Here is a 56,343-nt window from a genome sequence, read left to right on the forward strand (position 1 = left end):
GAGCGCGTCGGTGTGCGAGGTGGTGTTGCCGTCCGCGTCGTAGGTCCACTTCTCGACCGGGTTCAGGGCGGCGGTGGCACCGGGCGGGGTGTAGGCGGGCAGCCGGGCCTCGGTGCGGTGGCCCTGCTTGTCGTAGAGGAAGCGGGTGACGGCCCCGGTGGCGTCCTTGACCTCGGTGACCTCGCCGAAGGTGTTGTAGCCGCGGGTCGTGGTGCCCTGCTGGGCGGTGGCGGTGGCGCCGGGCGTGCCGTCCTCGACCGGGGTGGCGGGTGTGGTGGTGCTGGAGAGCCGTCCGAGCTGGTCGAAGGCGTTGGTGGTGGTGTACGCCGGGTCGGGCAGGCCCGGGGCGCCGGGCTGCGGCATGCCGCGCGGGTCGGTGGTGGCGAGGACGCGTCCCCCGGCGTCGCGCAGGTAGCCGGTGACCAGCGCGGTGGCGGCGTCGGGGCGGGTGACGGTGGCGGTGAGCCGGCCGGTCGCGGCCTCCCAGACGTTCTCGCCGGTCTCGGTGCGGGTGCCGTCGGTCACGGTGGTGGAGGTGACCAGGCCGGCCGTGTCGTAGGCCGTGGTGGCCGTGCGGTTGAGGCCGCCCGGGTCGCCGGTGGTGGAGGTGACGCGGTTGGCGGCGTCGTAGGCGAAGACGGTGGTGCGGGCGGCGGCGCCGTCACCGCGCACGTCCTTGACGACGTTTCCGGCGTTGTCGTAGGTGAAGGTGTGCAGGGTGATCTCGCGGGTGCTCGTCCCCTGCTGGTTCACCAGCGAGAACTTCTCGGTGAGCACCAGGTTGTCGTTGGTGTAGGTGTACGTCACCAGGTGCTGCATGGCGTCGGTGACGTGGGCGAGGCGGCCGGCGTCGTCGTAGCCGAAGGTCTTCAGCCGCACCTGGCGCGGCGGGGAGTTGGCGCTCGGGTCGTCGACGAAGCCCAGGAGGTCGACCTGGCTCAGGCGGCCGTTGATGTCGTAGCCGTAGACGTAGTGCGCGCCGTTGGGGCTCCAGCTGTCGGTGACGTTGCCGATCTGGTCGTAGACGACGCGCTTGGTGGTGACGCCGTCCTCGGTGACCCTGGTGAGCCGGTCCTGCGCGTCGTAGCCGTAGGTGGTCGTACGCGCGGCGTCGCCGCCCTGGGCGGCGGGGGTGAGGTCGGCGACCGTCTTCGTGGCGACGTTGCCGTCCGGGTCGTACGTGTAGCTGGTGCGGGCCTGGTGGGTGACGCCGCTGACCGGGTTCAGCACCGCGGGCGCGGTCTCGGTGGCGAGGCGGCCGAACTTGTCGTAGGTGTAGGTGGTGGTCGCGCCGTTCGGCTGGGCGGGGTCGGTGACGGTGCGCCGGGTCACCCGCCCGAGGTCGTCCGTGAAGGTGTCGGTACGCCCGCCGCCCGGGAGGACGACCATGGTCTGGTCGCCCTCGCGGTTGTAACCGTAGCGGGTGAGCCTGCTGCCCGGGTCGGTGACGCCGACCACCTTGTAACAGGTGCCGCGGTCGCCCTCGCGGTGATTGGGATGGATGTCGTTCGTGATGGGCGCGCCGCAGGACCAGGTCATGCCGGTGGTGCCGCCGACCGGGTTGGTCTCGGTGACGAGGCGGCCCATGGGGTCGTAGTCGTACGCGGTGGAGTGGCCGTTGGCGTCGGTGACCTTCGTCGGCTTGCCATTGACCGGATCACCGATCCGGTTCGTGTCGAGGTGGTACTCGGTGCTCTCCTGGAACGGCTGGAGGGGGGTGCGGTAGCGGATGACCCGGGTGCGCATGCCGAAGTTGCTCCAGCCGTACCGGGTGACGTTGCCGTTCTCGTCGACGGCGGCGGTCAGTTCACCGAAGATGTCGTAGGTGAACATCCGCAACCGGTTGGCGGGCGGTGTCGGGGTCACCGTCCACCGGTAGGCGAGCTGCCCCTCCCGGTTGTACTGGTAGTAGGTGTGGACACCGCGCGGGTCGGTGCGGTGGACGATCGGCACCGGGCTCGGGCCGGAGGTGTCGATCCTGCGGTCGTACGTCCAGCCGTTGTCGACACCCGTGGCGTTGTTGTCGGCCCGGCCGACGTGGAACACCCGGTCGCCGTCGTAGACGACGGTGGTGACGTTCTCGGCTCGGGCGCGCTGCGCCTTGACCAGGCGCTTGGTGCCCCCGCCGGGCCGGCTGCTCTCGTAGGTGTAGGTGGTGCAACCGCCGGCCGGGTCGCAGACCTTGGTCAGGTAGTCGTCGGTGTAGGTGTAGGACCAGGTGATCGCGGTCGGGGAGTCGTACACCCGTTCGGTGGAGACGGAGCTGATGTGGCCGCGGCCGTCCCATCGGACGTACAGGGCGCGGTTCGAGGACGCGAGGTACATCCGGGAGGTCTGGCCATTGGGGTCGCCGTGCTCCAGTTGGAGGTTGCCGCCTCCCGTCCAGTCGGTGACCTGGAGGTCCTGGCCGGTGAAGTAGTAGTCGCGGGCGCCCATCCGGATGTGGCTCGCGTCCACCCACTCGCCGAGGCCGCCACTGCCGTACTGGGCGACGAAGCCACTGTTCGGGTAGGGCTCACGGCCGAAGTTGACCTTCCGTCCGTCGTCCAGTCTGAGCGTGAAGACACCGTTCCCGGCGTCGGCGACGCCCATGTCCCACAGCGAGCTCCAGCCGATGCCGAAGGAGGTGTTGGCGGTGGCGGCGCTGTTGTAGGTGCGCTGCACCTGGAGGCCGATGGTGGGTTCCGGAAAGTCGAAGTCGGTCTCGCGGCGGGTGTAGTTGCCGAGGTAGAGGTTGACGCCGACCTCGTCGAGGGCGCCCGGGTCCAACCCGAGGCGGGCGGCGTCGTTCGGCGGCGGCACGACGGTCGTGAAGGGGCTCATCCCGCTGAACGGCGAGGTGTAGCCCGGGTCCTGGACCCGGATCCGCCACCAGTAGGTGGTGTTCCAGTGCAGCGCGTCGGCGGGCGGGGTGAAGGTCGCGACCGCGCCCCACCCGCCCGGGTGGGCCGGCAGGTTGACCATGCCGGAACCCCAGCAACCGGGCTGCGCCGGGTCGCTGGTCGGGCAGAGCTGGATCTCGTACTGGGTCTGAACGCTGCGGTCGTCGCCGACGAAGGCGGAGAGGGTCGGCACGCGGGTGGCGACGGTAGCGCCGTTGGTGGGCCAGCCGTCCTTCGCGGTCGGCGCGTAGTGCGGCACGACCAGCCGGGCGGCCTGCGAGGCCGGGACTCCGTAGTGGGAGAAGGGGTAGGCGCCGTCGGACGCGTCCATCATCTCGTAGGACAGCAGATAGGCACCCGGGCCGAGCTCCGGGATCACCGCGTCGAAGGTGAGCGACTGGCCGGGGGCCACGTCCGCCGGCAGGGAGGTGAGCGCGGCGATGAAGTTGATCAGGGTCTGGTCGTCGCGGTACAGGTGCAGGACCAGGTTCTGCCCGGTGGTGGTCCAGGTGAAGTCGGACGTGTTGTCCACGGTGATCCGCAGGTAGCCGATCGCGTTGTAGCGGGGAGCGACCTGGAGAGCGCCGAGCGTGTAGCCGGCACCATAGCGCCGCGCCGCGGTCAGTCCCTGCGGGGCTGCGGCCCCGTTCCGCCCGGAGTCCTTCGCGACGGGCGGGTCGGCCAGCTGGTCGAGCGTCAGCGGCGCCGGGCCGGTCGCGTGGCGGCGCTTGCCGGTGTCGTCCACCTCGGTCGGCGGAATGCGGTACTCGGGAAGCGGTCCGGCGGCCTTCAGCGCGGCCAGCTGCCGCTCGTACTCCTCGGCGTCCGGCGCCGGGGCCGGGGCGGGCGCGGGCCGGGGCGGTTCCGAGGCGGCCTTCGCCTCCGCCGCGATCGCGGCCCGCTCGCGGCCGAGCGGGCTGTCGTCCGGGATCGGGTCCTGGGTCGCCGGCGACTCGCCGGCCCCGGGGCCGCCGGGGCCCGCATCGGCGCTCACCCGGCCGGGCGGCAGTGGCGCCGAGACCACGGTGCGGTCCTTGGGCACGGCCCAGGCGGCCGGCGGAATGCCGAGCCCGACGCCGACCAGCGCGAGGATGAGCAGCTGGGCCACCCTGCGGCCGGCAGGTCTCTCGACAATCTTGCGGTACCAGTGCGCGTTCACGGCCCCCACCCCTGAATCGACGGACACTCGGGTTGCACAGAGATCGTTCGGAACCTACCGATCGATTTGGCATCGGCCCAGGGGTGGACCCAAACGGTTCCCCCCCGTTCAGGAACCCGTGATATGCGCCCGCCTCACGAAATCCGGGCACGAAACGGCCCAGGCCCGGACACCTGGCGGGGTGTCCGGGCCTGGGCCTGAGGGTTTTCGGAAATGGTTCAGGAAGCGGCGGCACCCACGGGGGTGGCGCCGACGGGGGTGACCTCGACGAGGCCGGTCTCCCCGAAGGTCAGCTTGCAGAGGTCCGCGCGGTAGGTGGAGACGGCGAGCGCGACCAGCCGGCCGGCCGCGGCGTACTGCGTGGTCATCACCAGCACCGGCGAGCCGGGCGGGCGCTCCAGCAGGGCGGCCTGCTCGGCCTCGGCGACGCCCAGCTCCACAGAACGGGACTCGCCGTCGACCTCCAGGCGCTCCAGCTGGCGCAGCACCGAGCGGGCGCGGTCGCTCTCGGCGCGGAAGCCGGGCAGGTGCGGCAGCGCGGCGGCGGGCACGTGCAGCGACTCGGTGGCCATCGCCCGGCCCTGTACGAGCCGCACCCGGCGCACGGTGTGCACCGGCGCGCCCTCGGCGACGCCGAGCGCCTCCGCCAGTCGCCGGGTGGCCGGGGCGGTGGTGCAGTCCACGGTGCGCCAGGCCTGGCTGCGGGCGGCGCCGGGCCAGCCCTCCTCCTGCCGGTTCACCGGGACGCCGACCCGGGGGGCGGCTATGAGGGTGCCGATCCCCCGCCGGCGGACCAGCCGGCCCTCCAGCTCCAGCTGGTCGAGCGCCTGCCGCAGGGTGGCCCGGGCGACACCGAAGCGGGCGGCGAGCTCGCGCTCGTTCGGCAGGATCTGGCCGGTGGAGAACTCCGTGTCGATGGCGCGGAGCAGCACCGTGCGCAGGTGCCAGTACTTCGGTTCCGGTACCGCCGTGAGCTGTGCCGTCGTTCCCACCGTGTCCTCCACCCTGATGTCTTCCGCCCTGCTGAAGGAGGGCGGATCCCGGCCCGCTGCCCGCTGTTGCGGCAGGTGGGAGAGCGGGCTTTTTCCGTCCTTCTTTATTAAAGGACCTTGCAGTAAGTGACCCTAGGGGCTCGATCGGGAGATGGTCAAGACCAATGGCGCGGCCCGGCGGGACTGCCACGGAGTTTCATGGTGCGTTCACGTCAGCTCCGCAAGCGGACGCGTCGCGGCACGGCCCCGCACCCGGCAGTGGGTAGGCTCTCCGGGTGATCGTGGTGACGAGTGTGAACGTGAACGGAATCCGGGCGGCGGCCAAGAAGGGGTTCATCGAGTGGCTGGCCGCCACCGAGGCGGACGTGGTCTGCCTGCAGGAGGTGCGCTCGGAGCCCGAGCAGCTCCCCGTCGAGCTGCGCGACCTTGAGGGCTGGCACGCGGTGTGGGCCCCCGCCGCAGCCAAGGGCCGAGCCGGCGTGGCGATCCTCTCCCGGACGGAGCCGAGCCGCTCGGTCATCGGCTTCGAGTCGGCGGAATTCGACAATTCGGGCAGGTACGTCGAAATCGACCTTCCGGGCCTCACCGTCGCCAGCCTCTACCTCCCCTCCGGCGAAGTCGGCACCGAGCGCCAGGACGAGAAGGAACGCTTCATGGCGGAGTTCCTCGTCCACCTCCACAAGCTCCGCACCCGCGCCGCCGCCGACGGCCGCGAGGTCGTGGTCTGCGGCGACTGGAACATCGCCCACCGCCCCGAGGACCTCAAGAACTGGAAGGCCAACCAGAAGTCCGCCGGCTTCCTCCCCGAGGAGCGCGCCTGGCTCTCCCGCGTCTACGACGAAGCCGGCTACGTCGACGTCGTCCGCCACCTCCACCCCGACCGCACCGGCCCCTACTCCTGGTGGTCCTACCGCGGCCGCGCCTTCGACAACGACTCCGGCTGGCGGATCGACCTCCAGGTCACCACCCCCACCCTCGCCGCCAAGGCCGTCGAGGCCTACGTCGAACGCGCCGACACCCACGCCGAGCGGTGGAGCGACCACGCCCCGGTCACTGTGGTCTACGACCTGGAAAGCTGACCGAGACCGGTGGGCCGGGCTGCTGCCCTTGTAGACCGGCAGTCCGGCCACCGGCACGCTCGACAGCAACCTGCGACAGCCCTTCCCGGAGCCATACCGAGCTAGCAGTCATAAGGGCGCCGAAGGTCACCTCCGGCACACTCATTGCGCGCACCGCCCCTCACGCTCTGCCGCCACGCCCGGCACGGCGGCGAACCTTGGTCCCGGAACCACCCGGCCCGAGAGAAGGGGAAGCTCATGGGACAGCGTGCGCAGTCGGATCGGTCCTATCCGATCGGCAGTTGGTTTTCGGAGTCCTGCGGGCAGACGGACTGGCCGGCCTGATCGGGTGGCAGGTACACCGTCTTCTCTTCGGGGGCAAGGTCGCGGGCGACAGCCTCGCAGATGGCTCTGATCGCCGCAGCTGGCGGGACCCGGGTCCACAGCCGCACGGTATGGTCCCGGCTTGCGGTGGCGAGGGTGCGGCCGTCAGGGCTGAACACCACCGCGGTCACCACGTCATTGTGACCGGTGAGGGTGTCGGTGGTCTTGCCGGTGGCCACGTCCCACAACCGCGCAGTGCCGTCACTGCCGGCGGTGGCGAGGGTGCGGCCGTCGGGACTGAACGCCACCGCGGTCACGAGGCCGTTGTGGCCGGTGAGGGTGGTGGTGGTCCGGCCGGTGGCCACGTCCCACAACCGCGCAGCGCCGATGTTGCCGGGGGTGGCGAGGGTGCGGCCGTCGGGACTGAACGCCACCGAGCCCACAAGGCCGGTGTGGCCGGTGAGGGTGGTGGTGGTCCGGCCGGTGGCCACGTCCCACAACCGCATGGTGCCGTCACTGCCGGCGGTGGCGAGGGTGCGGCCGTCGGGACTGAACACCACCGCGTTCACCGCGTCATTGTGACCGGTGAGGCGGCGGCGCAGGGGAAGGGCGGCGGCGGCGCGGAGGGCGGTGGCTGCCTCTGCAGTCGGGTCGGTGTGGTAGGCGGCGACGGCGAGCAGGGAGGCGAGGTCCGAGTCTGTGTCGAGGAGTGCGGTGGACTGGGCTGCGAGCTGTCGGGACTGGGCAGTGTGCTGGGCGGCGGTGGCTTTCTGCCGCTGCCAGAACGCCACCGCCGAGGTGAGCATGGCCAGGACGAGGAAGATCGCCAGAACGGCGTTGAGGCGCCTGCTGTTCCGTACGGCGGCTTCCTGGCGGCGTCGGCCCGCGTCCAGGAATGCCGCGAGGTCGGCGGGCAGACGGCGGTGGCGTGCCAGGTCCGTGCCCTCGGCGACGAGCGTTCCTGCGAGCAGGTCCCGGGGGTCGTGCTGTTCCTGCCAGCGGGTGTACTGGGTGCGGGCACGGTGGAGCCAGTCGTGGAACCGGGCGTCCTGCTCCATCCAGCGGCGCAGGGTGGGCCAGTCGCGGATGAGGGCGTCGTGGATCAGTTCGGCTATCGGTGTTCCGACCGCTGGGTCGGTCGGCCCCGGCTCCTGTACCCGGTCGGTCGTGATGACGCGGTGCCGGGATAGGACGGTCAGGACTTCGTCGACGGCCTCCAGTGCCTGGGGTGTGTCGTCGTCGGCGGCGAGTTCGCGCAGTTCGCCGAGTGGGAGCTGCTGGCGTGCTGCTGGGATGTTCAGGGCCTCGTCGGCGGGGTGAACCAGGGCGGTGAGGGCCCGTTGGGCGATGCGCTGCTGGTGTTCGTCGAGTTCGCCCAGGGCGCTGTCGCACCAGTCGGTCAGGGCTCCGGTCACGGCGCCGATGCGGCGGTAGGCGTTCGTGGGTGAGGCGGCCGTCATGGTCGAGGCGGCTCTCCCAGAGCTGGCTGAGCGCGACTCCCAGAAGTGGCAGCACGGTGATCGGGGCCTCAAGGCCGGCTGCAGTGCTGGGGTTGAGCGCCAGGACGTCGGAGACGATCCGCTGTGCCAGCCCCGCTTCGAAGTCGACCTTCAGGTCGCCGGCGGGCCCAGTGACGATCGCGGTCAGTTCCGTACTCGTCAGGATGGCGGGCACATTGAGCACGCCACGCCCGTCCAACGCGGCCTGCAGCAGTTCGGGGGCCAGGGCGGACAGCCGGGGGTAGAAGTCGTCGCGCATGACGAGGACGAGGACCACGTCGGGTGCGGGGATGGTGGACAGGATCGCCCCAGCGAGGGAGGTGAGTGCTGCGAGGGCCTTCGTCCGGGGACCGTTCGTGGATGCGAGGAGTTCCTCAAACTGGTCCACGACGAGCACCACGCGCTCATGGGCCGGGCCGGCCTCCAGTCGGCCGGCCGGAGTCGCCCCGTCGCCTGCGTCGGCGTCCACGGGCAGTCCGGCCTGTTCAAGGGCAGCCTGCAAGTCGGGGCCGGGCCGTACGACCGTCCGGCGCCAACGCTTGCTGCCCGGAACCGCCCCGCCAGCCAGCTCGGGAAGCACCCCTGCCTGGACCAGGGAGGACTTGCCCGCTCCCGAAGGCCCGAGGAGCAGCACCACCCGCGGCCCGCCCCCCAGCATCGCCACGGCCTGGCGCACCGCCTCCTCACGGCCTCGGAACCAGCGGGCATGCTCGGCGGCGAACGCCTCCAGCCCGCGGTACGGCGATACATCGCCCACCTTGAGCGAGGGCCGAGCCCCCCGCAGCACTTCGGTTGGTGTGGCGTAGGCGATTCCCTGACCCCGGCCGCGGCCGTCAGGCGCTGTTATCGCGGTGACCATGCCGACCACCAGGCCGGTCGCCTCGTCGAGGACGGGCCCGCCGCTGAACCCGGTGGTCAGGTCGTTGGCACCGGTCAGCTGCAGCAGATCACCGGTCCGGTCGGCTGCCGGCAGGAGCCCGACGACTTCGGCCGAGCCGAAGTGCCCGCCTGGCGGGGCCTGGATGGGGAAGCCGAGCGAGCGGACCCGGTGCCCACGGCAGCCCACCGCAGATCCCAGCACGAGCGGGGCCGTGCCCACCGGCACGTCGTCCAGCAGGACCAGGGCAATGTCCTCCTCCCGTCGGTCGCGCCACCCCTCCTCCAGGACCCGGCCCGTCGGCGCCGGGGTACCAGGCAGGCGTGGGAAGACCAGCTGCACCACGTCCCCGGGACCGTAACCACCGTCGTCCAGGACGTGTGCGCAGCTGATCAGCAGGTTCTCGGCGATCAGGAAGCCCGTTCCCAGCACCGTCCCGTCCCCGTCGCGGATCTGGGCGACCGCGGCGGTCAGCACATCGGGAGTGCGGGGGCCACGCCGGGCATCCACGGGATCAGTCCGCCGCCGCGGCGCCCGGTGCGCGGATAGGACCGGTGTCGGCGTCGACGTCTTCCCTGCGCCATGTCAGCTTCACGGTCAGATGGCAGTTCGCGGCCGTCTTGGTGATCACGACCCCTGCCTCCGTGGCGAGATCGACCCCGAACTCGACCTCCAGCTCCGCCGGCCCCGCATCGCGCAACCGCGCCAGCACAGTGCGGGCCAGATCGCTGACCGGCTCCAGGGCGGCGCTCAACCCTGTCGGCAGCTCACGGATCGCATCGCCGACCCGGCCCGCCTTCACCGGCCCGATCGCGCCGTCTGCGGCCTCGACCAGGACCGAGCCCCCGCCGTCAAGCGGCACTCGCGCCAACTGCTGCCCCATCAGTTCCCTCCCCTGCCGCTTTCCCCTGGCGGCCACACCGACAAGCTACTCGCGGCAAGGTGGCGGCACCGAGAGAACGGATGAACCAAAGAAAGGGCATCCGTCCGGATCGAGGTGGGACAGGTCCGCCAACGAAGGGCAGGAGGACGTGGTGGACGCCCGCATCAAGGTTCGCCGCCCCGGGGAGGGCGTCGCCGCACTCATCGGGTACGGACTCCGGAACGCGGTGGTCGGCGTAGCCGAGCATCCTCGGCTGGCCCGCGCCCAGGATCTCCAGGGAGTCGGCGAGTTCGGCGGCGCGTTGGGTGTCCGGGGCCCAGGTGGCGGTGACCACCGCCGTCCGTGCGCCGCGCGCGGTGTGCCGGGCGAGGACCCCGCCGGCGAGGAGCGCCTCGTCGTCCGGATGGGCGACGACGGCGAGCAGGGCGGATGGCTGTAGCACGGAGGTCCTCTTCGTCGTGGTGTGGCCGAGGAGATGGTGGAGGCGGGTGGGTTCCCACCCGGCGGGGTCAGGAAGGTTCCGGGGCGGGGGCCGGCGTGTCCTGTGCCGGGTCGGTGTCGCGCTGGTGGGGGATGTCGGTGTCGTATTGGCGGGCCTGCAGCAGATACGCCGCCCGGTACCGGGTTGCGGGCCGGCGGGCCATGAGGTCGGCGTGGCTGCCCTCCTCCAAGAGCCGGCCGTGGTCGAGGACGAAGATCTGGTCGGCCTTCGCCGTCGCGCCGAGGCGGTGGGTGATCAGAATGACGGTGATACCCAGGTCGGTGAGCTGGCGGATCTGCTCGAACGCTTCGACCTCTGCCTGCGGGTCGAGGGCGGAGGTGGGTTCGTCGACGACGACCAGCGCAGGCAGGCGGTTGGCGGTGTCGGGTGTGGTCAGGCGCAGGCGGGTGCGGGCCAGGGCTACCTTCTGCCACTGCCCGCCGGAGAGTTGGACACCGCCCTCGAAGCCCTTGGCGAGGAGAGTGTTCCATCCGCGGGGCAGTTCTTCGATCACCGGCTGGAGGTCGGCGTAGTCGGCGGCAGTGTCCAGGTGCTTCTGTTCGAGGGGGACTTCGGGCCGCCCCAGCAGCAGATTGGCCCGCAGGGTGAAGATCCACCGCTGGAAGTTCTGTGCGAGCAGGGCCACGGAGCGGAACTGCTCGTGGCGGTCGGCGGTCGCGGTGTCGATGCCGTCCCACAGCACCCGCCCCTGGTGGGGCTGGTAGACGCCGCACAGGATGTTGGCCAACGTCGACTTGCCCGATCCGTTCGCCCCGACGAGAGCCACCACCTTCCCGCGCGGGATGGTGAGGCTGACGTTGTCCAGTGCCGGGGTGTCGCGGCCGGGGTAGCTGAAGGTGATGTTCTCGACGGTGATCGTCTCCGGGCGCTCGGGCAACGGTGTTCCCCCAGTGGGGATCGCCCGGCGGTGGCCCTCGCGCCGCAGCTGGTCGAGATCGCGGACGAACAGCGACTCCTCGTAGAGGCGGTTGACCTGGGAGACGAGGCCGCCGATGCTCGCCGATCCGGTCCGGATGGCCACCACGGCCGTGCCGGCGGCGGCGAGCGGGATCGAACCGTTCAGCACGAGCCAGCCGAGCAGGGCGAACGCGCCGGTCGTCGCGATACCGGCCAGCGTGGCGGTGAGCAGGTCGGTGCGGGCACGGGCACCGGCGAGGCGGGCCTGCTCCTGTTCGGCGGACTCGGCCATCCGACCGTAGTGGTGGAGCAGGAACGGGCCGCTCGCGTGAACGCGCTGCTCGGCCGCGGAGTAGGGGCGGATCATCATGTCGGCCAACGCGTTGCTGGCCCGGGAGTGCTGGAGCCATGCCCGGGTGGAGGCGTACTGGCGCCGCGCGGTGAGCACCGCGCCCCAGCCGCGCGGCGCGGTGATCAGCACCAGCATCGGCAGCATCGCGGGGTGGAGCAGGGACAGCACACCGGCTGCGGAGATCAGGGACAGGCCCGCGGTCAGGACGGAGGTTGCCTGGCCGATGATGTTCTGCAGGGACATCGCGCCCTAGCGGGCGCTGTCGACCTCTGCGAGGAACTCCGGGTCCTCAATGGCCTCCAGCTCGGACCGGCTGACGATCCCCAGGAACTCCATCGTCGCGCGGCGGAACACGGCGGGCTCCAACGTCCCGCCCGCCCAGCCGGATACCACCGACAGGACCGAGGAGAGCGCGGCCAAGAGCCCCACGGCGGCGACCGCCGGAACTGCGGCACGCAGGACGTGCCTGACCTCACCGGGCGCGAGGAGCGCGGTCAGGGCGCGGTTGGTCGCGATCAGCGCGGCAGCCGCCGCGAGGCCGCGCAGCACCTCCGCGCCGACGAGGGCGACCAGGGCTCGCGGGTCGGCCTGCCACGCCATCCGGCCGGCCAGCCGCAGGAACCGCGGCATCTGCCGGGCCACCGACCAGAACGTCACCTCCCCGCTGGCCATCTCGTGCTTGGCCCAGCCGTAGTCGTACTTCATCGGCCCCCCGAACAGCAGTTGCTCGCTGTCGGAGACCTCCTCGGCGCTGTTCGGCCTACTGCTCATCCGGGTCCTTCCGTCAGCGGGTGGGCGCGGTGTGGAGCCCGGGGACGGGGGCGGACTCCCCCCGGGCTGCGGCTTGGGTGCTCAGGCCGGTGCGCTGCCGCTCGTATCGCGGGCGGCGACCTGGCGCAGGTGTTCGTCGAAGAACCGGCGGGGGTCGCCGCCCATCCGGGCGAGCATCACGAGGGCGGACAGCGCCACGTCGCAAGTCTCCTTGCGCACGTCGTCCCAGTCGTGGGAGAAGCCCTTGCGGGGGTTGGCGCCGAGTGCCCCGATGACGGCTTCCGCGACTTCCCCGGCCTCTTCCTGGAGCTTGAGGGCCTGGACGGTCCAGCGAAGCTCGTCACTGCGGTCGAAGTGCTTGTCGAGCGCGGTTGCAAGGGAGTTGACGATTTTCCAGGTCTCTTCCATGGGCAAGAATCCTGTCGCTGTTCGAATGGGGCAATCAAGCCGATTTGGAATCTGGCGGTTCCCGGCGAGCCCGGCTCTTTTCGATCCCCGGCCGTTCCGGCGCGGCTCGACGGCAGGGCCGCTGACCTGGGGGTTGCCGTCGCCAGCCGCCGGCCAGGTCGTCGATGATCTTTTCGGTGTAGCCGTCGGGTCGGGCGAGGGTGCGGTCGATCAGTTCGACGGCGACGGGGTAGACCTGCGGTGTGTCGATCCCGCCTGCCGCGTCAATGGCGGACAGCGCGAGGCGGGTGGTGAAGACGTCGAGGCCTGGGTGGGCGAGGTCCAGGTTGCGGTAGTGGGCCAGGAGCCGGGCCCGGTCGCGGTCGTGGTCGGTGCACAGCAGGGCCAGGCAGGTGGTGACGGGTGGGTGGGAGCGCAGGTGCGCGTTCGCCTGGCGGTGGCACCAGGTGCGCGCCAGGCCGGGCAGACCCGCGTCGGAGGTCAGCAGTGCCGCCCGGTTGTGCACGAGCGCGGCCTCGGCGAGGTCGCGCTCGTGCCCGGCCTTGCGGGCCCGGACGGCAAGGTCCGCGACGCGCCGCTCCAGCGGGGTGCAGACGGGGCGGGTCCGGGCGACGAGGGGGAAGCGGCGGGCGAGGGGTCCGACGGGGTCCACGGCTGCTACTCCCAGGTGACGGTCATCGGGGTGGACCGTCGCTCGAGGACGAAGCGCCCCCGGGCGGGGGCGGCGTCCGGCACGGCGGCCGGGATGGCGAAGTGCACGGTGCGCTCGCGGAAGCCGGCGTCCCACGCGGTGATCTCGGCCGCGACGCCAGGGCGCCGATCAGGGCTGCGTTGTAGCCGGTTCCCGCCCCCAGTTCCAGGACCCTGTCGCCGGGCTGGATCCCCAGCTGATCCAGCATCATCGCGACGATCGTCGGCCGGGAGGCGGCGCTGACCGAGGCGCCGGTGGCGTCGGTCTTCGTGTACACCGCGTCGTCGGCGTACGCCTGCGCGAGGGGGACGCCGGGGACGAACAGGTGGCGCGGAACGGTGCGGATCGCGGCCAAGACCGCGGGTGTGCGGATGGTGTTCTTGGCGGTGAGGCTGTCGGCGAGCTTGTTGCGCAGCTCGTCGGCGGAGGGGGCGTCGCTGGTGGTGGTCGTCATGTCGCGGACCTTACGCCGGACACTCGCGCCCCTGTGATTCCGCGAGATTGACGATGCCACGACTGGAGAGAACTCTCCTGAAGGTGTACGGGGTGCAACGACCACGCTGGGGACGACATCTCATGGGCACAGCAGGGCACCTCCACGAACGAGGAGACTCCGCCATCGCCACCGCTCTGTACGGACCGGACCTCTTCCGGCCCGACGGGCTGACCGCGAGCCGCCTCGCCGCCGACATGCGACGCATTCCCGATCTCAGGAAGAGCTGGAACCCAACTGTGGGAACCCGGCTGTTCGACAGCCGCAATCCGGTCGGCACCTACGACTCCCACATGAAAGGCATCCCCCTCGAAGAGAACCTGGCCAAGACCCGGGCCCTGAAGGACTTCCCCGGCCTTCCCCTCGCCCTGGACGCCCCACGCCGCCGCGGCTTCGCCGCCCGTGGCACGGCGCTGCTGCGGGCCATGACCGAAACGATCCCGGCACCCGACACCCCTTTCTGGCACGCAGTGGCCGAACAGACCTACGGGTACGCCTGGTGCCTCGTCGACAACAACCGGCTGTGCCGGGAGTGCGTGCACGGATCCTGCTCCGTCAGCCTGTTCGACTCCTTCGCCGACTACTACCACTTCGCCGAACAGATGCCCGAGACCCTCGACATCTGCGCACAACGCGTCGTGGAGTACATCAACCACGTCCACCACGACCACGCAGCCGACGGCGAGGAACGCAAGATCATGGACGCCTGGCTGGCGTCAACCCAAGCCATCTACGCCGATGTCCTCCACCCCAAGGCCGAACGGCTTCGTCTCCCCGACGACGAGCTCCGCACCGTCCGATACCGCGTGATCAACGCCGCGATCCGAGCGTTGACCCTCCAAGCCCGCCACGAGCAGGGCCCACTCACCGGAGACGACAACACCATCGACGCGGTCGCGCTGGCCGCCGTGGTGACGCACGATGCCTGTGACCGCCGCCACGACAACATCGCCAACGAGTACTACAACGCCCTCACCTTCACCGCCGCCCACACCGGCGTGGAAAGTGTCGACATGGTCCGCCGGTTCTGCACCGATGTCTGGGCCTGGGCCATCGACCGAGGTGCCGACTGGGCCCTGCACATCGCAGGGCGGCTGCTGGTCTGGCAGGTCTACATGGCGCGCTACCAAGCCGACGTCCTCCTCGACCACCTGACCACCCCCGCCCGCCGAAAGCGAGCCGAGGTCGACCCCTACGGCGACCCCGTACTCAACACCCTCAACCCTCTGCCGCCCAGCCCCACCCCCGACGACTACGACCTGCGCTCGCGCTGCCAGGACAGAGCCCGCTACGACCACCTGCTCCACACCTGCCTGGTCCACTTCCGGAACTGCCCCGGATGCCGCGGCTACGACACCGCCACCTGGCAGCAGCGAGTCCCCCTCATCGAGGCGGCCTACCGCACCAAGTACACCGACTGCCGCTGCCTGAACACCCTCGGCACCTACTCGATCCTCGCCTCGCTCGATCGCCTCTGGTGGGCGGCGGACCCCTCGTCCCGCTACACCGGACCGACCGGCGAATGGTCCCCCTTGCTCTGCTGATCCCCTCTTGCGCTCGCCTGCCACGGCCACACCGCCTCCCGCTGGCCCCAACCGCCGTGTCATCCCGTTCAACCGGCTTCAACCGGCTTCAACCGGCGCACGCCCCGGTGGCGGGCACCCGCACCGCCGGTGTCCGGTGCCTTTGAGCGCCGGTTCCCGGCGTGCCTGAACCGCGCCTGCCGGGGGTGTGCAGCGGGCCGGAGATCACGTCGTCCGACACTTCTGGAGTTCGAATGATGGATCGATCGAGGGTGCTCGATGCCCCCGGTGCCCTTCCGCTGTTGGGGCACGCGTGGGAACTGTGGCGCCGGCCGCTGGCGTTCCTGTCCTCCCTGGCGGGAACGTGTGACGTGGCCGTGCTGCGGCTGGGACCCCAGCGGGCGCATCTCCTGGTCAGTCCCGAGGCGGTGTGGGAAGTCCTGGTGACCCGCAATCACGACTTCAACAAGGGCGCCCTGTTCGAACGGGGAAGGGCGGTCACCGGGAACAGCATCGTCGCCTCGGAAGGGGACTTCCACAAACGTCAACGGAGGCTGCTGCGGCCGGCGTTCTCGGTTTCGCGGTTCGGCGCCTACACCGAACTCGTCCGCGACGTCGCGCAGGACATGTCGGCGCGCTGGCACGCCGGCCGCACCATCGCGGTCGACCAGGAGATGTTCAGGATCAGCGCCGCAGCGGTGACGGTGTGTCTGTTCTCGGCGCCGGGAGTGGCGGAGGAGGCCGCCGCGGTGGCGATGCGGTCGATGCCGACGGTGGCCACCGGTGTCGCCATGCGGGCCCTGTTCCCCTCGCAGCTGCCGTTCCGGCTCCCGCTGCCCACCAACCGGCGCTACGAGCGGTCGCTGCGCGATATGCACGCGGTGATCGACCGGATCATCGCCGACTACCGTGCCACCGGGGTTCGGCACGGCGACCTGTTGTCCATGCTGCTGGACGCACGGGACGAGGAGAGCGGAGAGCGGATGACGGACGCCCAGATCCACGACGAGTGCGCCGGGCTGCTCGCGGTCGGGTCCGAGACCACCGCCCGCACGCTGGCCTGGCTGTTCCACGTCCTGGGATCCCTTCCGCAGGTCGCGGGGAAGGTACAGGCCGAACTCGACGACGTCCTCGGCGACGGCCCGGTGACGTACGAGGCCATCACCCGCCTCGACTACCTGCCCCGCCTGGTCCACGAGGTGCTGCGGTTCCACTCGCCGGCGTTCCTGTTCACCCGCTCCCCGCACGCCGACCTCGACCTGGGCGGGCACCGTGTCCCGGCGGGGACGCTGATGCTGTGGAGCCCCTACGTCCTGCACCACGACCCGGCGTTCTTCCCCGCGCCCGAACGGTTCGACCCGGACCGGTGGATCGAGCCCACCGTCGAAGCGCGGCGCGCCTTCCTGCCCTTCGGCGCCGGCCCGCACCGCTGCATCGGCTCCGCGTTCGCCGTCAACGAGATCATCACGATCCTCGCCACCGTGACCCGCCACTGGCACCTGACCCCGGCCGGCACCGGGCCGGTGCGCTCCACCGCACTGGCCATCCACTTCCCCACCCGCCTGCCCATGCTCCCCGTCCCTGTCACCGCCGCGCGCTAGCCACGCCTCCGCCGCCGACCGGGCCTGCCGCACCCGGGCCTGCCGGGCCGAGGAGCTGCGGCTGCGGCTCACCTGCGGACGAGCACGCCCTCCTCGACGGCGGCCAGCGCGTCCCGCAGCATGCGGTTCAGCAGTTCCGCCTCCGCCTCGGGGATCCGGGCGACGATCCGAGCGTGCGCCGCGGTCACCGCGCGCACGGAGTCCTCGGCGACCTCGACCCCCCGGGGCGTGAGGCGCACCCAGGAGCTGCGGCCGTCCCCGTCGTCGGCCTCGCGGGTGACCAGTCCGGCCCCGGCCAGGCGCTTGAGCACGTTGCTCGTGCCGCCGGAGGACAGCAGCAGCGCGTTGGTCAGTTCGGTGGGCTTGAGCCGGTACGGCTCACCCACCCGCCGCAGCACCGCGAGCACTCCGTACTCGGCCTGGGTCATCCCGAGGCGGTCCAGCTCGCGCGCCGCGACCTCGTCGAAGGCAGCGGTCAGCAGCGCGCTGCGCTTGGCCAGCTCCAGCGGAAGGCCTGCGATCTCGGGCAGTTGGACGTGCCAGGCCGAGATGATGTCGTCGACGTGGTCCGGTTCGGACACGGCCGTCCTCCTTGCTCTCTCTCGCCCTCGCCCTCGGTGCCTCGACCGGGCGGGGCTCTCCAGGGTAGCTCGGCGCAAAGCTATCTCAAGAGGCACGGACCTCTTCTCCATCGCTCCCACCACTCCTGTTGCCCACCACGGCGGAGGGCGCTATGTTCAATCCCAGGCGAAAGCTTTTCACATAGCTTTCTTGTGAAGTATTGGTGCAATCGGAGAGTGATCATGCAGGCTCGAATCGCCGTCGCCTACCACAGCGGGTACGGCCACACCGCCAAGCAGGCCGAAGCGGTCGCCGCCGGCGCCGGCAAGGTCGAAGACACCACGGTGCAGCTGGTCTCGCTCGCCGAGCTGACCGACGAGCTGTGGCAGACCCTGGCCGAGGCCGACGCGATCATCTTCGGCTCGCCCACCTACATGGGCGGCTCCAGCGCGGTCTTCCGCACCTTCGTCGAGGCGACGTCCCAGGTCTGGGGCGACAACATGCAATGGAAGAACAAGATCGCCGCGGGCTTCACCAACAGCGGCAACATGGCGGGCGACAAGCTGCACACCCTGATCAACATCGCGCTGTTCGCGGCGCAGCACGGCATGATCTGGGTCGGCCTGGCCGAGTACGGCGGCTGGAACACCTCCACCGGCAGCACCGAGGACATCAACCGCCTCGGCAGCTGGCTCGGCGCCATGTCGCAGTCCAACAACGACGAGAGCCCCGAGGTCACCCCGTCCGCCAGCGACCTGCGCACCGCCGAGGCGCTGGGCCGCCGGGTCGCCGAGGTCATCCACGTCCAGCTGCGCGGCCGCGCCGCCACCGAGCTCGAAGCGGCCGCGGTCTGACATGGCCGAGGCCGGGACGGCTCGCGCACGCGCGGTCTGGGCTGCGCGACGGCCCACCCCGACACCACCGGCACCGCACGAACGACCGCCCCACTGGGCGGAGGAGGGCCCCGCGACCGCGTGGCTCCCCTCCGCCCAGGTGGCCCACGTCCGCGCAGTCCTTGGCCGAGCGGAACGCCCGGTCCACCTTCGCCCACACCAACGCGTCCCACTCACCCTGGCGCTCGGTCAGCCACGGGCCCAGGTCCGGGCGCTTCCACGGAGTGACCTCCGCGGAGACGTCCAGGTCCTCGAACGACCCGACGATCTCCCACTCCTTCGCCAGCGCGTGCCGGGTCGCCGACTCCGCCTGCACCAGGTGCGAGACCTTGCCCTCGTCCCCGTGCGTGTCCGACACACGCGAACCCGCCACCGCCCGAACCGGCACCAAAGGCATTGCGCACCTCGCCGGAGGACACGGCGAGGACCTGCTCGTCTTCGACGGCCCGGAAGGACAGCCGGTTCCCGTCCCGCACCGGCTCGACGCAGGCGGCGCGCAGTAGTCGGCCCCAGTTGCGGACCGCCTCCAGCGGTGCGGAATCCCATGTTGGTGCCTGCCCGGACGGTGGCAGCGGGATCTCCCGCAACGACGTCCTGCCCGTGAGCAGGAGTTCGTGGAAACCGAGGCACCCGTCGACGAAGACCTATCCGCGGTCGTGCCCGGCGATGTGCTCGCGGATGGCGCCGACCTCGTGGTCGCGGCCCGCGAACTTCTCGGTGTGGTGGTCCAGCAGGTGCTGGAAGAACCGCCGTGATCCGCCGGTCGACGGCCCTTGCCCGGCGGACGGGAGCGGGGTCGCGGCTGGTCCCGTCTCCTGGGTGAGGGCGCGCGCCCACAGCTCCCCGACCTGTTCGGCTACCGCTGCCCTTGCCCCGAAGCCCCTTGGAGCCGCGCCGTGTCACCGTCTCCGCGGGAGAACCCGTCCGTCCCGGAGCCGACCCACCGACCGGCCGATGCCGCGTCCCGCCCCGCCCCGTCCCGCTCTCCGAGCACCCCGAGGACCCTGCCGACGTGGCACCGCTGCGCCGCGCCTTCCTGCGCGGGGTGTGCGTCGAAGCCGGCAAGACCTTGTTCCGGGAGGCGTGGAGGATGATCACCGACGAGTGACGTCCGCCGTCCAGGTCGCGACCGCACCTGACGGCCGCGCACCGAGCCCGGCGGCCACCGCCGGGCTCGGTGCGATTACGGGCGCGGTGCCGGCGGCCCGGACCAGCCGGCGCCGGAAGTCGGGCGAACCTGCGGAGCCAGACACAGCCATGTCCGGCAGCAGTCACCCGATCACCGGGTCACCCCCCACGGCACCTCCACCGATCGGTGGTAGTGCCACCCGAGCCCGGACCACCGCGGCGCGTGCGTGGCAAGCCGTACCCGGTATTCCTCCCATTCCCGCCCCTCGACCGGCGACCACCCGATCTCCGCGACGCCGGGGAGCCGCGGCAGCGTCATGTACTGCACCTCCTCGAACGTCGCCACCCGCTCCGTCCACAGCGCGGCCTCGGCGCCGTGCACCTGGCTCTCGGTGACGCCGGGGATGTAGGTGACCGGGTCCCAGGTGTAGCCGTCCTGGACGTCGGTGTAGCCGGCCCAGTCGTGCCCGATCGGCGTGTTGGCGTCGTACTTCATGTCGAAGTACGCCTTCTTGCTGGGCGAGAGGACGAGCGTGGCGCCCTGGGCCAGCGCGCCCCGGGCCTTCGCGGCGTTGGCCCAGAACTGGACGACGGTGCTGGGGGCGATGTCGGCGAGGCCGACCTCCTCCCAGCCGACCATCCGCTTGCCGAGGCCGTGCACGGTCTGCTGGACGCGGCTGATGAACAGGCGGTAGTCCTCGGGTGCGGTCGCCAGCGCCTCGTCGCCGCCGATGTGCAGGTAGGGACCGGGGGTGAGGTCCGCGAGTTCGCCGAGGACGTCATCGACGAACCGGTAGGTGACGTCCTTGTCGATGCACAGCGAGTTGGGAATGCCTTTCTCGCCCGTGTAGAGCGGCGGTGCCACACCGTCGCAGGTGAGTTCGGCGTAACTGGCCTGGGCCGCGTTGACATGGGCGGGCATGTCGATCTCGGGGATCACCATGATGTGGCGTTCCGCGGCGTGGCGGACGATGTCCGCGTACTCGCGCTGGGTGAAGTAGCCGCCGGGGCCGCCTCCGACCTCGGTGGAGCCGCCGTAGGTGGCCAGGCGGGGCCAGCTCTTGATCTCCAGGCGCCAGCCCTGGCTGTCGCTGAGGTGCAGGTGGAGGCGGTTGATCTTGTACAGGGCGAGGATGTCGATGTAGCTCTTCACCTCGTCGGCGGTGAAGAAGTGCCGGGCCACGTCGAGCATGGACCCGCGCCAGGGGAACCGCGGCGCGTCCTCGATGTGCAGGGGGGAGATGGTCCACGGTCCGGCGTGCGGGGTGCCGGACTCCGCCGCGGCGGGAAGCAGCTGGCGCAGCGTCTGCGTCGCGTGGAAGAGACCGGCCGGCTCGGCGGCGCGCAGGTGGACGCCGCCGTGGGTCACGTCGAGGCGGTAGCCCTCGGCGGAAGGGGTCTCGTCGTCGACGGCCAGGGTGATGGCCTGCGGGGTGCCGCCGGAGGTGACCACCGGGACGGCATGGCCCGTGGCCCGGCGCAGCCAGGTGGCGAGGTACTCGGCCGTGCGGCGGGCCTCGGGGGCCGGGTGGCGCACCACGACGGCGGTGTCGGCGGTGATCTCGAACGGACGGCCGCCGGTCATCCTCAGCGAGCGGGGCTTGGGGATGAGCGCGGGCGCGGGCGGCGTGACGGGCGCGGTGCGACCGGGAGCCGCGACGGCGGGGGAGGTGAGGTGGACGGCACCGGCGAGACCGACGGCGCCGGCGATGAGGACACTGCGGCGGCGGGGACTGTGCTGCATCGTTCGTACTCCGCTCAGGCCAGGGTGAGGTGGGGTTCGAGCGTCACCTCGAAAAGGCGGTCCCAAGGCAGTTCGATGTGGATGTCACCGACGGCGGCGAGCTTGGCGGTGCGGGTGGTCGCACCGCGGTAGCCGAGGACGAGGTGGTGGCCGGCGAAGTGGTCGGTGAAGTACTGGCGGGTCACCGGGGCGAGACGGTCCTGGACCCAGCTGTCGAAGACAGCCTTCTGCTCGGCCGTCAGGTTCAACGGGTTCCACCCCTTGGACCTGGCCTCCGCGTAGGCGGCCTTCTGGAGGACGTTCTTCCAGTGGTCGTCCTTGACGAACCGGTAGAGCAGGTACTCCGCGTGCGCCCGGCCCGGGTCGGTCAGCGCCGGTACCCCCATTCCGCTGGTCGAGCGCTTCAGGAAGGCCCAGCGAGCGGTGCCATGGGCCAGGGCCAGACCGAGGGCGTTGCCACCGGTGTTCCAGCCGGAGTACGACAGCAGCGCGGCCAGGTCGACGCGCTGCTCCAGCTCGGCCACCAGGTCGTGGTCGGCACGGTTGACGAAGATCGGGTCCACCACGACGACCGACTCCCCGGCCGCCGTCAGCCCGGCGACCCGACGGGCGAACGCGGCGAGGTCGGCCGGCCGCTGGTCCTTGTTCGCCGAAGGGGTGTTGACCATGAGCACCAGGTCGGCGCGGCCGTCGACGACGGTGCCGCCGACGGACTTCACGTGCCGGCGGATGTTCTCCGCGAACGGGATGCCTTCGAGTTCCGCCGTCCACTGCTCGCCGGAGATCCCGGCGTACTCCACCCGGTAGGTGGGCGAGGTGCCCGCGGCGATCAGCCGGGCGACCAGCAGCGCGTCGACCTCGTCCGCGCCGGGGAAGACCTCGACCCGCCGGCCGACCCCCAACTGCTCGACCAGCTTTTCGAGCTCGACGCGTTCGGCCCGGGCGAGGCCCACCGGGGCGGTGTCGTCCTCGGAGAGCACCAGATGGCTGATGGTGCCGTCGGCGACCCACTCGACCATCTGCCGGTTGACCTCGTGGTTGCGGGCCCGCGCCCTCAGGTAGTCGTCGACCACCGCGTCCGGGATGGTGGCCCGCACTGCCGTGAGCCGGGGCCGCAGCTCTTCCCGGCCGAGGTTCTCCACCTGGTCGTACAGCTTGGCCCACTCGACCAGCGCGGCCACGTACTGTTCGAGGTCGGGGTTGCCTGGGGTCAACGCGAGGCGCTGGATGGTGTCGTGGACCACGATCTGCGCGCTCGGCCGGGCCGCCCGCAGTGCCCGGATCGCCGCGATGTTGGCCCGCGCCGACTCAAGAGTGGGCGTGCCCGTGCGGGAGGCGATCAGGCCGCCGTAGGCGAGCATGCTCACCGAGATCACGTACTCGTCGGCGCCGGCCGAGCCCAGCCAGCGGGCGACGGCCGCGCCGTCCCCGGGCTGGAAGAAGCGGCCGAGGGTCTTGCGCGGCGGCAGAACGAGGTCGACGCCGGCGACGGCGGCGGTCATGGTCGGGCAGTAGACGTTGACGGGCCGGTCGTCGAGAGGGACGAGGGCGATCCGGCGGCTCGGACGTGAGGCCGCGGCGGCTGCCTGCGGGGTGAGGCCCAGCAGCGGGGCGGCCAGGACGGCGGCTCCAGCAGTAAGGACTGTACGTCTTCTCATCAGGGGTGCACTCCGTTCGCGTCGGCGTGAGCGGGAACTGACCGGGCCAGTTCCCTGGTCAGGTACAGGGGTGAGGTGATGGCGTTGCCCACCACCACGGCGTGTGCCCCTGCGGCGTAGGCGCGTCGCAGGTCTTCCGCTGTGCGGTAGCGGCCTTCGGCGATGACCGGAACGGACAGCCGCGTGACCAGGCGTTCCAGCAGGCCGAGGTCGGGCCCCGGGGTCTTCGGGGTGTGTGAGGTGTAGCCGGAGAGCGTGGTGGCGACGGCGTCGGCGCCGGCGTCGGCCGCGGCCTGTCCCTCCGCCTCGGTGGACACGTCCGCCAGGACGAGGGCGCCGGCGGCGTGCGCGGCGGCGACGACGGCCGCGAACGGTTCGGGCCGCGAACGGTCGGTGGCGTCGATGGCGACCAGGTGCGCCCCGGCCTGCGCGACGGCTCGGGCGTGCCTGCCGGTCGGCGTGATGACGACCGGCCCGGAGCCGTCCTTCCACAGGCCGATGACCGGCACGTCCACCGCCGCGCGTACGGCGGCGATGTCCTCGGGGGCGTTGGCGCGGATGCCGGCCGCGCCGCCGAGGACCGCGGCGGCGGCGACCCTCGCCTGCACGGATGCGTCGCGCATCGGGTCGGCGGGTTCGTCCGGCAGCGGCTGGCAGGAGACCACCAGGCCACCGCGGAGGGTGTCGAGAACGTTCACTGGGGCTCCGTTTCGGTGGTGTGCGGGAAGGTGACCGACCGCGGCCGGCTGCCGGGTTCGGCAGGACCGGGACCAGCAGACCCGGGATCGACCCGCCCAGGACCGGCAGACCTCGGATCGGACGACCTCGGACCGGACGACCTCGGACCGGACGGCAGGAACGTGGCCCGCCGGGTCATCGCCGCCCGGGCCGCGCCGACGGCGACCGCCGCGTCACCGAGCGCGGCCGGGACCAGCGTCACGTCGGCGTGGACCGGCAGCCGCTCGGCGGCATACGCGCTTCGGGCGTACGGCAGCAGCGCTCGGCCGGCGCCTCCGGCCACCACCACCGTCTGCGGATCGAGCAGCGCCACCAGTCCCGCGAGGGCCCGGCCGAGCGCGTGGCCGGCGGTGGCGAGGACCTCCACGGCGGCCGGGTCGCCGGCGGCGCAGCGGGCGGCGACCTCGCGGCCGGTCACGTCCGCCCCGGTGCGCAGCCGATAGGCGCGGGCGAGACCGGTGCCGGAGGCCACGCCCTCCAGGTGTCCGGTGCGCCCGCAGCCGCAGGTCAGCCTGTCGGCGTCCGGAGCCGGAAGATGAGCCGTCTCTCCGGCGCCGCCGCGCGCCCCGTGGTCGACCGCGCCGCCGCGGACCAGGCCGCCGCCGAGGCCGGTGCCGACCGCGACCAGCAGCACATGTGCGTGACCGCGGGCGGCCCCGGCCCAGCTCTCGCCGAGGGCAGCGGCGTTGACGTCGTTGTCCACCACGACGGGCCGGCCGATGCGCCGGGCCAGCGCATCGGCCACCGGTGTCCCGGCCCAGCCGGGCAGCGAGTCGGTGGCGTACCGGACGACACCGGTGGCCGGGTCGATGAGACCCGCCGCGCCGACGCCGACCGGACCGGCGCCGCCGAGCCGCCGGGCCAGGTCGGCGGCGGTCTCCAGCACCGCGTCCGGGCCCTGCGCGGCCGGGGTGTCGGCTCGTGCCTGGTCGAGCACGGCGCCGTCGGGTCCGACGAGGGCCGCCAGCGTCTTGGTGCCGCCGATGTCGATGCCGAGTGTGGCGTTCACTTCAGCCCCGTATGGGCGAGGCCCTCGATGAACTGCTTCTGGGCGATGACGAACACGATCAGCACCGGGATCGCGGTCAGCGACGCCGCGGCGAGCTGGACGTTCCACATGGCCCCGCCGTAGGAGTCCACGTACTGGGTGAGCGCCTGCGGCAGGGTGAACTTCTCCGGCGAGGAGAGGTACACCACCGGTTCCAGGTAGAGGTTCCAGCTCTGCAGGAAGGTGAAGATCGCGACGGCGCCGAGCGCCGGCCTGGCCAGCGGCAGGGCGATCCGCCAGAACGTGCCGAAGTAGCCGATGCCGTCGATCCGGGCGGCCTCCTCCAGTTCGTTGGGCAGGCTGATGAAGAACTGCCGCATGATGAACGTGGCCAGGACGCTCGGCGCGCCGAGGACCGGCACCAGGATCAGCGGCCAGTGGGTGTTGATCAGGCCGAGGTCGTTGAACATCTGGAAGAGCGGGACGATGGTGACCTCGCTCGGGATGAGCAGGCCCACCAGCACCACCAGGAACAGCGCGTTCTGGCCACGGAACTTGATGCGGGCGAAGGCGTACCCGGCGAGCGAGGACACGATCATCGTCCCCGCCGTCACCAACGCGGCGATGTAGAGGCTGTTGACGTACTGCTGGACGAACGGGCGCCCGTCGAAGACCTCCCGGTAGGCCGAGAGCGTCGGGTTGCTCGGGAAGAGCTGCGGCGGGTAGGAGAAGATGTCGCCGATGGGCTTGAACGACGACGTCACCATCCACCAGGTCGGGAAGACGAAGGGGATCGCGAGCACACAGAGCAGGCCGTACAGGGCGACTCGGGCGCGCAGCGGGATTTTACGATTCATAGAAGACCCACCTCTTGCGCATCTGCCACTGCAACACGGTGAGCGCCAACACGACCAGCAGCAGCAGGATGGACAGGGTCGCGCCGTAGCCGAAGTGATGGAACTGGAAAGCCTGCTGGTAGAGGTAGTAGACGAGCACGGTGGTGGACAGCTTCGGGCCACCCTGGGTGAGCACCGCGATCTGCGCGAACACCTGGAGCGAACCCACAATGGTGATCACCGAGGTCAGCAGGATCGTCGGGCTGATCAGCGGCAGGGTGATGGACCGGAACCGGATCCACGCGCCGGCCCCGTCGACCCGGGCCGCCTCGTACAGCTCCTTGGGCACGCCCTGGAGCGCGGCCAGGAACAGCACCATGTTCAGACCGACGTTCTTGAACACCTGCACGACGATGACCGAGAACATGGCGGTGCCCTCGCCGCGCAGCCAGTTGGGTCCGTCGATGCCGACGGTGTGCAGCAGGCCGTTGATGCCGCCGTTGTTCTGGAGCAGGAAGCCCCACACGATGGTCCAGGCGACCAGCGACACCACGACGGGAGAGAAGAACAGCGTGCGGAACACCGTCATTCCGCGCAGCTTCTGGTTGAGCAGGACGGCGAGCAGGAGGGCCAGGCCGAGGTTGAGCACCACCAGGCCGACCGAGAACAGGGCCGTGGACTTCAGTACCTGGGGCAGGTTGGCGTCGTCCAGCAGCTGGGTGTAGTTGTCGCCGCCCGTGTAGTGGAAGTCGCCGGCCAGCACGTTCCACTCATGCAGGCTGTACCGGAAGACGAGGGCGATGGGCAGCAGCACGAAGACGGCGCTGCCGAGGAGCTGGGGCGCGATGAACGCGAGACCGGCGAGCTGGTCACGTCGGCGCCGGGTCCAGAACGGACGTCGCGGCGGCTGCCCCGCGGTGGCGGACCCGCTCTTGGACGGGTCCGCCACCGCTGTTCGCGGGGAGACGGACATGGTCACTTCTCCAGCAGCGGGGAGATGTTCTTGCACAGGTCGCCGAGAACGCCCTTGACGTCGGCGTTCGGCTGCCACAGCGGGTCCAGTCCGGCGCGGACGCGCTGGGCGAGTTCGGCCTGGCCGGCGTGGCCCGGCTTGACCACACCCTTCTTGACGCCGCTGACGACCACGCTTTCGAGCTGGTCGTTCTTCAGCAGCGGGTTGGTCTTGGCCAGGTTCTCCGCGGTGAGCTGGGATTCCCGGGGCGGCGGGAAGTAGGCGGCGAGCTTGGCGGAGTTCTGCGGGTTGGTGAAGTAGGCGAGGAAGTCCTTGGCCTGCTTGGTGTGGCCACCCCGCTTGACCACGCCGATGCCGGCCTGGCCGATCACCGAGTAGTCGCCGCTCGGTCCGGCCGGCAGCGGCACCAGGTCCCAGTCGAACTTGGCGCTCTCCAGCAGTGACGCCCGGCTGATCTGGGTGATGGTCATCGCCGCGTCGCCGGTGAAGAAGTCGGCGGACTCGCCGGGGCCCGGCATCGCCTTGTCCTCGAAGATCCCCTTGTGCAGGGCGGTCATCGCGTCGACCATCGGCTGGCTGTCGAAGGTGCAGGTCTTGCCGTCGGTACTCCAGGGCTCGGCCTTCCAGCCGCCCCAGAAGGTGGCCGCGTTGCCCCAGTCCTTGTACTCGAAGTCACGGATCACGATGCCGGCCTTGCCGGTGGAGCGGTGCACCTCGGCGCCCTCGGCGAGCGCGGTCGTCCAGTCCCACTTGCCCGCCTTGATGAGCTGGTCCGGGGTCTCCTGGCCGGCCGCCTTCAGCAGGTCGCGGTTGACGAAGACACCGAACGGCGAGGTGGAGAACGGGTACGCGTACAGCTTGCCGTCGCTCTTCCAGAGCTTGGTGGTGCTCGGGATCAGGTCGTCGTACTGGTAGCCGTCGGTCTGCTTCAGGGTGTCGTCGAGCGGCACCAGGGCCCCGGAGCTGACGAAGTCGGCCGCGTCCTTCTCGAAGACCCACGCGAGGTCGGGGGCGTTGCCGCCGGTCATCTGGGTGGTGAGCGCCGTGCTGTAGGTCTCGGACGGCAGCGGGTCGAACTTGATGTCCTTGACCTCGGGGTGGGACTTCATGTACTCGGCGGCGATCTCGTTGAAGAGCTGCAGGTGCGGCTTGTTGGACGTCCAGACCGTCATCCGCAGGGTCACCGGACCCTTGTCGTCCCCCGAGCCCTCTCCACCGCACGCGGCCAGGACCAGCGTTGCGGACATCGCGGCGGCGACCGTGGCCAGCCCTCTTCGTATCATCATGGTGTTCTCCCTCGGTGGTGCGTGGAGGCCTAGTAGCCCGTGATGTCGGGCCAGCGCAGTTCGACGCCGGCCGCGGTGAGCTGGTCCTGGAAGGCCGAGAGCAGTTCGGGGTTCTCCCGGACCGAGCGGGGGCGGGTGCCGTGATCGAGGCAGAAGGCGGCGAGCGCGCCGGCGGCCTCCCCGATGTTCCACTCGACCGGGTGGACCCGGTAGGCGCCGTTGGTGATGTGGGTGGTGCCGATGTTCTTGCCGGCGGGCAGGAGGTTCTCGACCCTCTGCGGAAGAAGCGCGCCGAGCGGGATCTCGAACGGGCTGCAGCCGACGTCGATGTAGGTGTCGCCGCCCGTCGAGGGGTGCAGGTCGATCCGGTACATGCCCAGGCCGACGGAGTCCGGGTACCGCACGGCGCCCCGCTCCCCGCGGACGGCGAGCGAGAGGTCCTGCTCGACGACGGTGTAGTCGGCCTTGATCCGGCGCGCCTCGCGGATGTACGGGGCCTGGGCCAGGCCGTCCGTGCCGCCGGTGATGTCGCCGCGCAGCCGCAGCCCCGGGAATCCGGTGCCGCCGTCCGGGCGGGGCGCCTCGGTCTGCATCCAGTACAGGAAGGCGAAGCTCAGCTCCCTGGCCCGGCGCAGGTGTTCGGCGGCGTCGGGGACGTCGAGGACCGGGCCTTCGAGGTAGTCGATCATCGGCCAGTTGACCAGGGTGATGTCGCTGGGGTACGCGCCGTCGGTGAAGGTGCCTCGGGCGGCGATCCGGCGGAACGTCCACAGGTTGGCGTTGCCGGGATTGACGCGCTGGTCGGCGTTGACCGCCAGCGGGTCGTCACTGGGGTTGGGGCTGAAGTCGTGCCCGACGCGCTCCAGCGTCCTGGGGTGCGGGTACTGCCAGGACAACAGCGGTCCGCCCCACACCTCGGGCTGGTAGGACCGCCAGAAGTCGTAGTCCGCGGGCTTGTCGATGGTGTGGTCGCCGTCGACGTGGTCCATGGCGAAACACACCGATACGGCCTGCATGTTGAGCGGCTGGGCGACCTGCGGGGCGCTCGGCTCGCCGGTGTCGGCGGCGGACTCGAAGCCGGTGACGTACTCGGTGCCGGTGAGCGGCAGCAGGTCGCCGGTCTCGGTGGCGTCCAGCACGTAGGAGGCGGTGGCGTGGACCTTCTCACCGGTGTCGCGGTGAGTCAGGGTCACCGCGGTCACCCGGTCGCCGTCGGTGTCGGCGGCGGTCGGCCGGTACGGCTGGAGGACGGTGAGCCGCCCGCTGGCGCGGTAGGGCGCGAGCATCGCCTCGATGACCGCCACCGCGACCCGCGGTTCGTGGCAGAGCTTGCTCACCCAGCCCCCGCCGGGGTTCAGTTCGAGGCGGGCCCTGGCCCGTTCGGTGAGCGGGTAGTGCCGGCGGTAGTAGTCGCGAATGCCGTCGCGCAGGGCCCGGTAGCCGGCCGTGACGCCGAACTGCTCCACCCAGGAATGCTCGTCCGGCGGCACTGCCTGGCTGGTGAGCTGCCCGCCGATCCAGTCGAACTCCTCGGTCAGCACCACGGTCCGGCCGGCGCGGGCGGCGGCGAGCGCCGCGGCGACGCCGCCCAGCCCTCCGCCGACCACCAGCACGTCGCTGCGTATCTCGGTCAAGAACGGTCCTTTCTCGGTTCGCCGAGGGTCTGCCCCTCGACGAAGTGGCACGGCAGAAGCCGCTGGAGCGTGGTGGTCGACCGGTCCTCCAGTAAGGCGGCGAGGAGTTCCACCGACTGCCAGCCCATCTCCCGGCGCGGAATGCGAAAGCCGGTGCTCGCGATGTCGGCGTCCGCCGCCTCGGCCGGTACTCCGGTCACCACGACCGACAGGTCACCGGGCACGTCGACGCCTCGTTCCCGGGCCGCCCGGATCAGCGCGACCCCGTCGGCGTAGCCCTCGACCACGGCGGTGGTCACCCCGGCGGCGAGCAGCGCGTCCAGGGTCTCCCCCGCGGATCGGCCGGCCGTCCGCTCGTGCCGGCCACTCCCCCGGGTACCGGCGCGGAACCCGTTCATCCGGTCGTCGGCGGACTCCGCTCCCTCCCCCGCCCCGACGTAGGCGAACTCCCGGTGCCCGAGCTCCCGGGCCCGCTCGACCAGCTTCTGGGTGGCGGCGGCGTAGTCCGCCCCCACGCAGGGCACCGGGCCACCCGCGTCGTCGCGTCGGCCGACTGCCACGAACGGGTAGTTCTCGCGGTTCAGCCGGGCCAGCTCGTCGTGCGGTATGTCCCGGCCGAGCAGGATGCAGCCGTCGGCGATCCGCAGCCGGTTGTTCTCGTGGAACACCTTGCGCCGCCCGTCGGTGACCGGAGCGCTGGTGAACAGCAGCAGGTCGCACCTGAGCTGCTCGGCACACTCCTCGATGCCACGCAGGAACGGGTAGTAGAAGTCGGCGCTGGTGCTCGGGAACACCGATTCGTAGGTGAACACGCCGACGATCTGGTTGAGCTGACGCACCATGCGGCGGGCCACGGGGTCGGCCGCGTACCCGGTCTCCCGGATCACGTCGAGGACGCGCTGCCTGGTCTCGGGGGCGATGCGGGTCGTCGCGTCGGTCCTGTTGTTCAGCACGAGCGAGACCACCGCCTGGCTGACGCCGGCGAGGCGAGCGATGTCACGCTGCGTGATCCTTGGCACGGGGAACTCCTCCGGAGGCTACTGAAGCCCTCGCTGATAATACGTATTATCAACTCGGTGATCAGTGACGCTACTCGGGCCGTTACGCGGTGTCAACGATCCTGGTGGACTTTGTCAGGGATCTTGAAGAATCCAGGCGGGTGGTCGACATTTCGCAACACCGACCGATTTGCACCACCTCTGTGTTCCCGATGTGGCAAGCGTCCGTTCACCCGTTGTCCGGTGGGGCGACGCACCGGCCCCGGCAATCCCCTCCCGGACCCCTGCACCGACTACCGCCCGTGAGCAGCCGAGGCCGCCGGTTCACCGGCCCTCATCGACTCGGCGCCGAGCGGCTCCGGGATCGAGGCGGGTCGGCCGTCCTTAGCACACGGACGACGGTCGACCTCCAGGTCGCCACCCCCACCCTCGCCGCCCCCACCCTCGCCGCCCCCACCCTCGCCGCCCGCGCCACCGGCGCCCGTGCCGAGCGCGCCGACACCCGCCGAGCGCTGGAGCGACCACGCCCCGGTGACCGCGGCGTACGACCTGAAATCCTGACCGGCCATCAGAAAGCCGGGCTGCCAAGCTCATCCGTCGGCAGACCAGCCGTCAGCGTGCTCCGCACGAGCTCCCCGCAGGGGACCTGAGGGATCCGGTCGACGGCGCCAGTGGGCCGGGGCGGGCGCCGGGTGCCGACCCTTGCCCCCGCCCCGGCGCACCGAGCCGCTACGCGTCGCCCAGCGGACGGCTGGGCAGTTCGCGACGGAGCACCGGGGCGATCTCGGTGAAGAACAGTTCCAGCGTGGCGAGGTAGTCCGCGCGGTCCAGGACCTCGCCGTCCACGTGCAGGTGGAGCAGCTCGTGGCCGAAGTGCGCGTGCTGGCCCAGCACCTTCTCGATGATCTGCTGCGGGCTGCCGACCAGCACCGATCCGTGCTCGATCCAGTCCTCGACGGTGTCGAAGCGGATCGAGCCGCCGTCGAGGGCTCGGTTGACCTTCAGCCGGGCCTCGAACACCGGGCGGTAGCGCGCCACCGCCTCCTGCGAGGTGCGGGCGCCGAAGTAGCCCGCCGTGCCCGCGCCGACCAGGGCGCGGGCCGGGTCGTGGCCGTACGCCGCCCAGCGTTCCCGGTAGTGGCGGACGATCGCGGCGTACGGGCCGATGGCGCCGGCGCCGTTGGGGGTGAACAGCGGGTCGCCGTGGCGGGCGGCGAAGTCGGCGGAGTCCGGGTTGCTTCCGGCGCCGTGCCAGATCCGGATCTCGGGCCGGAAGGGGCGCGGCAGCGGTTCGGCGTCCTCCAGCGAGCGGCCGAGCCGGCCCTGCCAGGTGACCCGCTCCTGCCGCCACAGCCGGCGGAACAGCAGGTAGTTCTCCTGGAGCAGCTCCCACTGGTTCTCCCGGGTGACGCCGAACAGGCGGGAGGAGCGCGGGTAGGCGCCCTTGGCGACGATCAGGTCCAGCCGGCCGCCGGCGAGGTGGTCCAGGGTGGCGTAGTCCTCGTAGGCGCGCAGCGGGTCGAGCATGCCGAGGGTGGTGACGGCGGTGAAGAGCCGTATCCGCGAGGTGACGGCGGCGATGTGGGCGAGCAGGACGGGCGGGGAGCTGGAGACGGCGGGGCGGTCGTGCCGCTCGCCGATGCCGTAGGCGTCGAAGCCCAGCTCCTCGGCGAACACGGCGTAGTCGACGAGTTCGCGGAGCTGGTCGTGGTCCGGCTTGGCCTGGTCGGGCAGGTGGGGCAGGAGCAGGAAGCGCATGGCGGTCCCCCCGGTACGGCATCGAGTTGATGTGTCAACCCCAGCATGGGCGTGCCAGGTTGACACGTCAACCAGCTTCGGCGGTCTTCAGGGGGCGGGCCGGTCATCCTTCAGCCGTTCCGTCAGGGCGGCGGAAATGCCGACGAGGGCCAGTCGCTGATCCTCCGTCAGGGGATCGGTGAGCCAGTGGCGGATGTGCGCCGCGCGCCGGGGCAGCGCGGCGGCGACGGCGGCCCGGCCCTCCTCCGTGAGGGCCACCACGGCGCCTCGCTCGGCGTCCGGGCAGGGCTCGCGGGTGACCAGGCCGCGCCCGGCCATCCGGGTCAGGTGGTGGTGCAGCCGGCTCTTCTCGAACTGGGTGACGCCGCTCAGCCGGTAGGGTCGCAGCTTCCCGCCGGGTGCGGCCAGCAGGGCCTGGAGGATGGCGAGGTCCGGCTCGGACAGGCCGGTCTCCTGCTGCAACTGCTGGGCCAGGCGGCGCCAGAACAGCACCTGGGTCTCGAAGAAGCCGCTCCAGACCTCGTCCTCGTGCTCGTCGAGCCACCCCGCCCGGTCTGCCCGCCCCGCCTGCTCCGCCCGCTCAGCCATGCGGCCGATGCTATCGATCGCACGGCGTTGCCTGCAGGTTGTCGGCGCCGCCCTTCCGGGCAGCGCCCCGTCACCTCGCCTTCCTCGGCCTGGACGTCGGCAAAGGTGAGCACCACGGAACCTCGGCGACCCGGGCTCCGGGCACGCAACGCGGTCACGGCGGTGTCAGCGCGTTCCGGGGCGTCCGGGCCGGCGCGGGCACAGCGGCCGGAGGGAGCGTGGCATGAGCCGAGGCCGGGTACTAACACCCTGCCGCGTTGTCGCTGTGATGGGGGAACATCGCACATGCGCCTACTCTTGTGGTCAACAGCCCTGCTGAGTACCGCCGTTGCGGTCGCGCTCGTGCTGTGGGCAGCCTTCGGGGACGCTGCCGGGGCCGGGCTCGCGAGTGCCGTCGTCGGGACGGTCGTCGGGCTCGCCGGGCTCGTCGCGTCAGTGTACGCCTTGCAGCGGGACGGGCGGGCCGCGCCCGGCGCCGTCCGGGCGAGCGGACGTGGCGCGGTCGCCGCCGGAGGAAGCGTGCTCGGCAACGCGATCGGCGCCGACAGCAGGGTCACGGGGACGGTGCTGGCCCCGCGCCGCGTACACGGGCCGGGGCGGGCCGTTTCCGCCGAGGGCGAGGGGGCGGTGGGAGCCGGGGGCAATGTCGCCGGCAACGCACTGGGCGAGGGCGGCGAGGTGGCCGGCTGATGCCGGGATCGCGCTTCCGGCGGCGCAGGCCGCACGAGCCGGGCGAGCCCGAACGGACGGCCGAGCACGTGGAAGTGCGGGACGGCGGGGTCGGTGCCGGGGCCGACGTCGCCGGCAACGCCATCGGTCCGCGCAGCTCGGTGACGAACAACTTCAACTACTACGGGCCGGCGGAGCCCGACCCGCACACTGGCACCCCGGCACCGTCGGGCACCACCCCGCCGACCTCGACCGCCCCCGATGACCGCCGCTACCAGGTGTTCGTGAGCTCGACCAGCCTGGATCTGAAGCAGCACCGCGAGGCCGTCATCGACGAGCTCGTCAAGGAGGGGTACATCCCCTCCGGCATGGAACTGTTCGACGCGCGGGCGGAAGGCGCCTGGGAGATCGTCGAACGGGTGATCAAGGACTGCGACTACCTCGTCCTCATCCTCGGAGCACGGTACGGTGACGTCGGCGCGGGGACCGTCAGCTTCACGGAACGGGAGTACGACTACGCCCGCTCACTGGACAAACCCATCCTGGTGTTCGTCCACTCCGACCCCGTCGAGCTGCACACCGACAGCTGGCAGCCGACGCCGGAAGACGTGCAGCGGCTGGCCGTCTTCCGCGAGAAGGTGCGGCGTGAGCGGCTGTGGAAGCCCTGGCGCACCACCGCCGAACTGCGCAACGACGTCACCAGGTCGCTGCGGCTGGCGGTCAGGCACACGCCCCAGCCCGGCTGGGTCAAGGGCAATTCGATCGCCCACACCTTCTCCGCCGAGTGGCAGAACCTGGTGGCCCCGGGGACACAGATCGGTGTGGCCCGGATCAGTGTGGACGGGCAGGCGGGCAACGCCCTGAGCGAGAACCTCGGGAAAGCCGCGTCGATCGGAATCATGTCCACCAGCGGAAAGCGGCTGATCGAGATCCAGACCCCCTACCTGACCAAAGCGCTCACGGCCGGCGCCCGGATCCGCGTCCTGGTGCCGACGCCCGACGGGCAGTTCCTCACCGACGTCGACGAGTCCGAGTCGCTGTGGGATCAGCGCTCACCGATCGCGGCCGAGGTGCGCGAGGTGGAGGCCCGGCTGCGGGCGATCGTCCGCGAGGCCCGGGCACGCAGTACGGCCGCCGGATCGATCGAGATCGGGTTCTTCACCACGCACTTGCGGTCCACGATGATTCTCTGCGACCGGACCTGGGGATGGGTCACGCTGACCTTGCCACCGGCGCGGGCCCCGGAGACCCCGTCCCTGGAACTGCGCGGTACCCGGGAGTTGGGTCTGATCGACGCCTGCTGGAAGCACTTCGACCGGACCTGGGCCATCGTTGAGGAGCGCGACGAAGTGAAGACGATATCGTGAGGCGATCTGCAATGGACTTGCGTGACACGGCGGCCCTCTCCCCCGCCACGGCGCAGCGGTGGCGCGACCGGCTCTCCACGGCACAGGCCTTCATGCGGGCGCGGAGCCACCTGCCGGGTGTGCTGATCGAGGTGGCGGCCCAGCACCCGCTGGTCGACCGGGCAGCGCCGGGCGAGGAGTTCGCGGCCCGACTGCGACGCGGCCACGAGCTCTTCCGGGGCTATCTGGAAGCCGGGCGGCCGGTGGAGATCTATGTGCCCGGCAGTCGTCACCGGCACCTCGGGACGGAGGACGAGAACAGCCTCAGCCAGGCGGGCGGGGAGTTCCTGGCGGAGCTCGGCGTGCCGTCCTCGGCGGTTCACGGCGACGACCTCAACGAGCGGTACAAGGGCGATGCCGGCGTCTACGGCTCGGCCGACGAGTGTTTCGTCGCCGCCTCGTACTTCAAGGACGGTGGTTTCGGCACCCTCGTCTCGGTCTGCTCGCCGGCCCAGATGATGCGCAAGACCCTGCACTACCTGCAGTTCGGGGTACACCCGCTGAACCACACGGCGCCGACCTCGGAGGGCTTCCACGACTTCCTCTACGAGCTCCTGGTCGCGGTGCCCGAGGTGATGGCCACGGACGACACGCTCCAGGGCCCGGGCTCAGCCGGGGCAGAGCAGCTGCGGGTCGAACGCCGCCCCCCGGCGGACTGACGCGTCCGGGGGCGGAGGCCGCCTCGGAGGACGTGCGGGGCCGACTGCCGTCTGTGCCCTGTGCCCCGCTACAGCCGTAGAGCCATTGAACGCCTCGGTAGGCCATCGTGCGCCAGGTGTGCGTTTCCATGTCGCGGATCCGGAGGGCGCCGGAGGTGGTGACCACGGCCAGCTGCCGGCCCGTCCGGTCGAACTGCATCTGGGACGGGTTTCCTTGCTCGGACCGGAAGCTCTCCACCCCTGCACCCTCCTTGAGGTCCCAGATCTGTATCTCGTCCCCTCCCGCCCGGTCCATGCTCCGGGCGCGGGGTTCGGCCACATCTCAACGAGCCCGGCCGGCCTCGCCCGACCGGGCTCACAGCACCACATGATCCACGACTTCGACTTCGACAAGGAGTTCCTGAATGCGGCCAGGCGTCAAGGCTTTCCTCGCATGCGCCATAGCCGCATCTGTGGCTGACCCTGGCGTCATGCAGAAGTGAAACCGGCGCTTCTGGCACTGCTGCCCGCGACGTGTCATCGGCATCAGATTCGGGCACCGGGTCCACGATCATGGGAATTCCCAGCCCAGGGCTGCAATAGCGATTTGGCGTGCCTGTTCCTCCCGGTGCGATCGATGCTTCCTACGGGCGTCGCCGAGAGGGTGGCGGCGAAGAGCTCCGGGTGAAGTTCGGGATCCGAAAGGAAGATCTCAACGATCTTCCTTCCAGCATGGGCACCGGTGAGGAGCAGCTGAATTCCGGCGTGATCGAGTTCGCTACCCGCGACCTCGCCCCGTCCAGGGTGCCGCGGATCCACCGCGTGCGGGTGGGCGAGTTCGCGAGCTTCGCCGGTGCCACCGTGGCCGCGCCCGTCACGGCCGGAGGTCGTCCGGGTGTCGCCGACCGCACGGGCGGGACGGCCGGGCCGGCCGGCGGATGCCGGAGGCGTTGCGGCGCGGGCGCTCGACAGCGGGTTCGGCGATCACGACGGGCACGCCGGTGGGTACGCGGGCACCGGTGATGCGGGCGAGTTCCTCGCCGCCTGCGAGGACCCTGGTGGTGACGGGGACGATGCCGGCCGAGGTCATCAGGCGGGCCGCCGCGCGGCGCTGGCTGGGCAGCACCAGCGTGACCACGGTGCCGGACGCGCCGGCGCGGGCGGTGCGTCCGCCGCGGTGCAGGTAGTCCTTGTGGTCGGTCGGCGGATCGAGGTTGACGACCAGGTCGAGGCCGTCGACGTGGATGCCGCGGGCGGCGACGTTGGTGGCGATCAGCGCGGTCACCCCGCCGGTGCGGAACTGCTCCAGGGTGTGGGTGCGCTCCGGTTGGGACTTGCCCCCGTGCAGGGCCGCGGCCTTGACCCCCTGCGCGAGAAGATCGTCGACCAGGCGGTCCGCTCCGTTCTTGGTGTCGATGAACATGATCACCCGGCCGTCGCGGGCGGCGATGTGGGCGATCGTGGCGTTCTTGTCGGCGTTGTGCACCTGCAGCACGTGGTGCTCCATGGTGCTGACCGCCGCCGCGGACGGGTCCACCGAGTGCGTGACCGGGTCCTCCAGGAAGCGCCGCACCAGGCGGTCGACGTTGCGGTCCAGGGTCGCGGAGAACAGCATCGTCTGTCCGCCGTCGGCGACCTGGTCGAGGATCTCGGTCACCTGCGGCAGGAAACCCATGTCGGCCATCTGGTCGGCCTCGTCCAGGACGGTGATGCCGACCCGGTCCAGCCGGCAGTCACCGCGCTGGACCAGATCCTTCAGCCGGCCCGGGGTGGCCACCACGACCTCGGCCCCGCGGTTCAGCATCCACGCCTGGCGGCCGATCGACGTCCCGCCCACCACGGTGGCCGTCCGCAGCCGCAGCGCGTGGGCGTAGGGGGTGAGGGCTTCGGTGACCTGCTGGGCGAGCTCGCGGGTGGGAACCAGCACCAGGGCCAGCGGGTGCCCCGGCTCGGCACGCCGGCCGGCGGTGCGGGCCAGCACGGCGAGGCCGAACGCGAGGGTCTTGCCGGAGCCGGTCCGGCCCCGGCCCAGCACGTCGCGGCCGGCCAGCGAGTTGGGCAGCGTCGCGGCCTGGATCGGAAACGGAGCGGTGACGCCCTTGCGGGCCAGCAGCGACAACAGCGCCTTCGGCAGGTCCAGTTCGTCGAAGGACTCGACGGCCGGCAGCACGGGGGTCGTGCTCACCGGCATCGCGAACTCGTCCGGGGAGGAGGAGCCCCGCGAAGGACCTCGGCCATGGCCCCGGCCGCTGGACCTCCGGCCGTCGGCCGGGCCCGACGCGCGCGAGGAGGAACCGTCCCCGGAGCGGGGTTCGGTTCTCCGGTACGAGGAGCCACTGGAGCGGTTCATGCGGGACGACCTTCCTTCGGGCGGCGCGTCACGAGGAAGGCTCTGCGGCGCTGGGCCGGAGGAGACCGCAAGGGAACGGGCCGGAGACGCGGCGGGCGGAACGTGGACGGCGGACCCGTGGGACACCTCACCCGCGGGACACCTCACCCGTGGGCGGCGCCTGCCGGGGAGGGCGGGCGTGGCGGGCCTTGGACGGCGAACCCTCGCCGCGAACGGCCGGACGTCGGCCCGACCGGAAAGCGCTTCGACGGCGCCCGAAAACGCCGGGGCCCGCACCGGGCAACATGTCTCGGTGCGGGCCCCTCGCTGCCGGGCGGGTGCCGGAGCAGAAGAACTACAGCGGGCGGATGTTCTCGGCCTGCGGGCCCTTCTGGCCCTGCGTGACGTCGAACTCGACCTTCTGGCCCTCGAGCAGCTCACGGAAGCCGTTGGCGTTGATGTTCGAGTAGTGGGCGAAGACGTCCGGGCCGCCACCCTCCTGCTCGATGAAGCCGAAGCCCTTCTCCGAGTTGAACCACTTCACGGTGCCGTTAGCCATCAAAATCTCCTTCATGGGCTGTCCGAAACCCGCACGGCGCGGACTTCGCGTCGCCGCGATGAGCACCCACCCGGGGAATGAGCCGGGAAAACAAAAATGCGCCTGCGAAACATCAGCAGGCGCACACAAAGTTCATGGGAACCACTACTGCAACTGATAACGACTGTAGCAGGCCCGGGTCCGCAACGGGTGAACATTTCTCGCCGGGTTTCGGAGGAACCGGCTCCGAGGCCGCCACGCCCCGCCGCCGATCACGCCAACCGTCCATCATCCCAGCCCACTTGAGGCGCCGATCGCGCCCCGTCCGCCACTGGACCCTCCCGGCGGGGCGGGACAGCCTGCCGAAACTCTCCCCCGGCGGGCCCGACCACGAGCGACGCCGCACCCCCACGGGGTACACGAAACGTGCCGTAGGCCACACGGATTTCGACGTCAACGACTTCCGGCGCTCCAAAAGGTTCCGCTGCCGCGTCCTCCGGCGACCGACCGGAAATGGCGACATGTGCAGTAGCCCGCCGGACCCGCGGACGGCCGTCACCGTCGCCCCGGAGCACCGGGCTGCGGCCTGCCCTCACGCCCCCGGTCACACCCGGGCGGGACCCGGGTACGGCAACGGTGTCGTGCCTGCCTCCCCGTCCTCGCGGGCTCGGCCAGGGGCGGCCGTCGAGCGTACCGGGCACTGGCCGCCCCGGACCCGGGTACTTGCCAGGGTCCGACACCGGCTCGACGGGCCCGCGGTCCCGGGATCGTCATCGTGATCGGTGGACGGACGCCGACCGACCACCGGCTGCCGTTGCGACGAAGGAGCTGACGAGGGTGGAGCCTGACCGCAAGGGCGTGCCGGAGGGGACGGGGAATCCGCTGTCGTCACCGCTGTCGCCGCCGCTGAGCGGACGCGCCCGGGAACAGGAGGCGCTGGATCGGCTGTTGCTCGACGTGCGCCGCGGGCACAGCCGCGCGCTGGTCCTGCGCGGGGAGTGGCGTGCTGCGACATGGCACCTCCGGCACGAGTTCCTCCCGGAGGAGCTGCCCCCATCCTACGAACGGGAGAACCGGCCGAGCCGCGCGCTTTCGACGGGTGGGGGGGTGCGGCCCGCGCCGGCCGGGCGGGCCGTGAGCCCGGCACGGCCGACGGCGCCGCCTCACCAGGCCCGGCGGTGCAGGGCCATGTGGACGGTGTCCATGGCCTGGAGCAGCGCGGCCCGGCTGGTCCCGGTGGGGTGGAGCGCGCCGACCAGCAGGAAACCGTGCATCACCCCCTGGTAGCGGGTCGATACCACCGGGACGCCGGCCGCGCGGAGCCTGGCGGCGTAGGCCTCGCCCTCGTCCCGCAGCACGTCGGCCTCCGCGGTGACCACGAGGGCCGGAGGAAGCCCCGCGAGCTGCTCCAAGGTGGCCCGCAGGGGCGCCGCGGTGGCCTCGGACCGGCGGGACGCGTCGGGCAGGTAGTCGTCCCAGAACCGGCGCATGTGCTCGCGGTGCAGGAAGTAGCCCGTCGCGAACCGGTGGTAGGAGGCGGTGTCGAAGTCCGCGTCGGTCACCGGGCAGAGCAGCACCTGGTGCAGCAGCCGCACGTCACCGCGGCGGCGCGCGAGCAGTGTCACGGCCGCCACCAGGTTGGCGCCCGCGGAGTCGCCGACGGCGACGATCCGGTCCCCCGCCAGTCCGATCGCGCGGCCGTGCTCGTGGATCCAGCGGGCCACCGCGTAGCACTGCTCGACGGCCACCGGATAGCGCGCCGCGGGCGCCCGGTCGTAGTCCACGTACACGACGGCGGCGTCCGCCCCGAGGGCGAAGTCCCGCACCATCCGGGCGTAGCAGGCGGCGTCGCCGAGCGACCAGCCCAGGCCCGGAAGGAAGAGCACCACCGGGGCCGGCTCGGAGGTGCCGGTGGGCCTGGTCACCTGAACGCGTACCCGGCCGGTCGGTCCGCAGGGCAGGACGAGCCACTCCGTCTCGGTGCCGTACGGATCGTCCGGCTCCTGGTCGGCGTCCGGCTTGACGCTCGAAAGGCTGTCGAGGGCGAGGAAGGAGAGGTCCGGCAGTTCCGTCGCCGCCGCGCCGGCGCGGGCGTCCAGAAACTCCTGGAGCTCCCGGTCGAGCACCAGTCTTCGGGCCCGGTCGGGCGTGGGGTCGGCCAACTCTGCTCTCCTGGCGTGATCGGAAAGGCGCTGCGCGCGGCACGTGCCCCGGGTGTCCACCCGGTCCACACCGAACGGAAGGTCACCCTCGGACGCCACGAGCACACGGCCCGACGCTACTGCCGGGAGTCGGCCCCAGTGGTCTGATCGTGCACGGATTCTATGCCGGGGCGAGCGGCTCGTCATCCGGCGGCGGTCCGCAGCTCACCCCGGGTCCGGGTTTCCTCCTGCTCGGCGGACCGGGCCGCCCGCCCCGTGTCGCGATCGTGCACGATGGGGCAAGCCCCGGTGCACGGGGAGAACAGCGCGCGGGGGTCACATGCGCGGGGTCAGGAGGACCGACGGCCGTCGGCCTGTGCTGCGTAGGCCTGCCACTCCCGGGGCGAGATCCCGTAGGCGTCGCGGAAGGCGCGGCTGAAGTGGGAGTGGCTGACGAACCCCCACCGGTGCGCGACGGCGGCCACACTGGTCGACCGGCGGGACGGCCGCTCCAGTTCCCGGCGGCAGGCGTCCAGCCGGCGCTGCCGCACCCACTGACCCACGGTCGTGCCGTCCTGCTGGAACAGCTTGTGCAGGTAGCGCACCGAGATGTGCTGCGACCGGGCGATCGACTCCGGCGCCAGGCCGGGATCGGCGAGGTTCTCCTCGATGTGGGCGCGGATCCGCGCCAGCAGGTGCGCCGAGCCGCTCGGGTCCTCCGGGGCTTCGCGCTCCAGCAGTTCGGTGACCAGGACCGCGAGGATGTCGGAGGTGCTGCGCGCGAGGTAGTCGCCCGGCCGGGCCCGGTGCGCCCGCGCCCGGGTGGCGAGGGTCCGCAGGAGCTGCGAGGCGAGCGACCCGACCCCGTCGCTCCCCCGCGCCACCAGCCCGCCCGTCCGTCGGACGTCGTCGCGGCACACGCCCAGGTAGAAGCACGGCACGCGGTACCGGACCATCCGGCAGCCGGCGTCCCACAGCAGGCCCGCCGGGTGCGGGGAGGTGCCGATCAGCAGGTCCCCGGGAGCCAGCACGGTGCTGCTGCCGTGGCGCCGGACGAGGGCCGGACCGTCGACGTGCAGGACGACGTAGAGGCAGTCCTCGGGGTCGACGCCGGGAGGCGCGGAGAGGATGTCGATGCAGCCTTCGGTGTCCCGAGCGAGCCGGGGGTGCTCGTGCTCGGGGAGGGGAGCGGGTCCCGACGGGATCACAGGGGGCTCCGATCGGTTCGTGGGGTGCTGGGTCGGGGGACGGCCGCTCACTCACCGCACACCGTGATCAAGGTCGTCCCGGCGCCATTCATACAAGGACCGCAACAGGTAGACAAACGTTCAACAATCGCGGCTTCCGCGGCGCGAACCGGTCCGGACGAGCCGCCGCCACGGTCGGCGCCCGCCCGCCGGACACGTCCGGGAAGGCGTCAGAACGCCTGCGGCACAAGGGTCTTCGGCCCGGAGCGGCACGGCGACGGCAGCCGGCGCGGCCCGCCGGACCGGCCAGGCACGCCGGCCGGGCGCCCCCGTTCCGTCCCCTTCCGCCACCGATCGGTGCGCAGACCGGCGCGTCGTGGTGCACCGCCGGAACATCGACCGCCGACGCGCTTCCCGCGGCACCCCGCGAGGCCCCGCCGCACCCGGTACCCACGGACGGCGTACCCTCGGGTAGCCGCTAACGGCGGCCGGACAGGATCGTCCGCGAACATCGTCCGCGAACACGGGCGGAACCGGGCTCGGACAGGGCGAGTGCAAACGGGAAGGCGTCAATGGCAGGGTCGGGCGGTCCGCTGTCCCGCAGTGGCCTCCGCGGGCGGGAAGCCGAGCTCGAAGAGCTCCGGGCGCTGATCGCCTCGGTGGCCCGCACCGGAAGCGGCGGGCTGGCCCTGATCCAGGGGGAACCGGGCATCGGGAAGACCACCCTGCTTGCCGAGGCCGTCTCCCGGGCGAGGGCGGCGGGCTTCTCGGTCGGCCTCGGCCGGGCCGACGAACTGCACCACATCGTGCCGCTCTCCTCGCTGGCCGCCAGCCTCCTCCAGGGCGACCCGCCGCTGCTGCCCGGCGACGCCTTCGGCGACCTCGCCCGCCATCACGACCAGCGGATCTGGCTGGTGGAGCGCCTGGCGGAGGCGATCGAGGCCAGGGCCTGCAGCGCGCCGGTGCTGATCGGCCTGGACGACGTGCAGTGGGCCGACGCGCTCAGCCGGTTCGCCCTGCAACAGCTCCCGACCCGCCTGCGGACCTCGCCGGTCCTCTGGATCCTGACCGGGCGACGGGAGCCCGCCGGACCGGCGGAGGAGGTCCTCGCGGCCGTGACCGGCAGCCTGCCGACGGTGACGGTGTCCCTGGGCCCGCTGTCCGGCGCGGCCATCGGTCAGCTGGCCGACGACACCCTCGACACGGCGGTCGACCCCTGGGTGCGCGACCTGCTCGACGGCGCCGGCGGGAACCCGTTCCTGGCCGTCGAGATGCTGGCCGGGCTGCGGACCGTCGACACCTCGGCGGAGGTCGTGCCCTCCCGGCTCGTGGTGGGCGTGCGCGCCCGCCTCAAGTCCCTGCGGCCGGAAACGCTGCGCTTCCTCCAGATGGGAGCGGTGCTCGGACGCCGGTTCGGCTTCCACGAGGCCGCCGCGCTCTGCGACCGGCCCGCCGCCGCGCTGATCCCGGCCCTCGAAGAGGCCGTGCGGGCCGAACTCCTGGACGACGACGGCGAGCAGCTGGTCTTCCGGCACGACCTGCTGCGCCAGGCGGTCTACGCCGACATCCCGCCATCGGCCCGGAAGGCCCTGCACCGTGAGGCGGCGCACCGCCTGGTCGCCGCGGGCCGGCCGCCGGCCGACGCGGTGCCGCACCTCCTCCGGGGCTCGCTGCCCGGGGACGAGGAGGCGGTGGCGCTGCTGCGGCGGGCGGCCGACGACGTGCTGCCGGTCACCCCGGGCCTGGCCGCCGACCTCATCACGCGCGCCCTCGACCTGGTGCCCGCGCCGGGGCCGCTGAGGTTCTCCGTGGGCGAGCAGGCGATCCTCACCCTCACCCGGGCCGGCCGGAACCGGGAGGCGCTGTCGGCGGGCGACCGGCTGCTGGCCGAGCGTCCGCCGCTGGAGGTGTTCGGCCGACTCCAGGCCGCCCTCGGCGGGACGCTGTGGACCATGGACCTCACCGAGGAACTGCGCCGCCGCACCGAAGCCTCCCTCGCCGTGGGCGGCGGCGCCCCGGAGGTCTGCGCGCGGCTGGCCGCCCTGCGCGCCCTGGCGCTGTCCCGGGGCCGCGATCTCGCCGCGGCGCGCGAGGCCGGCGAGGGCGCGCTGCGCGACGCCACCGCGGCCGGGGACCGCGAGGCCCATGTGCTGGCCCTCTCCGGACTCGGCGAGATCGCGCTGAACGCGGGTGAGAACGCGCTCGCGTTGGCGCGCTTCGCGGCGCTGAGCGCCATCGATTCCGTGTTCCTCCCCGAGGAGATCGTCGCGCACCTGCACCTGGACGACTTCGGGTCCGCCGAACGCCTGCTCCTGCGGGCGGCCGACGAGGCCGGGACGATGCGTCAGGCCATGCTGCTCTGGGCGCAGGGCCAGCACGATCTGGGCCTCGGCCTGCTCGACGACGCCGATGCCGGCCTCGCGACCATGGAGCGCCTGGAGAACGAGGTGCGGATCCCCGTCCAGCAGGTGAACGGCCGTGTGATCCGCTCCCGGACCGCCCTGCTGCGCGGCGACCGGGAGGCGGCGCGGGAGCACCTGGCCGCGGCGCGGGAAGGACTCGCGGTCAAGCCGAACCCCGGCAACACGGCCGCGGTCCGCTTCCTGGAGGCCGTCCACGCCGAGGCCGAGGGGGACACCGGGCTCGCCGTCGACCGGATCCACCAGGTCCAGCGGGAAGGCTCCTTCATGCGCTGGCGACTGCTGCGGGACTGGGTCGACTCCGCGGTCCGGATGTCCCTGCGCGACGGGAACCACGAGCTCGCCGAGGACCTCGCCGCGCAGGCCGAGGCCCACGCGGAGCGCAACCCGTCCGTGCCGACCGCCACCGGCATCGCCGCGCAGGCCCGCGGACTCGTGGAGAACGACCCCGCCCTGCTCGAACACTCCGTGGAACTGCTCGCCGCGAGCCCTCGTCCGCTGGCCCGGGCCGCCGCGTACGCCGACCTCGGGCGGGCGTTCCTGGCGGCGGGGCGCAAGGACCGGGCGGTGGCCGCACTGGCGAACGCGCGCGGCACGTTCGCCGAGGCGGGCGCGCACGCCGCGGCGGCACGCCTGCAGCGCGCGCTCGAAGGCGCCGGGGCCGGCGGCCGGCGGGCGGCCGGCGCGCCGCGTCCCGTCCAGGGCTGGGCGTCGCTCACCGTCTCCGAGGAGAAGGTCGCACGCCTCATCGCCCAGGGCCACACCAACCGGTCGGCCGCCGACACGCTGGTGGTGTCCCCGCACACGGTCAACACCCATCTGACGTCCGTCTTCCGCAAGCTGTCGATCAGCTCCCGGGTCCAGCTCGCCAACATGGTCACGTCCCTGCCCGACCACTGACCGGAACCACTGACCGGGACCACTGACCGGGACCGGGCCGGGAGCGGCGGGAACGGGTTGGTACGTTCACGCGATGCCCGGGCGCGCCCGGACTCGGTTGACTGGGGCGTCCACTCCCCCGCCCGGCGGAAGGCCACCGGCATGTACCGCGCCACCCCCGTCCGGCCGACCGTCGTCCTGGTGCACGGAGCGTTCAGCGACGCCTCGTGCTGGGCGGGGGTCGCCGAGCGGCTCCACGCCTCCGGACTGGCCGTGCGCGCCCCCGAGAACCCGCTGCGCGGTCTGGAGCAGGACGCGGAGCGCCTCAAGAACGTGCTCCGGGACGTCGACGGCCCCGTCGTACTGGTCGGCCACGGCTACGGCGGCGCGGTCGTCACCCACGCGGCGACCGATGCCGAGAACGTCGTGGCCCTCTGCTACGCCGCCGCGTTCGGCCTCGACACCGGCGAGTGCGTCCGGGACATCTCGAACCGCTTCGCCCCCCGGCCGGTGTCCGACGCGACCGTCGCCGCGCTCCTTCCCGGCGGCCCCGGCAGCGGACTGCACCTCCGTGAGGATCGCTTCCCCCGCCTGTACGCCGCCGACCTGCCGCCCGCGACCGCGCGGACCCGGGCCGCGGCGCAGCGCCCGATCGCCCCCGGCGCGCTGACCACCGGATCGGGCCCGCCGGCCTGGGCCTCCCGACCGTGCTGGTACGCCATCGCGACCGCCGACCGCATGCTCGATCCCGCCGCCCAACGCTTCATGGCCCAGCGCATGGCGGCCACCGAGTACCTGCTGGACGCCTCGCACGCCGTGGTGCTGTCCCAGCCCGACGCCGTGGCGGCGATGATCCGGGAGGCCGTCGAGCACACCGGCGACGACGGTGCGCGGCCGGGCTTCCGGACACCGGGAGCAGACGGAACCCCGGGGGGTGTTTAAATGGCGTTCAAACGGAAGAGCCCGGCTGGGCCGTCTGTGACGGCACTCACTCTTCCCTCCCCACGCACGACCGACCCCGGTCACCCCGCCACCCCGTGAAGGCACCAGCATGATGTCACCGGCCAGCTCGTCGGTGCGGCGGATCGCCGCCCTCCTGACCGGAACCGCCGTCCTGGCGCCGGCCCTCGCCGGGTGCGGTGCCGACACCGGCTCCCGGTCCGCCGAGGGCGAGGTCACCTCGATCACCGCGCTCGACTACTACACCGACGAGCCCGAGCACGCCCAGTGGGGCGAACTGCTCGACGCGTGCGGCCGGAGCGCCGGTGTGGAGGTCGAGCAGACCAGCGTCCCGGGGGCGTCCCTCATCCCCAAGGTCCTCCAGCAGGCCTCGTCGCGGACCCTGCCCGATCTGCTGATGCTCGACAACCCCGACCTCCAGCAGATCGCCCGGACCGGCGCGCTGGCCCCGCTGGACGAGTTCGGCATCGACGCCGACGGGTTCGCCGAGGGCATCCGGTCGGCGGGCACCTACCAGGGAAAGGTGTACGGACTGGCCCCCAACGTCAGCACCGTCGCCCTCGTCTACAACAAGGACATGCTCGCCGAGGCCGGCGTCGCCGTGCCGAGGACCTGGGAGGAGCTGAAGACGGCAGCCGCCGCGCTGACCCGCCCCGGGCGCTACGGCATGGCGGTCGACGCGAACGCGACCTTCGAGGGCACCTGGCAGTTCCTGCCCTTCCTCTGGTCCAACGGCGGCGACGAGCGGCAGCTGGACACGCCCCAGGCCGCCCAGGCGCTCCGGCTCTGGGTCGACCTGGTGAACGGCGGGTCGATGTCGAAGTCCGTGCTGAACTGGACGCAGGCCGACGTCCACGACCAGTTCGTCGCCGGGAAGACCGCCATGATGATCAACGGCCCGTGGCGGATCCCGGCCCTGAACCAGCAGGCGGGCCTGCACTGGGACGTGGCGCCCGTGCCCGTCCCGCAGTTGGGCCGAACCGCGGTCACGCCGCTCGGCGGCGAGGTGTGGACGGTCCCCAAGGGCCCGTCCAAGGCCCGGCAGGAGAAGGCCGCCCAGGTCCTCGCCTGCCTGAACACCTCCTCGAACATGCTCACCCTGGCCAAGGACCACTTCACCGTTCCCTCCCGCACCTCGGCGGCCGCCGAGTACGCCGCGCAGACCCCGTCGATGGCCGCCTTCGTCCGGAGCGTGGAAGCGGCACGCGCCCGGACCACCGAGCTCGGCGTCGACTGGCCCGCCGCCGCCACGGCGATCTACACCGCGGTCCAGTCCGCGCTGACGGGTGAGCGGACCCCGGAGGAAGCCCTCAGGCATGCGCAGCGGCTCGCGACCGGCAACTGACCGGCTCCCGACGCGGTTCACGGCGCGGTTCACGGCGCGGTTCGCGGAGCGGGCGGCGCAGTGGATGTTCATCGTGCCGGCCGCGGCCTACCTGGTGCTGTTCTTCGGCGTTCCGCTCGTCCGGAACATCGTGATGAGCTTCCAGCAGTACACGGTCACGAGTTTCCACACGGGTGACGCGCCGTTCGTCGGACTGCGGAACTACGCGGGGGTCCTCTCCTCGCAGCTGTTCCCCGGGACCGTGCTGACCACGGTCCTGTTCACCGTCGGCTCGGTCCTGGGGCAGTTCGCGCTCGGTCTGGCCTTCGCCCTGTTCTTCCGGCGCCGCTTCCCGCTCAACAACGTCCTGCGCTCGCTCCTCCTGCTGCCCTGGCTGCTGCCGCTGGTCGCCTCCGGAACCGCCTGGCGGTGGATGCTCGACACCGACACGGGAGCCGTCAACGCGGTGCTGCGCGGCCTGCACCTCTCGTCCTCCGGCGTCCCCTGGCTCACCGGCACCTCGCAGGCGCTGGTCTCGGTGATCCTCGTCAACATCTGGGTCGGCGTCCCCTTCAACACCGCGCTCCTGTACGGCGGTCTGCAGGAGATCCCCACCCAGCTGTACGAGGCGGCGCAGCTGGACGGCGCCGGGCGGCTCGCCTCGTTCCGCCACATCACCTGGCCACTGCTGCGGCCCGTGGTGGGCGTCGTGCTGGTGCTGGGCGTGGTCTACACGCTCAAGGTGCTGGACATCATCCTGGTGGTGACGGGCGGCGGACCCGCCAACGCCACGGAGACCCTCGCCACCCAGTCATACGAGCTGTCCTTCCGACAGTTCGACTTCGGACGCGGTGCCGCGATGAGCAACCTGCTCGTGATCCTGTCCTTCGTGTTCGCCCTCGTCCACCTGCGCACCGGCAAGCGCGCCCGGACCGCCGGGGAGGGGACCTCGTGAAGCGCGCGCCCGGCCGCCGCGGACGGCTGTCCACCCTCGTCGGAACCGCCCTGCTCGCGCTGATGCTCTTCCCCGTCTACTGGATGGTGAACGCCTCCCTCCAGCCGGCCGGCGGCACCGCGCGGGGAGCGTGGTTCCCGCTCGACCCCGACTTCGGCGGATACACCACCGCGCTGCGCGACCAGGGGCCCAACCTCGTCACCAGCCTCGTCGTGTCCCTCGGCAGTGTCGTGCTCAGCCTCGCGCTCGCCGCACCGGCGGCCTACGCCCTGGCCCGGTTCCGGCTGCGCGGGACGAGACTCGTGCTCCTCTGTGTCCTGGTCACCCAGATGGTGCCGGGCATCGTCGTGGCCAACGCGCTCTACGGCGCCTACAACGACCTGGGACTCCTGAACTCCCGCCTCGGGCTGGTCCTCGCCGACTCCACCATGGGGATCCCCTTCACGATCCTCGTCCTGCACGCGTTCATGCGGAGCATTCCCGGGGAGATCATCGAGGCCGCGCGCGTGGACGGCGCCGGCCCGCTGCGGGTCTTCCGCTCCGTGGTGCTGCCCCTGAGCAGGAACGCCCTGATCACCTCCGCCGTCTTCACCTTCCTCTTCGCCTGGGGCGACCTCCTCTTCGCCCTCACCCTGACCACCACCGACCCGGTCCGGCCGATCACCCTGGGCGTCTACCAGTACCTCGGTGCCCACACGAACCAGTGGAACGCCGTCATGGCCACCACGGTCCTGGCCTCCGTTCCCGCCGCCGTGCTGCTCGTCCTCGCCCAGCGCCACCTCACCGCCGCCGCCACCGACGGCGCCCTCAAGTGAGGGGCGGCTCGGACCGGCCCGGTCCGAGCCCACACCTAGTAGGTTCACGCGATGTGCCGCCGGCGGCCGGCTGGCAGGGTGGTGTGCCGGAAGGCACACCAGCGGAAGGACCGGAGTCCATGGCACCCGGCGTTCAGGACGTCAAGGAGGGGAGCGCGTTCCTCTCCACCGCGCGCCTGTCCGCCTCCGACCGGGCTGAGGTCTGGCACGAGACGGTGGCCCGCACCTTCATGCCGATGACGGTGCGATTCCTCGAAGAGGTGCCGTCCCCCGGAACGATCGTCAGCCATCAGCTGGGCCCGGTGCGGATATCGCGGATCGAGGCGGGACCGCAGATGGTCACCCGCGGCACGCGCATGATCGCCGCGGGCGGGCCTCCGTCGCTCATCCTGAGCTTCCAGGAGCGCGGCACCGCGCTCAAGGAACAGGACGGGCGGAAGTCGCTCATCCGGCCGGGCGAGTTCTCCCTCACCGATTCGTCCCGCGTCTTCCGCAAGCAGATCGACGAGGACTTCGCCTTCACCTCCTTCCACTTCCCCCGCGCGGAGCTGGACGTCCCGGAGAAGGCTCTGCGGGGCCTGACCGCGACGGCGTTCAACCGCTCCGACGGCAGCGCCGCGCTCCTGGCGACCTATCTGACGCAGATGGCGCGCGAGGCGGAGCGGCTGGACGAGGGCGTCGGACGCCGGGCCGCGGCGACGGCGCTCGACCTGCTGGCGATGCTCGTCGACGAGCGCAGCGGGAGCGCCCGGCCGCAGGAGTCACAGAGCGCGGCCTCGTTGGAACGGGTCAAGGACCACATCCTGCGCAACCTCCGCGATCCCGACCTCTCACCGTCCAGGATCGCCGAGGCGAACTACATGTCGCTCCGCTTCCTCCACAAGCTGTTCCAGCAGGAGGGCGTCACCCTCGGCACCTGGATCCGCACCCAGCGGCTGGAGCGCTGCAGCCGGGACCTCCTGCGACCGATGGCCGAGGATCTCGGGGTGGCGGGGATCGCCCGGCGCTGGGGCTTCACCAACTCCAGCCACTTCAGCCGCACCTTCCGCGAGGCGTACGGCGTGTCCCCGCGGGACTGGCAGACCGGCGTCAGGCCGACGGACTGACGCGCCCGCCGCCGCCCCGCCTCCGTCAGCGGTCAGCCGGACCGACTCCTGCTCGCTGCCGAAGTCGCGCCGCGTCGACCCCGGCCAACCACTGGCGATGGCTCCCGCGGCTCTGCTTCGATGGCGCCCATGAGTGACGAAGGACTCCGCCGGATCGCGATCCTGCTCTTCCCCGACGTCGAGGAACTGGACGCCGTCGGCCCGTGGGAGGTGCTCTCCTACTGGACGCGCAAGTTCCCCGAGGACGGCTGGCGCGTCGACTGCGTCTCACGGGACGGGGCTCCGGCGCACTGCGCCAAGGGCCTCACGATCCTGCCGCACTTCTCCCGCGACGAGATGCCGCCCGCCGACGTCGTCCTGCACCCCGGCGGGCAGGGCACCCGGCCGCTGATGGAGGACGAGGACCACCTCGCGTGGGTGCGCAAGCTCTCCGAGGAGGCCTCGCTGACCACCAGCGTGTGCACCGGCGCGCTGGTGCTGGCCAAGGCCGGTCTGCTGCGCGGCCGCGCGGTCACCACCCACCGGACGTCGCTCGACCTGCTCGCCGAACTGGAGCCCACGGCCGAGGTCCGCCGGGACTCCCGCTTCGTCGACGACGGCGACCTCATCACCTCCGCGGGCATCTCCGCCGGGATCGACATGGCGCTGCACCTGGTGGCGCGGCTGCACTCGGTCGAGCGGGCGCGCCAGGTCCGCCACGGCATCCAGTACGACCCCGAGCCGCCGGTCTAGCCGGCGGCGGGGGCCGCGGGCGCCGGTGCTTCGCCACCGGGTCCTCGGGCCCTGCCCCGTCCTCCGGGCGGGCGAGCCGGTCCATGGTCCCGTCCGGTGCGACCAGAGCGATGCCGGACCTGGGCGGCGGTGGTGTCGGAGCAGGGCATGCGGTCGCCTCATGGCTGATTCAGCACGGATTACCCGAGGGTCGGGCTGCCCCGTGGTCGGGCGCTCCCATGGTCGGGCTATCTCAGGGTCGTGCCGGCGGGGCGGTCGAGCAGTGCGAGGTCGGCGCGCGAGGGCAGGCCCTCCCAGTCGCCGCGTGAGGCGACGGCGAACGCCCCGGTGCTGGTCGCCCGGTCGAGGCGGGCCTCGGCGTCGAGGCCGTCGAGCCGGCCGGAGAGGTAACCGGCGACAAACGCGTCACCCGCTCCGACGACGTCCACCACGGGCACCCGGCGGGCCGGCACACTGACCCGGCCGGCCGCCGTGGTGACGGTCGCGCCGTCGCCGCCCCTGGTGATCACCACGTCGCGGCGGCCCTGGGCGAGCAGCGCGGCAACGGCTTCCTCCTCGGGGAGCGAGGGGTCCTCGCAGACCAGGTGCAGTTCGTCGGCCGAGGCGACGAGGACGTCGGCGGACCGGGCGAGCGGCAGGAGGACCGAGCGCGCCCGGGCGGGACTCCACAGCCGGGAGCGGTAGTTGACGTCGAGGCAGACGGTCGCGCCGAGTGCGCGGGCGTGGTGGGCGGCGGCAACGACGGCGTCGGCGGCCGTGGTGCTCAGCGCCGGGGTGATGCCGGTGAGGTGCAGCAGTCGCAGGCCGGGGGCGAGCGCGGGCAGGACGTCCTCGGCCCGGAGTGCGGATCCGGCCGAGCCGTGGCGGTGGTAGGAGACCTGGACGAGGTCTCCGACGCGTTCCTCCCGTGCCATCAGTCCCGTGGGCCGGCCGTCCGGGTCGGTCCGGGCATGGCTGATGTCGACGTCCTCGGCGCGCAGGGTCCGCAGCACCAGGGCGCCGAACTCGTCGTCGCCGACGCGGCCCACCCAGCCCGCGCGGTGCCCGAGCCGGGCCAGGCCGATCGCCACAGTGGACTCGGCGCCGGCCACGGAGAGCCGCATCGGGGCGCCGAGCCGGATCGGGCCGGTGGCACGCAGGGCGGCCATGGTCTCGCCGACGGTGACGACCTCGGGAAGCGTGGCGGTCATGCGGCCGCCGCCGTCCCGGCCAGGCGGTCGCGCCAGTGGGCGGCGCGGGCTCGCAGCGCGGCGAGGTCGCCGCCGCGGGCCGCGTCGCCGATCAGCGGTGAGCCGACTCCGACCGCGACCGCGCCGGCCGCGAGGTAGGCGAGGGCGAGGTCGGCGTCGATTCCGCCGACGGGGACGAAGGGCACCGCGGGGAACGGGTCGCGCAGCGCCTTCAGGTAACCCGGGCCGCCGAGCGAGGCAGGAAAGAGCTTGACCGCGAGGGCGCCGTGCTGCCGGGCGGCGATCACCTCGGACGGGGTCAGGGCGCCGATCAGCAGCGGGAGTTCACCGAGGTCGCCGGGGCGCAGAGCGCCACCGAGCCCGGGGGTGACGAGGAAGCCGGCGCCCGCGGCGGCGGCGCGGGCCGCGTCCTCGGCGGTCACGACGGTCCCGGCACCGAGTACGGCGTCGGCACCGAGCTCGTGCCGAGCCCGCTCGATCACCCACGGGGCGTCGTGCGTGGTCAGGGACACCTCGACGGCCGTGATGCCCTCCTGTGCGAGGGTGAGGACGGTGCGCAGCGCCGCTTCGCGGTCGGTGCCGCGCACGATGGCGAGGGTGCGGTGCGGTAGTGCGTCGAGATCCATGGGGGTCTTCTCAGCTCGCGCGGGCGGTGGCGGTGATCCGCAGCTCCCAGCGCAGTTCTCCTGCGGCGGGCACGATGGCGGCGTCGGCCGGACCGGCGTCGGCGAGGTCGAAGACCGCGCCGAGCATGGGTTCGACACCGATGCTGCGGTAAGGGGCGGGGAGGGGGAACCCGCCGAGGTTGCGCCAGAGCGCGACCGAGACGGGCACGGCGGCGGCGCTGTGCAGGGAGAGGGTCAGGGTGTCCGGGCCGTCGGTGACGGTCACGCCCGCGCAGTCGGTGAGGACGGCGCCGACGGCGGTGCCGTCGTCGGGCCCGAGCCGGTCCAGTGGCAGGCCGCCCGGGATGGGCCAGCTGCCCGTCAGATGGCGGGCGCCGGTGGGCCAGGGGCGGTCGATCAGGTGGGCCGCCTCGGGGAAGAGCCTGGTGGGCGTGCCGGTGGGGGCGGTCAGCCGGGCACCGGGGCCGACGTCGAGCAGGGCGTGCGCGGCCCAGACGAAGCGGTAGCCCGGGCCGGCGGACAGCCGGTAGGCGGCCCGCAGCCCGGCGGTGCCCTGGTCGATGTGGCGGCGCAGCCGGAAGTCGGGGCAGTCCAGCACGTCGGTCGCGCCGACGCGCCGCCAGGGCCGGGACCAGGCGTCGCCGTGGTCGGGCGTGCCGCGCACGGTGGGGACGCACTCCTCCAGGCCGCCGACGTCGACGAAGGCGTCGCCGGGGGCGACGGTGTCGCGCGCCGGATCGGGCCGGTGCCAGAGCCATTCGCGACGGCCGGCCCGCAGCGAGGTCCACCGGCCGCCGTGGGCGAGGTCGGTGCGGACGTCGATCGGCAGGGTGGCCGGTGCCGGGTCGTCGGTCACCATTCCGCGAACGCTCCGTCCTCGTGGTGCCAGACGGGGTTGCGCCAGCGGTGGCCGGCCTCGGCGGCGCGTCGTACCGCGTGCTCGTCGATGTCGATGCCCAGGCCCGGTCCGGTGGGGCGGGCGGCGTGGCCGTCGACGAAGCGGAACGGGGTGGGGTCGAGGAGGTGGTCGAGCAGGTCGTTGCCGCGGTTGTAGTGGATGCCGAGGCTCTGTTCCTGGATGAGGAAGTTGGGTGTGGCGAAGGCGATCTGGAGGCTGGCGGCGAGCGCGATCGGCCCGAGCGGGCAGTGCGGGGCCAGCGCGACGTCGTACGCCTCGGCGAGAGCGGCGATGCGCCGCACCTCGGAGATCCCGCCGGCGTGCGAGAGGTCGGGCTGGGCGACGGCGATGCCGGAGGCCAGGACGTCGCGGAAGTCCCAGCGGGAGAAGAGCCGTTCGCCCACCGCGATCGGCACCGAGCTGGACTCGACCACGCGGCGCAGGTCGCGGGAGTGCTCCGGGAGGACGGGCTCCTCGACGAACAGCGGCTGGAGCGGTTCCAGCAGCGGGAGCAGTCTGCGGGACATCGCGGTGGACATCCGGCCGTGGAAGTCGACCGCCACGTCGCGGTCGTCGCCGAGGGCTTCGCGGACGGCGGCCACCCGGTCGACGACCTCCCGGGTGCGGGCCGGGGTGTCGATGTGCCGGAGCCGTCCGGAGCCGTTCATCTTGACGGCCGTGAACCCGGCTTCGGCCTGGGCGCGGGCCTGCTCCGCGACATCGGCGGGGCTGTCTCCGCCGATCCAGGCGTAGACCCGTACGCGGTCGCGCACCGGACCGCCGAGCAGCTGGTGGACGGGGACGCCGTGGACCTTTCCGGCGATGTCCCACAGCGCCTGGTCGATGCCCGCGACCGCGCTGGAGAGCACCGGCCCGCCCCGGTAGAAGCCCCCCTTGGTGAGGACCTGCCAGTGGTGCTCGATCCGCAGCGGGTCCCGGCCGATCAGGTGGTCGGAGAGTTCGTGCACGGCGGCGCGGACGGTCTCGGCGCGCCCTTCGACGACGGGCTCCCCCCAGCCGGTGACGCCCTCGTCCGTCGCGACGCGCAGGAAGAGCCAGCGCGGCGGGACGAGGAACGTCTCCAGTGCCACGATCCTCATCCCGGGTCTCCCTGGCAGGTCGTGCGGAGGAGGTCGTGCAGGTCGTCCGTGGCCTGGGTCAGCAGCCCGGCCACGGCCTCGGCCGCGGCGCCGGGGTCCTGGGCGCGAACGGCCTCCAGGACCGCGCGGTGCGCGGGAAGGGGGTCGGCCCAGGACTCGGCGCCGTGCACGATCCGGTCGCGGACGCGCAGGCCCGCTTCGATGACCACGTCCATCCGGGTCAGCAACTCGTTGTGGGCGGCGGCCAGGAGGGTGCGGTGGAAGAGCAGGTCGGCCTCCACCAGGGCGTCGGCGTCGTCACCGGCCGCGGCCATCCGGTCCAGTGCCTCGGTGAGCCGGGCCAGGTCGTCGTCGTCGCGGCGCCGGGCGGCCAGTCGGGCGGCGGCCGGTTCGACGATGGAGCGGACCTCGGCCAGGTTGTCGAGGAAGCCCTCGTGCGGAACGCTCCGGCCCTGCCAGCGCAGCAGGTCGCTGTCCAGCAGGCTCCAGTCGGAGCGCGGGCGCACGTAGGTGCCGCGCTTCTGGCGCGACTCGATCAGCCCTTTGGCGGCGAGGACGCGCAGGGCCTCGCGGACGACGGTCTTGCTGACGCCGAGTTCGTGCTCGATCCGCTCCGGGTACAACGAGGTCCCCTGCGGGTAGGTGCCACGGACGATCCGCTCGCCGAGGATCTCCACGGCCTGTCCGTGCAGTCCGCGTGGGGGTCGGTTCACGTGCTCGCTCCAGTTCGAAGGTGTGCGGCCGCTCGGCCGAAGCCGATCATCCCCTTCATGCCGAGGCCTTGACGACGGACCAGCCACCGTCCACCACGAGGGTGGTGCCGGTGATGTACGAGGCGTCGGAGGAGGCCAGGAAGGCCACGGCCGCGGCGACCTCCTCGGGTCGGCCGAAGCGCTTGGCGGCGGTCCCGGCGACGCTGGCGGCCCGGGCCCGCTCGTCGACGCGGTCCCAGGCCGCCGTCATGATCGGGCCGGGGAGCACGGTGTTCACCCGGACCTGCGGGCCGTACTCGACGGCGAGTTGACGGCCCATGGAACACAGGGCGCCCTTGGCCGCGGCGTACGCGGGGTGGCCCGGGATGCCGACGAGCGCGTGCACCGACGAGGTCAGCACCAGCGCGCCCTCACCCGTCCGCAGCTGCCCCGCGAAGGCGCGCACGGCGAGCCAGGAGGCCTTGAGCGTGACGGAGAGCTGCCGGTCCCACTCCGCTTCGGTGAGCTCGTGAGCCGGTTTGACGGTCACGGTGAAGGCGTTGCTCACCAGCACGTCCAGTCGCCCGTAACGGTCCTGGACGTGTGCGGCCAGTTCGTCCCACACGACGGCGGCGGACACGTCACCGTGCCGGTACTCGGCCCGGCCGCCCTCCCGGGCGATGGACTCGACCAGCGCCCGGCCGGCGTCGTCGTCGAGGTCGACGGCGATCACCGCGGCGCCCTCGGCGGCCAGCCGCCGAACCGTCGCGGCGCCGATGCCGTTGGCGGCGCCGGTGACCAGTGCGACCCGGTCCTGGAATCTGCGGCCTGTCTGCTCGGGCATGGCCTCACCGTAGCCCTTGGCATTAATGATGGAAATATCTCGCGCAGGACACGGTGGCCGTGGGCTTCGACGACAGGGTCCGACACTGTCGGGCCGCACCCGCAACAAGCCGCGCATACTCCTGACGCACCCTCATGGGATCGAATATCATCGGACATCCGAGTCACGGACGGGTGGGGAGCGGATCATGACCGAGATC

Annotated in this window: 48 protein-coding genes and 3 pseudogenes (2 of these 51 only partly in view); 17 read left to right on the plus strand and 34 right to left on the minus strand. The window is 72.0% G+C overall.

Annotated elements, in window-relative coordinates:
• On the minus strand, window positions 1-4,041 hold the 5' portion of the coding sequence (locus tag ACFU9E_RS07275) for an RHS repeat-associated core domain-containing protein (RefSeq protein WP_380686584.1). The gene continues 3,519 nt to the left of window position 1, outside the view; the window shows 4,041 of its 7,560 coding nt (coding positions 1-4,041); the start codon lies at window positions 4,039-4,041; its stop codon lies off the left edge, out of view.
• 218 nt (window positions 4,042-4,259) lie between these two features.
• Window positions 4,260-5,033: a GntR family transcriptional regulator gene (locus tag ACFU9E_RS07280; protein ID WP_380683901.1), complete on the minus strand. Its 774-nt coding sequence runs from the start codon at window positions 5,031-5,033 to the stop codon at window positions 4,260-4,262.
• A gap of 275 nt (window positions 5,034-5,308) precedes the next feature.
• Between ACFU9E_RS07280 and ACFU9E_RS07285 the strand changes: the two genes are divergently transcribed.
• Window positions 5,309-6,112 carry an exodeoxyribonuclease III gene (locus tag ACFU9E_RS07285; protein WP_380683900.1) on the plus strand — a complete coding sequence of 268 codons (804 nt, stop codon included), beginning with the start codon at window positions 5,309-5,311 and terminating at the stop codon, window positions 6,110-6,112.
• Between the two features lie 266 nt (window positions 6,113-6,378).
• Here the strand turns inward: ACFU9E_RS07285 and ACFU9E_RS07290 are convergent, their stop codons facing one another.
• The 9 genes and pseudogenes from ACFU9E_RS07290 to ACFU9E_RS07330 form a co-directional block, all read right to left on the minus strand.
• Entirely contained in the window at window positions 6,379-7,875 is a 1,497-nt protein-coding gene (locus ACFU9E_RS07290) for a WD40 repeat domain-containing protein (RefSeq protein ID WP_380683899.1), read from the minus strand.
• A gap of 37 nt (window positions 7,876-7,912) precedes the next feature.
• Window positions 7,913-9,301 (minus strand): annotated as a pseudogene (locus ACFU9E_RS07295) (trypsin-like peptidase domain-containing protein); the annotation flags it as partial.
• A gap of 4 nt (window positions 9,302-9,305) precedes the next feature.
• The gene (locus tag ACFU9E_RS07300; RefSeq protein ID WP_380683898.1) at window positions 9,306-9,674 is read right to left on the minus strand and encodes a CU044_2847 family protein; all 369 of its coding nucleotides are present in this window, start codon (window positions 9,672-9,674) and stop codon (window positions 9,306-9,308) included.
• 205 nt (window positions 9,675-9,879) lie between these two features.
• Window positions 9,880-10,116: pseudogene (locus ACFU9E_RS07305) on the minus strand (PIG-L deacetylase family protein); the annotation flags it as partial.
• Window positions 10,117-10,183: 67 nt separating this feature from the next.
• On the minus strand, window positions 10,184-11,668 hold the full coding sequence (locus ACFU9E_RS07310; RefSeq protein ID WP_380683897.1) for an ABC transporter ATP-binding protein: 1,485 nt from the start codon (window positions 11,666-11,668) through the stop codon (window positions 10,184-10,186).
• A 6-nt stretch (window positions 11,669-11,674) separates the two neighbouring features.
• Window positions 11,675-12,196, minus strand: a complete 522-nt coding sequence (locus ACFU9E_RS07315; protein ID WP_380683896.1) for a hypothetical protein — start codon at window positions 12,194-12,196, stop codon at window positions 11,675-11,677.
• Between the two features lie 81 nt (window positions 12,197-12,277).
• Entirely contained in the window at window positions 12,278-12,604 is a 327-nt protein-coding gene (locus ACFU9E_RS07320) for a MazG-like family protein (RefSeq protein WP_380683895.1), read from the minus strand.
• A gap of 34 nt (window positions 12,605-12,638) precedes the next feature.
• The gene (locus tag ACFU9E_RS07325; protein WP_380683894.1) at window positions 12,639-13,256 is read right to left on the minus strand and encodes a hypothetical protein; all 618 of its coding nucleotides are present in this window, start codon (window positions 13,254-13,256) and stop codon (window positions 12,639-12,641) included.
• A gap of 22 nt (window positions 13,257-13,278) precedes the next feature.
• A complete protein-coding gene (locus ACFU9E_RS07330; RefSeq protein ID WP_380683893.1) occupies window positions 13,279-13,749 on the minus strand; it encodes a hypothetical protein in 471 nt (156 codons plus the stop codon).
• Window positions 13,750-13,871: 122 nt separating this feature from the next.
• Between ACFU9E_RS07330 and ACFU9E_RS07335 the strand changes: the two genes are divergently transcribed.
• Window positions 13,872-15,332 (plus strand): hypothetical protein, encoded by a 1,461-nt coding sequence (locus ACFU9E_RS07335; protein WP_380683892.1) that lies wholly within the window; start codon window positions 13,872-13,874, stop codon window positions 15,330-15,332.
• A 236-nt stretch (window positions 15,333-15,568) separates the two neighbouring features.
• On the plus strand, window positions 15,569-16,912 hold the full coding sequence (locus ACFU9E_RS07340) for a cytochrome P450 (RefSeq protein ID WP_380714855.1): 1,344 nt from the start codon (window positions 15,569-15,571) through the stop codon (window positions 16,910-16,912).
• Between the two features lie 68 nt (window positions 16,913-16,980).
• Here the strand turns inward: ACFU9E_RS07340 and ACFU9E_RS07345 are convergent, their stop codons facing one another.
• Window positions 16,981-17,493 (minus strand): MarR family winged helix-turn-helix transcriptional regulator, encoded by a 513-nt coding sequence (locus ACFU9E_RS07345; RefSeq protein WP_380683889.1) that lies wholly within the window; start codon window positions 17,491-17,493, stop codon window positions 16,981-16,983.
• A gap of 222 nt (window positions 17,494-17,715) precedes the next feature.
• Between ACFU9E_RS07345 and ACFU9E_RS07350 the strand changes: the two genes are divergently transcribed.
• A complete protein-coding gene (locus tag ACFU9E_RS07350; protein ID WP_380683888.1) occupies window positions 17,716-18,327 on the plus strand; it encodes a flavodoxin family protein in 612 nt (203 codons plus the stop codon).
• On the opposite strand, the gene ACFU9E_RS07355 is transcribed toward ACFU9E_RS07350, so the two are convergent.
• Window positions 18,269-18,763 (minus strand): recombinase family protein, encoded by a 495-nt coding sequence (locus tag ACFU9E_RS07355; protein ID WP_380683887.1) that lies wholly within the window; start codon window positions 18,761-18,763, stop codon window positions 18,269-18,271. The genes ACFU9E_RS07350 and ACFU9E_RS07355 overlap by 59 nt on opposite strands.
• Before the next feature lie 217 nt (window positions 18,764-18,980).
• Here ACFU9E_RS07355 and ACFU9E_RS07360 point away from each other — a divergent pair, with 217 nt between their 5' ends.
• Window positions 18,981-19,121, plus strand: a complete 141-nt coding sequence (locus tag ACFU9E_RS07360) for a hypothetical protein (protein ID WP_380683886.1) — start codon at window positions 18,981-18,983, stop codon at window positions 19,119-19,121.
• 524 nt (window positions 19,122-19,645) lie between these two features.
• On the opposite strand, the gene ACFU9E_RS07365 is transcribed toward ACFU9E_RS07360, so the two are convergent.
• Genes ACFU9E_RS07365 through ACFU9E_RS07405 form a run of 9 tightly spaced genes read right to left on the minus strand, consistent with a single transcriptional unit; the run spans window position 19,646 to window position 30,370 of the window.
• The gene (locus tag ACFU9E_RS07365) at window positions 19,646-21,238 is read right to left on the minus strand and encodes a beta-N-acetylhexosaminidase (RefSeq protein WP_380679039.1); all 1,593 of its coding nucleotides are present in this window, start codon (window positions 21,236-21,238) and stop codon (window positions 19,646-19,648) included.
• A 14-nt stretch (window positions 21,239-21,252) separates the two neighbouring features.
• Entirely contained in the window at window positions 21,253-22,896 is a 1,644-nt protein-coding gene (locus ACFU9E_RS07370; protein WP_380679036.1) for a DUF4127 family protein, read from the minus strand.
• The gene (locus ACFU9E_RS07375; RefSeq protein WP_380679033.1) at window positions 22,896-23,594 is read right to left on the minus strand and encodes an N-acetylmannosamine-6-phosphate 2-epimerase; all 699 of its coding nucleotides are present in this window, start codon (window positions 23,592-23,594) and stop codon (window positions 22,896-22,898) included. Before ACFU9E_RS07375 ends, ACFU9E_RS07370 begins: the two co-directional genes overlap by 1 nt.
• Window positions 23,591-24,643: an ROK family protein gene (locus tag ACFU9E_RS07380; protein WP_380679030.1), complete on the minus strand. Its 1,053-nt coding sequence runs from the start codon at window positions 24,641-24,643 to the stop codon at window positions 23,591-23,593. Before ACFU9E_RS07380 ends, ACFU9E_RS07375 begins: the two co-directional genes overlap by 4 nt.
• Window positions 24,640-25,479: a carbohydrate ABC transporter permease gene (locus ACFU9E_RS07385; protein ID WP_380679027.1), complete on the minus strand. Its 840-nt coding sequence runs from the start codon at window positions 25,477-25,479 to the stop codon at window positions 24,640-24,642. The genes ACFU9E_RS07380 and ACFU9E_RS07385 overlap by 4 nt, the downstream gene beginning before the upstream one ends.
• Window positions 25,469-26,431: a carbohydrate ABC transporter permease gene (locus tag ACFU9E_RS07390; protein WP_380679024.1), complete on the minus strand. Its 963-nt coding sequence runs from the start codon at window positions 26,429-26,431 to the stop codon at window positions 25,469-25,471. Before ACFU9E_RS07390 ends, ACFU9E_RS07385 begins: the two co-directional genes overlap by 11 nt.
• Window positions 26,432-26,433: 2 nt before the next feature.
• On the minus strand, window positions 26,434-27,714 hold the full coding sequence (locus tag ACFU9E_RS07395) for an ABC transporter substrate-binding protein (RefSeq protein ID WP_380679045.1): 1,281 nt from the start codon (window positions 27,712-27,714) through the stop codon (window positions 26,434-26,436).
• 32 nt (window positions 27,715-27,746) lie between these two features.
• Window positions 27,747-29,342 carry an FAD-dependent oxidoreductase gene (locus ACFU9E_RS07400; protein WP_380679042.1) on the minus strand — a complete coding sequence of 532 codons (1,596 nt, stop codon included), beginning with the start codon at window positions 29,340-29,342 and terminating at the stop codon, window positions 27,747-27,749.
• Window positions 29,343-29,347: 5 nt separating this feature from the next.
• Window positions 29,348-30,370, minus strand: coding sequence for a LacI family DNA-binding transcriptional regulator (locus tag ACFU9E_RS07405; RefSeq protein WP_380679021.1), 1,023 nt, complete (start codon window positions 30,368-30,370; stop codon window positions 29,348-29,350).
• 422 nt (window positions 30,371-30,792) lie between these two features.
• Between ACFU9E_RS07405 and ACFU9E_RS07410 the strand changes: the two are divergent.
• Window positions 30,793-30,910 (plus strand): annotated as a pseudogene (locus ACFU9E_RS07410) (exodeoxyribonuclease III); the annotation flags it as partial.
• 168 nt (window positions 30,911-31,078) lie between these two features.
• Here the strand turns inward: ACFU9E_RS07410 and ACFU9E_RS07415 are convergent.
• Window positions 31,079-32,107 (minus strand): LLM class flavin-dependent oxidoreductase, encoded by a 1,029-nt coding sequence (locus tag ACFU9E_RS07415; protein ID WP_380679018.1) that lies wholly within the window; start codon window positions 32,105-32,107, stop codon window positions 31,079-31,081.
• Between the two features lie 87 nt (window positions 32,108-32,194).
• Complete coding sequence (locus ACFU9E_RS07420) at window positions 32,195-32,695, minus strand: MarR family winged helix-turn-helix transcriptional regulator (RefSeq protein ID WP_380679015.1); 501 nt, start codon at window positions 32,693-32,695, stop codon at window positions 32,195-32,197.
• 285 nt (window positions 32,696-32,980) lie between these two features.
• On the opposite strand from ACFU9E_RS07420, the gene ACFU9E_RS07425 reads away from it, so the two are divergent.
• From ACFU9E_RS07425 to ACFU9E_RS07435, 3 genes are read left to right on the plus strand one after another with little or no spacing between them, the layout of a single operon-like run.
• On the plus strand, window positions 32,981-33,385 hold the full coding sequence (locus ACFU9E_RS07425) for a hypothetical protein (protein WP_380679012.1): 405 nt from the start codon (window positions 32,981-32,983) through the stop codon (window positions 33,383-33,385).
• A complete protein-coding gene (locus ACFU9E_RS07430; RefSeq protein WP_380679009.1) occupies window positions 33,385-34,731 on the plus strand; it encodes a DUF4062 domain-containing protein in 1,347 nt (448 codons plus the stop codon). Before ACFU9E_RS07425 ends, ACFU9E_RS07430 begins: the two co-directional genes overlap by 1 nt.
• An 11-nt stretch (window positions 34,732-34,742) precedes the next feature.
• Window positions 34,743-35,429 carry a hypothetical protein gene (locus ACFU9E_RS07435; protein ID WP_380679007.1) on the plus strand — a complete coding sequence of 229 codons (687 nt, stop codon included), beginning with the start codon at window positions 34,743-34,745 and terminating at the stop codon, window positions 35,427-35,429.
• Window positions 35,430-36,282: 853 nt separating this feature from the next.
• On the opposite strand, the gene ACFU9E_RS07440 is transcribed toward ACFU9E_RS07435, so the two are convergent.
• The 4 genes from ACFU9E_RS07440 to ACFU9E_RS07455 all read right to left on the minus strand — a co-directional run bounded on the left by ACFU9E_RS07440 (window position 36,283) and on the right by ACFU9E_RS07455 (window position 41,624).
• A complete protein-coding gene (locus ACFU9E_RS07440; RefSeq protein ID WP_380679004.1) occupies window positions 36,283-37,758 on the minus strand; it encodes a DEAD/DEAH box helicase in 1,476 nt (491 codons plus the stop codon).
• Window positions 37,759-38,092: 334 nt separating this feature from the next.
• On the minus strand, window positions 38,093-38,296 hold the full coding sequence (locus ACFU9E_RS07445) for a cold-shock protein (protein WP_045694210.1): 204 nt from the start codon (window positions 38,294-38,296) through the stop codon (window positions 38,093-38,095).
• Between the two features lie 1,142 nt (window positions 38,297-39,438).
• Window positions 39,439-40,437, minus strand: coding sequence for an alpha/beta hydrolase (locus ACFU9E_RS07450; RefSeq protein ID WP_380679001.1), 999 nt, complete (start codon window positions 40,435-40,437; stop codon window positions 39,439-39,441).
• 329 nt (window positions 40,438-40,766) lie between these two features.
• The gene (locus tag ACFU9E_RS07455; RefSeq protein ID WP_380678998.1) at window positions 40,767-41,624 is read right to left on the minus strand and encodes a helix-turn-helix domain-containing protein; all 858 of its coding nucleotides are present in this window, start codon (window positions 41,622-41,624) and stop codon (window positions 40,767-40,769) included.
• 551 nt (window positions 41,625-42,175) lie between these two features.
• Between ACFU9E_RS07455 and ACFU9E_RS07460 the strand changes: the two genes are divergently transcribed.
• The 7 genes from ACFU9E_RS07460 to ACFU9E_RS07490 all read left to right on the plus strand — a co-directional run bounded on the left by ACFU9E_RS07460 (window position 42,176) and on the right by ACFU9E_RS07490 (window position 50,794).
• Entirely contained in the window at window positions 42,176-44,923 is a 2,748-nt protein-coding gene (locus tag ACFU9E_RS07460) for an AAA family ATPase (protein ID WP_380678995.1), read from the plus strand.
• Between the two features lie 141 nt (window positions 44,924-45,064).
• Window positions 45,065-45,844: an alpha/beta fold hydrolase gene (locus tag ACFU9E_RS07465; RefSeq protein ID WP_380678992.1), complete on the plus strand. Its 780-nt coding sequence runs from the start codon at window positions 45,065-45,067 to the stop codon at window positions 45,842-45,844.
• Window positions 45,845-45,953: 109 nt separating this feature from the next.
• The gene (locus tag ACFU9E_RS07470; RefSeq protein ID WP_380678989.1) at window positions 45,954-47,207 is read left to right on the plus strand and encodes an extracellular solute-binding protein; all 1,254 of its coding nucleotides are present in this window, start codon (window positions 45,954-45,956) and stop codon (window positions 47,205-47,207) included.
• Window positions 47,208-47,271: 64 nt separating this feature from the next.
• Entirely contained in the window at window positions 47,272-48,141 is an 870-nt protein-coding gene (locus ACFU9E_RS07475) for a carbohydrate ABC transporter permease (protein WP_380714838.1), read from the plus strand.
• The gene (locus ACFU9E_RS07480; RefSeq protein WP_380678983.1) at window positions 48,138-48,956 is read left to right on the plus strand and encodes a carbohydrate ABC transporter permease; all 819 of its coding nucleotides are present in this window, start codon (window positions 48,138-48,140) and stop codon (window positions 48,954-48,956) included. Before ACFU9E_RS07475 ends, ACFU9E_RS07480 begins: the two co-directional genes overlap by 4 nt.
• Window positions 48,957-49,075: 119 nt before the next feature.
• The gene (locus tag ACFU9E_RS07485; RefSeq protein WP_380678980.1) at window positions 49,076-50,062 is read left to right on the plus strand and encodes a helix-turn-helix domain-containing protein; all 987 of its coding nucleotides are present in this window, start codon (window positions 49,076-49,078) and stop codon (window positions 50,060-50,062) included.
• A gap of 129 nt (window positions 50,063-50,191) precedes the next feature.
• A complete protein-coding gene (locus ACFU9E_RS07490) occupies window positions 50,192-50,794 on the plus strand; it encodes a DJ-1/PfpI family protein (protein WP_380678977.1) in 603 nt (200 codons plus the stop codon).
• A 227-nt stretch (window positions 50,795-51,021) separates the two neighbouring features.
• Here the strand turns inward: ACFU9E_RS07490 and ACFU9E_RS07495 are convergent, their stop codons facing one another.
• The 6 genes from ACFU9E_RS07495 to ACFU9E_RS07520 are packed head-to-tail and all read right to left on the minus strand — an operon-like array spanning window position 51,022 to window position 56,144.
• The gene (locus tag ACFU9E_RS07495) at window positions 51,022-51,984 is read right to left on the minus strand and encodes a sugar kinase (RefSeq protein WP_380678974.1); all 963 of its coding nucleotides are present in this window, start codon (window positions 51,982-51,984) and stop codon (window positions 51,022-51,024) included.
• Window positions 51,981-52,610: a bifunctional 4-hydroxy-2-oxoglutarate aldolase/2-dehydro-3-deoxy-phosphogluconate aldolase gene (locus tag ACFU9E_RS07500; protein ID WP_380678971.1), complete on the minus strand. Its 630-nt coding sequence runs from the start codon at window positions 52,608-52,610 to the stop codon at window positions 51,981-51,983. The genes ACFU9E_RS07495 and ACFU9E_RS07500 overlap by 4 nt, the downstream gene beginning before the upstream one ends.
• 10 nt (window positions 52,611-52,620) lie before the next feature.
• On the minus strand, window positions 52,621-53,469 hold the full coding sequence (locus tag ACFU9E_RS07505) for a hypothetical protein (protein WP_380678968.1): 849 nt from the start codon (window positions 53,467-53,469) through the stop codon (window positions 52,621-52,623).
• Window positions 53,463-54,608, minus strand: a complete 1,146-nt coding sequence (dgoD, locus tag ACFU9E_RS07510; RefSeq protein WP_380678965.1) for a galactonate dehydratase — start codon at window positions 54,606-54,608, stop codon at window positions 53,463-53,465. Before dgoD ends, ACFU9E_RS07505 begins: the two co-directional genes overlap by 7 nt.
• Window positions 54,605-55,321: a FadR/GntR family transcriptional regulator gene (locus ACFU9E_RS07515; RefSeq protein WP_380678962.1), complete on the minus strand. Its 717-nt coding sequence runs from the start codon at window positions 55,319-55,321 to the stop codon at window positions 54,605-54,607. Before ACFU9E_RS07515 ends, dgoD begins: the two co-directional genes overlap by 4 nt.
• 55 nt (window positions 55,322-55,376) lie before the next feature.
• Entirely contained in the window at window positions 55,377-56,144 is a 768-nt protein-coding gene (locus tag ACFU9E_RS07520) for an SDR family NAD(P)-dependent oxidoreductase (RefSeq protein ID WP_380678959.1), read from the minus strand.
• A 187-nt stretch (window positions 56,145-56,331) separates the two neighbouring features.
• Between ACFU9E_RS07520 and ACFU9E_RS07525 the strand changes: the two genes are divergently transcribed.
• Window positions 56,332-56,343, plus strand: the start of a protein-coding gene (locus ACFU9E_RS07525) for a trypco2 family protein (RefSeq protein WP_380678956.1). The gene runs 294 nt beyond the window's last position; 12 of the gene's 306 nt are visible here — the first part of the coding sequence; it begins with the start codon at window positions 56,332-56,334; the stop codon falls past the right edge of the window.

Origin of the sequence: Kitasatospora sp. NPDC057595 (assembly GCF_042800875.1) — a bacterium.
Classification (GTDB): Bacteria; Actinomycetota; Actinomycetes; order Streptomycetales; family Streptomycetaceae; genus Kitasatospora.

What these genes read in the sequence shown, in the direction of transcription:
- ACFU9E_RS07290 (WP_380683899.1), bottom strand. Translation starts at nt 7,875, where the DNA reads ATGACGGCCGCCTCACCCACGAACGCCTACCGCCGCATCGGCGCCGTG.
- ACFU9E_RS07300 (WP_380683898.1), bottom strand. Translation starts at nt 9,674, where the DNA reads ATGGGGCAGCAGTTGGCGCGAGTGCCGCTTGACGGCGGGGGCTCGGTC.
- ACFU9E_RS07310 (WP_380683897.1), bottom strand. Translation starts at nt 11,668, where the DNA reads ATGTCCCTGCAGAACATCATCGGCCAGGCAACCTCCGTCCTGACCGCG.
- ACFU9E_RS07315 (WP_380683896.1), bottom strand. Translation starts at nt 12,196, where the DNA reads ATGAGCAGTAGGCCGAACAGCGCCGAGGAGGTCTCCGACAGCGAGCAA.
- ACFU9E_RS07320 (WP_380683895.1), bottom strand. Translation starts at nt 12,604, where the DNA reads ATGGAAGAGACCTGGAAAATCGTCAACTCCCTTGCAACCGCGCTCGAC.
- ACFU9E_RS07330 (WP_380683893.1), bottom strand. Translation starts at nt 13,749, where the DNA reads ATGACGACCACCACCAGCGACGCCCCCTCCGCCGACGAGCTGCGCAAC.
- ACFU9E_RS07335 (WP_380683892.1), top strand. Translation starts at nt 13,872, where the DNA reads ATGGGCACAGCAGGGCACCTCCACGAACGAGGAGACTCCGCCATCGCC.
- ACFU9E_RS07340 (WP_380714855.1), top strand. Translation starts at nt 15,569, where the DNA reads ATGGATCGATCGAGGGTGCTCGATGCCCCCGGTGCCCTTCCGCTGTTG.
- ACFU9E_RS07350 (WP_380683888.1), top strand. Translation starts at nt 17,716, where the DNA reads ATGCAGGCTCGAATCGCCGTCGCCTACCACAGCGGGTACGGCCACACC.
- ACFU9E_RS07355 (WP_380683887.1), bottom strand. Translation starts at nt 18,763, where the DNA reads ATGCCTTTGGTGCCGGTTCGGGCGGTGGCGGGTTCGCGTGTGTCGGAC.
- ACFU9E_RS07365 (WP_380679039.1), bottom strand. Translation starts at nt 21,238, where the DNA reads ATGCAGCACAGTCCCCGCCGCCGCAGTGTCCTCATCGCCGGCGCCGTC.
- ACFU9E_RS07370 (WP_380679036.1), bottom strand. Translation starts at nt 22,896, where the DNA reads ATGAGAAGACGTACAGTCCTTACTGCTGGAGCCGCCGTCCTGGCCGCC.
- ACFU9E_RS07385 (WP_380679027.1), bottom strand. Translation starts at nt 25,479, where the DNA reads ATGAATCGTAAAATCCCGCTGCGCGCCCGAGTCGCCCTGTACGGCCTG.
- ACFU9E_RS07390 (WP_380679024.1), bottom strand. Translation starts at nt 26,431, where the DNA reads ATGTCCGTCTCCCCGCGAACAGCGGTGGCGGACCCGTCCAAGAGCGGG.
- ACFU9E_RS07395 (WP_380679045.1), bottom strand. Translation starts at nt 27,714, where the DNA reads ATGATACGAAGAGGGCTGGCCACGGTCGCCGCCGCGATGTCCGCAACG.
- ACFU9E_RS07415 (WP_380679018.1), bottom strand. Translation starts at nt 32,107, where the DNA reads ATGCGCTTCCTGCTCCTGCCCCACCTGCCCGACCAGGCCAAGCCGGAC.
- ACFU9E_RS07420 (WP_380679015.1), bottom strand. Translation starts at nt 32,695, where the DNA reads ATGGCTGAGCGGGCGGAGCAGGCGGGGCGGGCAGACCGGGCGGGGTGG.
- ACFU9E_RS07425 (WP_380679012.1), top strand. Translation starts at nt 32,981, where the DNA reads ATGCGCCTACTCTTGTGGTCAACAGCCCTGCTGAGTACCGCCGTTGCG.
- ACFU9E_RS07430 (WP_380679009.1), top strand. Translation starts at nt 33,385, where the DNA reads ATGCCGGGATCGCGCTTCCGGCGGCGCAGGCCGCACGAGCCGGGCGAG.
- ACFU9E_RS07435 (WP_380679007.1), top strand. Translation starts at nt 34,743, where the DNA reads ATGGACTTGCGTGACACGGCGGCCCTCTCCCCCGCCACGGCGCAGCGG.
- ACFU9E_RS07440 (WP_380679004.1), bottom strand. Translation starts at nt 37,758, where the DNA reads ATGAACCGCTCCAGTGGCTCCTCGTACCGGAGAACCGAACCCCGCTCC.
- ACFU9E_RS07445 (WP_045694210.1), bottom strand. Translation starts at nt 38,296, where the DNA reads ATGGCTAACGGCACCGTGAAGTGGTTCAACTCGGAGAAGGGCTTCGGC.
- ACFU9E_RS07460 (WP_380678995.1), top strand. Translation starts at nt 42,176, where the DNA reads ATGGCAGGGTCGGGCGGTCCGCTGTCCCGCAGTGGCCTCCGCGGGCGG.
- ACFU9E_RS07465 (WP_380678992.1), top strand. Translation starts at nt 45,065, where the DNA reads ATGTACCGCGCCACCCCCGTCCGGCCGACCGTCGTCCTGGTGCACGGA.
- ACFU9E_RS07470 (WP_380678989.1), top strand. Translation starts at nt 45,954, where the DNA reads ATGATGTCACCGGCCAGCTCGTCGGTGCGGCGGATCGCCGCCCTCCTG.
- ACFU9E_RS07475 (WP_380714838.1), top strand. Translation starts at nt 47,272, where the DNA reads ATGTTCATCGTGCCGGCCGCGGCCTACCTGGTGCTGTTCTTCGGCGTT.
- ACFU9E_RS07485 (WP_380678980.1), top strand. Translation starts at nt 49,076, where the DNA reads ATGGCACCCGGCGTTCAGGACGTCAAGGAGGGGAGCGCGTTCCTCTCC.
- ACFU9E_RS07490 (WP_380678977.1), top strand. Translation starts at nt 50,192, where the DNA reads ATGAGTGACGAAGGACTCCGCCGGATCGCGATCCTGCTCTTCCCCGAC.
- ACFU9E_RS07495 (WP_380678974.1), bottom strand. Translation starts at nt 51,984, where the DNA reads ATGACCGCCACGCTTCCCGAGGTCGTCACCGTCGGCGAGACCATGGCC.
- ACFU9E_RS07500 (WP_380678971.1), bottom strand. Translation starts at nt 52,610, where the DNA reads ATGGATCTCGACGCACTACCGCACCGCACCCTCGCCATCGTGCGCGGC.
- ACFU9E_RS07505 (WP_380678968.1), bottom strand. Translation starts at nt 53,469, where the DNA reads ATGGTGACCGACGACCCGGCACCGGCCACCCTGCCGATCGACGTCCGC.
- dgoD (WP_380678965.1), bottom strand. Translation starts at nt 54,608, where the DNA reads ATGAGGATCGTGGCACTGGAGACGTTCCTCGTCCCGCCGCGCTGGCTC.
- ACFU9E_RS07520 (WP_380678959.1), bottom strand. Translation starts at nt 56,144, where the DNA reads ATGCCCGAGCAGACAGGCCGCAGATTCCAGGACCGGGTCGCACTGGTC.